Source organism: Salinicola sp. MH3R3-1 (assembly GCF_001937155.1).
Lineage (GTDB): Bacteria > Pseudomonadota > Gammaproteobacteria > Pseudomonadales > Halomonadaceae > Salinicola > Salinicola halophyticus.
In genome coordinates, this window is record NZ_MSDP01000007.1 from 230,687 (window position 1) to 287,030 (window position 56,344).

The 56,344-nt window shown below is 63.4% G+C and carries 54 protein-coding genes (2 of these 54 cut by a window edge); 29 read left to right on the forward strand and 25 right to left on the reverse strand.

Translation table 11 applies throughout. The features are described 5' to 3' along the window. The 13 genes from phnD to BTW08_RS05775 all read left to right on the forward strand — a co-directional run. A protein-coding gene (gene phnD, locus BTW08_RS05715) for a phosphonate ABC transporter substrate-binding protein (protein ID WP_075561550.1) crosses the window boundary here: on the forward strand, window positions 1-452 show its final stretch. Its footprint begins 607 nt before the window's first position; 452 of the gene's 1,059 nt are visible here — the last part of the coding sequence; its start codon lies off the left edge, out of view; its stop codon occupies window positions 450-452. A gap of 100 nt (window positions 453-552) precedes the next feature. Next, complete coding sequence (phnE, locus tag BTW08_RS05720; protein WP_075561551.1) at window positions 553-1,344, forward strand: phosphonate ABC transporter, permease protein PhnE; 792 nt, start codon at window positions 553-555, stop codon at window positions 1,342-1,344. A 229-nt stretch (window positions 1,345-1,573) separates the two neighbouring features. After that, the gene (phnF, locus tag BTW08_RS05725) at window positions 1,574-2,329 is read left to right on the forward strand and encodes a phosphonate metabolism transcriptional regulator PhnF (protein WP_075561552.1); all 756 of its coding nucleotides are present in this window, start codon (window positions 1,574-1,576) and stop codon (window positions 2,327-2,329) included. Next, window positions 2,326-2,778, forward strand: coding sequence for a phosphonate C-P lyase system protein PhnG (phnG, locus tag BTW08_RS05730; protein ID WP_075561553.1), 453 nt, complete (start codon window positions 2,326-2,328; stop codon window positions 2,776-2,778). The genes phnF and phnG overlap by 4 nt, the downstream gene beginning before the upstream one ends. A 35-nt stretch (window positions 2,779-2,813) precedes the next feature. Further along, a complete protein-coding gene (phnH, locus tag BTW08_RS05735) occupies window positions 2,814-3,506 on the forward strand; it encodes a phosphonate C-P lyase system protein PhnH (protein WP_246837653.1) in 693 nt (230 codons plus the stop codon). Next, window positions 3,506-4,630, forward strand: a complete 1,125-nt coding sequence (locus BTW08_RS05740; RefSeq protein WP_075561554.1) for a carbon-phosphorus lyase complex subunit PhnI — start codon at window positions 3,506-3,508, stop codon at window positions 4,628-4,630. The genes phnH and BTW08_RS05740 overlap by 1 nt, the downstream gene beginning before the upstream one ends. 1 nt (window position 4,631) lies before the next feature. After that, window positions 4,632-5,465 (forward strand): alpha-D-ribose 1-methylphosphonate 5-phosphate C-P-lyase PhnJ, encoded by an 834-nt coding sequence (locus BTW08_RS05745; RefSeq protein ID WP_075561555.1) that lies wholly within the window; start codon window positions 4,632-4,634, stop codon window positions 5,463-5,465. Beyond that, the gene (gene phnK / locus BTW08_RS05750; RefSeq protein ID WP_075561556.1) at window positions 5,462-6,277 is read left to right on the forward strand and encodes a phosphonate C-P lyase system protein PhnK; all 816 of its coding nucleotides are present in this window, start codon (window positions 5,462-5,464) and stop codon (window positions 6,275-6,277) included. Before BTW08_RS05745 ends, phnK begins: the two co-directional genes overlap by 4 nt. 13 nt (window positions 6,278-6,290) lie before the next feature. Next, window positions 6,291-7,043, forward strand: coding sequence for a phosphonate C-P lyase system protein PhnL (gene phnL, locus BTW08_RS05755; RefSeq protein ID WP_246837654.1), 753 nt, complete (start codon window positions 6,291-6,293; stop codon window positions 7,041-7,043). Further along, on the forward strand, window positions 7,040-8,176 hold the full coding sequence (locus BTW08_RS05760) for an alpha-D-ribose 1-methylphosphonate 5-triphosphate diphosphatase (RefSeq protein ID WP_246837655.1): 1,137 nt from the start codon (window positions 7,040-7,042) through the stop codon (window positions 8,174-8,176). The genes phnL and BTW08_RS05760 overlap by 4 nt, the downstream gene beginning before the upstream one ends. Before the next feature lie 211 nt (window positions 8,177-8,387). Next, entirely contained in the window at window positions 8,388-8,945 is a 558-nt protein-coding gene (phnN, locus tag BTW08_RS05765) for a ribose 1,5-bisphosphokinase (RefSeq protein ID WP_075561557.1), read from the forward strand. Further along, a complete protein-coding gene (locus BTW08_RS05770; protein WP_075561558.1) occupies window positions 8,942-9,769 on the forward strand; it encodes an MBL fold metallo-hydrolase in 828 nt (275 codons plus the stop codon). Before phnN ends, BTW08_RS05770 begins: the two co-directional genes overlap by 4 nt. Before the next feature lie 10 nt (window positions 9,770-9,779). Continuing rightward, window positions 9,780-10,439, forward strand: coding sequence for a DapH/DapD/GlmU-related protein (locus BTW08_RS05775; RefSeq protein WP_075561559.1), 660 nt, complete (start codon window positions 9,780-9,782; stop codon window positions 10,437-10,439). Window positions 10,440-10,441: 2 nt separating this feature from the next. Here the strand turns inward: BTW08_RS05775 and thpR are convergent, their stop codons facing one another. The 3 genes from thpR to BTW08_RS05790 form a co-directional block, all read right to left on the reverse strand. Further along, window positions 10,442-10,966 (reverse strand): RNA 2',3'-cyclic phosphodiesterase, encoded by a 525-nt coding sequence (gene thpR / locus BTW08_RS05780; protein ID WP_075561560.1) that lies wholly within the window; start codon window positions 10,964-10,966, stop codon window positions 10,442-10,444. Window positions 10,967-11,054: 88 nt separating this feature from the next. Beyond that, window positions 11,055-14,237 carry a multidrug efflux RND transporter permease subunit gene (locus BTW08_RS05785; protein WP_075561561.1) on the reverse strand — a complete coding sequence of 1,061 codons (3,183 nt, stop codon included), beginning with the start codon at window positions 14,235-14,237 and terminating at the stop codon, window positions 11,055-11,057. A 103-nt stretch (window positions 14,238-14,340) separates the two neighbouring features. After that, complete coding sequence (locus BTW08_RS05790) at window positions 14,341-15,522, reverse strand: efflux RND transporter periplasmic adaptor subunit (protein WP_139313583.1); 1,182 nt, start codon at window positions 15,520-15,522, stop codon at window positions 14,341-14,343. A 393-nt stretch (window positions 15,523-15,915) separates the two neighbouring features. Between BTW08_RS05790 and BTW08_RS05795 the strand changes: the two genes are divergently transcribed. Next, window positions 15,916-16,887: an AraC family transcriptional regulator gene (locus tag BTW08_RS05795; protein WP_075561562.1), complete on the forward strand. Its 972-nt coding sequence runs from the start codon at window positions 15,916-15,918 to the stop codon at window positions 16,885-16,887. A gap of 87 nt (window positions 16,888-16,974) precedes the next feature. Here BTW08_RS05795 and BTW08_RS05800 read toward each other — a convergent pair whose 3' ends face one another. The 4 genes from BTW08_RS05800 to gmk form a co-directional block, all read right to left on the reverse strand. Beyond that, the gene (locus BTW08_RS05800; protein WP_075561563.1) at window positions 16,975-17,364 is read right to left on the reverse strand and encodes a RidA family protein; all 390 of its coding nucleotides are present in this window, start codon (window positions 17,362-17,364) and stop codon (window positions 16,975-16,977) included. A 117-nt stretch (window positions 17,365-17,481) separates the two neighbouring features. After that, window positions 17,482-19,638: a RelA/SpoT family protein gene (locus tag BTW08_RS05805; protein ID WP_075561564.1), complete on the reverse strand. Its 2,157-nt coding sequence runs from the start codon at window positions 19,636-19,638 to the stop codon at window positions 17,482-17,484. 133 nt (window positions 19,639-19,771) lie between these two features. Next, on the reverse strand, window positions 19,772-20,029 hold the full coding sequence (gene rpoZ / locus BTW08_RS05810) for a DNA-directed RNA polymerase subunit omega (protein ID WP_075561565.1): 258 nt from the start codon (window positions 20,027-20,029) through the stop codon (window positions 19,772-19,774). 210 nt (window positions 20,030-20,239) lie between these two features. Then, on the reverse strand, window positions 20,240-20,914 hold the full coding sequence (gmk, locus tag BTW08_RS05815; RefSeq protein WP_075561566.1) for a guanylate kinase: 675 nt from the start codon (window positions 20,912-20,914) through the stop codon (window positions 20,240-20,242). Between the two features lie 270 nt (window positions 20,915-21,184). On the opposite strand from gmk, the gene BTW08_RS05820 reads away from it, so the two are divergent. The 4 genes from BTW08_RS05820 (at window position 21,185) to BTW08_RS05835 (ending at window position 24,373) form a co-directional block, all read left to right on the forward strand. Continuing rightward, complete coding sequence (locus BTW08_RS05820) at window positions 21,185-22,387, forward strand: MFS transporter (RefSeq protein WP_075561567.1); 1,203 nt, start codon at window positions 21,185-21,187, stop codon at window positions 22,385-22,387. Between the two features lie 82 nt (window positions 22,388-22,469). Further along, window positions 22,470-23,519 carry a dihydroorotase gene (gene pyrC, locus BTW08_RS05825; RefSeq protein WP_075561568.1) on the forward strand — a complete coding sequence of 350 codons (1,050 nt, stop codon included), beginning with the start codon at window positions 22,470-22,472 and terminating at the stop codon, window positions 23,517-23,519. A gap of 143 nt (window positions 23,520-23,662) precedes the next feature. Continuing rightward, window positions 23,663-24,013, forward strand: a complete 351-nt coding sequence (locus tag BTW08_RS05830; RefSeq protein WP_075561569.1) for a type II toxin-antitoxin system RelE/ParE family toxin — start codon at window positions 23,663-23,665, stop codon at window positions 24,011-24,013. Window positions 24,014-24,079: 66 nt separating this feature from the next. Further along, complete coding sequence (locus BTW08_RS05835) at window positions 24,080-24,373, forward strand: XRE family transcriptional regulator (RefSeq protein WP_075561570.1); 294 nt, start codon at window positions 24,080-24,082, stop codon at window positions 24,371-24,373. 231 nt (window positions 24,374-24,604) lie between these two features. Here BTW08_RS05835 and BTW08_RS05840 read toward each other — a convergent pair whose 3' ends face one another. From BTW08_RS05840 to BTW08_RS05850, 3 genes are all read right to left on the reverse strand, one after another. Further along, complete coding sequence (locus BTW08_RS05840) at window positions 24,605-26,710, reverse strand: TonB-dependent siderophore receptor (protein WP_075561571.1); 2,106 nt, start codon at window positions 26,708-26,710, stop codon at window positions 24,605-24,607. Between the two features lie 75 nt (window positions 26,711-26,785). After that, a complete protein-coding gene (locus BTW08_RS05845; RefSeq protein WP_139313584.1) occupies window positions 26,786-27,874 on the reverse strand; it encodes an ABC transporter substrate-binding protein in 1,089 nt (362 codons plus the stop codon). Between the two features lie 210 nt (window positions 27,875-28,084). Next, a complete protein-coding gene (locus tag BTW08_RS05850; protein ID WP_075561573.1) occupies window positions 28,085-28,654 on the reverse strand; it encodes a histidine phosphatase family protein in 570 nt (189 codons plus the stop codon). Between the two features lie 172 nt (window positions 28,655-28,826). Between BTW08_RS05850 and BTW08_RS05855 the strand changes: the two genes are divergently transcribed. Continuing rightward, on the forward strand, window positions 28,827-29,816 hold the full coding sequence (locus BTW08_RS05855; protein WP_075561574.1) for a D-2-hydroxyacid dehydrogenase: 990 nt from the start codon (window positions 28,827-28,829) through the stop codon (window positions 29,814-29,816). A 1-nt stretch (window position 29,817) separates the two neighbouring features. Here BTW08_RS05855 and BTW08_RS05860 read toward each other — a convergent pair whose 3' ends face one another. Continuing rightward, the gene (locus BTW08_RS05860) at window positions 29,818-31,215 is read right to left on the reverse strand and encodes a PLP-dependent aminotransferase family protein (protein WP_075561575.1); all 1,398 of its coding nucleotides are present in this window, start codon (window positions 31,213-31,215) and stop codon (window positions 29,818-29,820) included. 145 nt (window positions 31,216-31,360) lie between these two features. On the opposite strand from BTW08_RS05860, the gene BTW08_RS05865 reads away from it, so the two are divergent. Further along, window positions 31,361-32,101, forward strand: a complete 741-nt coding sequence (locus BTW08_RS05865) for an alanyl-tRNA editing protein (protein ID WP_075561576.1) — start codon at window positions 31,361-31,363, stop codon at window positions 32,099-32,101. Further along, window positions 32,098-32,700: a LysE family translocator gene (locus tag BTW08_RS05870; protein WP_075561577.1), complete on the forward strand. Its 603-nt coding sequence runs from the start codon at window positions 32,098-32,100 to the stop codon at window positions 32,698-32,700. The genes BTW08_RS05865 and BTW08_RS05870 overlap by 4 nt, the downstream gene beginning before the upstream one ends. A gap of 15 nt (window positions 32,701-32,715) precedes the next feature. Here the strand turns inward: BTW08_RS05870 and nfsA are convergent, their stop codons facing one another. The 3 genes from nfsA to BTW08_RS05885 form a co-directional block, all read right to left on the reverse strand. Beyond that, a complete protein-coding gene (gene nfsA / locus BTW08_RS05875; protein ID WP_075561578.1) occupies window positions 32,716-33,438 on the reverse strand; it encodes an oxygen-insensitive NADPH nitroreductase in 723 nt (240 codons plus the stop codon). Between the two features lie 80 nt (window positions 33,439-33,518). Further along, window positions 33,519-34,073 (reverse strand): DUF924 family protein, encoded by a 555-nt coding sequence (locus BTW08_RS05880; RefSeq protein WP_139313585.1) that lies wholly within the window; start codon window positions 34,071-34,073, stop codon window positions 33,519-33,521. Between the two features lie 5 nt (window positions 34,074-34,078). Next, window positions 34,079-35,308 (reverse strand): MFS transporter, encoded by a 1,230-nt coding sequence (locus BTW08_RS05885; protein ID WP_083627704.1) that lies wholly within the window; start codon window positions 35,306-35,308, stop codon window positions 34,079-34,081. 229 nt (window positions 35,309-35,537) lie between these two features. Between BTW08_RS05885 and BTW08_RS05890 the strand changes: the two genes are divergently transcribed. Continuing rightward, on the forward strand, window positions 35,538-35,945 hold the full coding sequence (locus tag BTW08_RS05890; RefSeq protein WP_075561580.1) for an RcnB family protein: 408 nt from the start codon (window positions 35,538-35,540) through the stop codon (window positions 35,943-35,945). A gap of 118 nt (window positions 35,946-36,063) precedes the next feature. After that, a complete protein-coding gene (locus BTW08_RS05895) occupies window positions 36,064-37,011 on the forward strand; it encodes a LysR family transcriptional regulator (RefSeq protein WP_075561581.1) in 948 nt (315 codons plus the stop codon). A gap of 22 nt (window positions 37,012-37,033) precedes the next feature. On the opposite strand, the gene BTW08_RS05900 is transcribed toward BTW08_RS05895, so the two are convergent. The 9 genes from BTW08_RS05900 to BTW08_RS05940 form a co-directional block, all read right to left on the reverse strand. Next, window positions 37,034-38,245 (reverse strand): OprD family porin, encoded by a 1,212-nt coding sequence (locus BTW08_RS05900; RefSeq protein ID WP_210403196.1) that lies wholly within the window; start codon window positions 38,243-38,245, stop codon window positions 37,034-37,036. Between the two features lie 301 nt (window positions 38,246-38,546). Beyond that, complete coding sequence (locus BTW08_RS05905) at window positions 38,547-39,527, reverse strand: hypothetical protein (RefSeq protein ID WP_210403197.1); 981 nt, start codon at window positions 39,525-39,527, stop codon at window positions 38,547-38,549. Next, entirely contained in the window at window positions 39,518-40,900 is a 1,383-nt protein-coding gene (locus BTW08_RS05910; protein WP_075561583.1) for a lyase family protein, read from the reverse strand. The genes BTW08_RS05905 and BTW08_RS05910 overlap by 10 nt, the downstream gene beginning before the upstream one ends. Before the next feature lie 76 nt (window positions 40,901-40,976). Beyond that, entirely contained in the window at window positions 40,977-42,368 is a 1,392-nt protein-coding gene (dcuC, locus tag BTW08_RS05915) for a C4-dicarboxylate transporter DcuC (protein WP_075561584.1), read from the reverse strand. A 236-nt stretch (window positions 42,369-42,604) separates the two neighbouring features. After that, window positions 42,605-43,033, reverse strand: a complete 429-nt coding sequence (locus BTW08_RS05920) for an organic hydroperoxide resistance protein (RefSeq protein ID WP_075561585.1) — start codon at window positions 43,031-43,033, stop codon at window positions 42,605-42,607. 104 nt (window positions 43,034-43,137) lie between these two features. Continuing rightward, window positions 43,138-43,587 (reverse strand): MarR family transcriptional regulator, encoded by a 450-nt coding sequence (locus tag BTW08_RS05925; RefSeq protein ID WP_075561586.1) that lies wholly within the window; start codon window positions 43,585-43,587, stop codon window positions 43,138-43,140. A gap of 58 nt (window positions 43,588-43,645) precedes the next feature. Further along, entirely contained in the window at window positions 43,646-43,954 is a 309-nt protein-coding gene (locus BTW08_RS05930; RefSeq protein WP_031385032.1) for an XRE family transcriptional regulator, read from the reverse strand. Further along, window positions 43,951-45,297 (reverse strand): HipA domain-containing protein, encoded by a 1,347-nt coding sequence (locus BTW08_RS05935; protein ID WP_075561587.1) that lies wholly within the window; start codon window positions 45,295-45,297, stop codon window positions 43,951-43,953. The genes BTW08_RS05930 and BTW08_RS05935 overlap by 4 nt, the downstream gene beginning before the upstream one ends. Before the next feature lie 121 nt (window positions 45,298-45,418). Continuing rightward, window positions 45,419-46,342, reverse strand: coding sequence for a LysR family transcriptional regulator (locus BTW08_RS05940; RefSeq protein WP_075561633.1), 924 nt, complete (start codon window positions 46,340-46,342; stop codon window positions 45,419-45,421). Between the two features lie 174 nt (window positions 46,343-46,516). Here BTW08_RS05940 and BTW08_RS05945 point away from each other — a divergent pair, with 174 nt between their 5' ends. Then, a complete protein-coding gene (locus BTW08_RS05945) occupies window positions 46,517-47,590 on the forward strand; it encodes an SDR family oxidoreductase (protein WP_075561588.1) in 1,074 nt (357 codons plus the stop codon). A 153-nt stretch (window positions 47,591-47,743) separates the two neighbouring features. Here BTW08_RS05945 and BTW08_RS05950 read toward each other — a convergent pair whose 3' ends face one another. Then, complete coding sequence (locus BTW08_RS05950) at window positions 47,744-48,583, reverse strand: inositol monophosphatase (protein ID WP_075561589.1); 840 nt, start codon at window positions 48,581-48,583, stop codon at window positions 47,744-47,746. A 268-nt stretch (window positions 48,584-48,851) separates the two neighbouring features. Next, complete coding sequence (locus tag BTW08_RS05955) at window positions 48,852-50,099, reverse strand: MFS transporter (protein WP_075561590.1); 1,248 nt, start codon at window positions 50,097-50,099, stop codon at window positions 48,852-48,854. Window positions 50,100-50,386: 287 nt separating this feature from the next. Between BTW08_RS05955 and BTW08_RS05960 the strand changes: the two genes are divergently transcribed. The 5 genes from BTW08_RS05960 to BTW08_RS05980 form a co-directional block, all read left to right on the forward strand. Continuing rightward, window positions 50,387-51,550, forward strand: coding sequence for a Fic family protein (locus BTW08_RS05960; protein WP_075561591.1), 1,164 nt, complete (start codon window positions 50,387-50,389; stop codon window positions 51,548-51,550). Window positions 51,551-51,625: 75 nt separating this feature from the next. After that, window positions 51,626-53,344: a class I SAM-dependent DNA methyltransferase gene (locus tag BTW08_RS05965; protein ID WP_075561592.1), complete on the forward strand. Its 1,719-nt coding sequence runs from the start codon at window positions 51,626-51,628 to the stop codon at window positions 53,342-53,344. Then, entirely contained in the window at window positions 53,334-54,851 is a 1,518-nt protein-coding gene (locus BTW08_RS05970) for a restriction endonuclease subunit S (protein ID WP_075561593.1), read from the forward strand. The genes BTW08_RS05965 and BTW08_RS05970 overlap by 11 nt, the downstream gene beginning before the upstream one ends. Further along, window positions 54,844-56,019 carry a DUF4268 domain-containing protein gene (locus tag BTW08_RS05975; RefSeq protein ID WP_075561594.1) on the forward strand — a complete coding sequence of 392 codons (1,176 nt, stop codon included), beginning with the start codon at window positions 54,844-54,846 and terminating at the stop codon, window positions 56,017-56,019. The genes BTW08_RS05970 and BTW08_RS05975 overlap by 8 nt, the downstream gene beginning before the upstream one ends. Window positions 56,020-56,081: 62 nt before the next feature. After that, window positions 56,082-56,344: the start of an RNA-binding domain-containing protein gene (locus BTW08_RS05980; protein ID WP_075561595.1), read on the forward strand. The gene runs 1,678 nt beyond the window's last position; the window shows 263 of its 1,941 coding nt (coding positions 1-263); it begins with the start codon at window positions 56,082-56,084; the stop codon falls past the right edge of the window.

A 56,344-nucleotide genomic window follows, 5' to 3' on the forward strand; every position in this document is an offset into this window, starting at 1 on the left:
CGTTCAACACCGAGAGCATGGAGCGCCTCGAAATCACCCATCCCGAGAAGGCCGATCAGCTCAAGGTGATCTGGAAGTCGCCGTTGATCCCCTCCGATCCGCTGGTCTGGCGCACCAATCTGCCCCAGCAGACCAAGGATGAGCTGCGCGATTTCTTCCTGAGCTACGGCGATACCGCCAAGCAGAAAAAGATTCTCGAGCCGCTGCAGTGGTCCGGTTTTTCCGCTTCCGACAACGACCAGCTGCTGCCGATCCGTCAGCTCGAACTGTTCAAGCAGCGCGCCCAGATCGCCGCCGACGATTCGCTCGATGCCGACGACAAGCAGAAGCAGCTATCGGATCTCGATGCCCGTCTCGAGTCGCTGAACGAGCGCATGGACGCTCGCGAAGCCGCGCAGGCCAAGAAGGCCCAGAAGGATGGGACCGTCAGCACCGCGATGGCGACCCAGTAAAGAAGACGTGTTCTGAAAACGAGTCTCTGACAGGCCAGGGCGGATCTCGACGTTCCCACCGCCCTGGCCATCTTCATGATCGATGCAGCGGAGTCCATGCATGACCACTTCCACACTCGATGCGCGAGCCCGATCGGGTAAACGCAGCTGGACCACACTGCTCGGCTGGGTCATCGCCGTCGTCGTCCTCGGCTGGGCCTGGCAGGGCGCCGAGATGGCGCCGAGCCTGCTGGTCACCAACGCCGGCAACATGGCCACGCTCGCCGCCGACTTCGTGCCGCCGACCTTCGGCAGTCTCGATCACTACATCGATCAGATGCTGGTCACCATCCAGATCGCGATCTGGGGCACGCTGCTGGCGGTGCTGTTCGCCATTCCGTTCGGCCTGCTCTCGTCCGACAACCTGGCGCCGTGGTGGGTCAACCAGCCGGTGCGACGGCTGATGGATGCGTGCCGTGCGATCAACGAGCTGGTCTTCGCGATGGTGTTCGTGGTCGCCGTCGGTCTGGGGCCGTTCGCCGGCACCATGGCGCTGTTCGTCCACACCACCGGGGTCCTCGCCAAGCTGTTCTCGGAGGCGGTGGAAGCCACTGATGCCGGGCCGATGGAAGGTGTTCGCGTCACCGGTGCCGGGCGCCTGGAAGAGATCATCTTCGGTCTGATCCCCCAGGTGCTGCCGCTGTGGATCTCGGTCAGCCTCTATCGCTTCGAGTCCAACATCCGCTCGGCGACGGTACTCGGCATGGTCGGCGGCGGTGGGATCGGCGTCTCGCTGTGGGAAACCATGCGCGGATTTCAGTACACCGAAACCGCCACGATCATGCTGGTGATCATCGTTGCCGTGACGCTGCTGGACATGGTGTCTCAACGTGTTCGCAAGCGCTTCATCTAAGGAATGACATAAATGCCTACGCGTGCGAATCGCTGCGTTACGCGGTACTGGGGCGCCAGTTCGATCGAATCTCGCCTAACCCCAAGTTATGTCTCGCTTTCTGCGTTCCGGGCGACTTGCGCTTCATCCCGCTCGGCGATTTATACGGGCGCTTCGAAAAGTAGCGTACTACCTACTGAATTCTCGAGGTTTGACCGTCCCTGCGTGTGGCGATGAATCGGAACTCATCATGTCTAGACAAATTCTGACGATACCCCGCTACCGCGAACTGGCCGAAGAGCTGGTGCGCGAGGTGCGCGCCGACTACGCGCCGGGCGATCTGCTGCCGACCGAGGCGCAGCTGGCCAAGCGCTTCGCGGTCAATCGCCACACGGTACGCCGGGCGCTGGACGAACTGGTCGCCGCCGGCATGGTGACGCGCCATCAGGGTCGCGGCACCCAGGTCGTCGATCGGCGTCTCGACTACGCCGTCAGCGCCGGCAGCAAGGTGACCCAGAATCTGGCCGGCCTGGGTCTGCCGTCGAACACCTGCTGTCTCGAACAGGGTTTCGTGACGCCTCCCGAGGCGATCGCTCTGCGTTTCGGCCGTTCCGTCGCCGAGCCGCTGTTGCGGGTCGATACCGTGCGCTACGTCGACGATGCCCCGCTGATGCGGCTGCGTCACTGGTTCGATCCCGAGCGCGTGCCGGGCTGGCTCGAGCGCTATCGCGGCGGCTCCACCCGGGCGCTGCTGGGCCAGCACTACGGCCTGCGCCTGCATCGGCGGCGAGTGCGCATCGATGCTGTCCCCGCGGATCGCGACGACACCCGCTGGCTGCAGTGTCCGCTCAATGCGCCGCTGCTGGTGATGACCAGCGACAACACCGATGCCGCCGGCGGGCTGGTCGAGGTGTCCGTGGGCCGGGCGCGCGCCGACCGGCTCTCCTATCACGTTGATTTCGACACCGACCCCATGGATTCCGACACCGACGAGGTTGCGTCATGAGTCACACATCACGAAACGCGCGTCAGCGCTTGCTGGCGCTCTCTTCCCGGCAGCACATCGAGGCCCGTTGGGGCGCTCTGGGCGAACTGCTCGACGATTTCCCCACGCACCGCTGCATACGCGGCCCCGAAACCGGCATGGCCATGCTCAAGGGTCGCACCGGCGGCACCGGCAACGCCTTCCATCTGGGCGAGATGACCCTGACCCGCGCCAGCGTCGCTCTCGACGACGGCACCCTCGGCCACGGTTGGGTTCGCGGGCGCGACCACCGTCACGCCGAGCTGATAGCCCTGGCCGATGCCGTCGCCCAGCACGCCGAATGGCAGGAAGCACTCGAGACGCAGGTGCTCGCGCCGCTGGTCGAGGAACTCGCCGAGCGCCAGCGCGGTGACGCTGCCACCGCCGCCGCGACCCGCGTCGACTTCTTCACGCTGGTAAGGGGGGAATGACGATGGAGAACAGAGCAGCCACGAAGGAGAAAGGCGTGGTTAAGGAAAGCGGCGTGGTTAAGGAAAGCGGCGTGGTGAAGGAGAGAGAAATGATGAATGAAGCCTGGCCTGGTCTGGCCGACCCCGCCCACGACAGTCAACGCCTGTTTCGCCAGATTCTCGGCGCCATGTCCGAACCGGGCACGCTTGCGACACTGGCGTTGCCGGCACCGCCCCAGGAGGCGCCGAGTGACGCACTGGGTGCTGCGCTGTGGGGCGTGATGCTGACGCGCTGCGACCTCGAGACCCGCGTCTGGATCGCCACCGACCTCGACTCGCCGGCCCTGCGCGAGGCGCTGACTTTCCACACCGGCGCACGTCTGGTCGACGACCCGGCGAACGCCGATTTCGCGCTGCTGACCCACGCGTCCTTCGATCCGCAGACACCGTTTGCGCTGGGCAGCGATACCTATCCCGACCGCGGCACCACGCTGCTGGTCGCCGTCGAGCGACTGGCCAACGCCGAGCCCTGGATTCTCTCCGGGCCTGGCATCGAGACCACCCGCGCACTCGACATCGGCGATGCCGTCGGCTGCCACCTCCTGATGGATCGGCTGGCCGCCAACCGGGCCAGCTTCCCGCAGGGATTGGACGTCATCTTCGGCTGCGGCGCGCAGCTGGCGGCGGTTCCCCGCAGCACGCGAATTACGAGTGACAAGACTCAAGCCGATTTTCGGGAGACGAACTGATGTACGTAGCCGTCAAGGGTGGCGAGCAGGCGATCGCCAATGCCCACCGCTGGCTGGCCGACCGCCGCCGGGGCGATCGCGAGCGTCCGGAACTCGAGGTCGCCCAGATCGGCGATCAGCTGCGCCTGGCCGTCGACCGGGTGATGAGCGAAGCCTCGCTCTATGACCCCGAGCTCGCCGCGCTGGCGTTCAAGCAGGCCAGCGGCGATCTCACCGAGGCCGTGTTCCTGCTGCGCGCCTATCGCACCACGCTGCCGCGCCTTGCCGTCAGCGAGCCGCTCGACACCGCCAACATGCGCATCGAACGCCGCATCAGCGCCACCTACAAGGATATCCCCGGCGGCCAGATTCTGGGGCCGACCTACGACTACACCCATCGTCTGCTCGACTTTCTGCAGCTGGCCGGTGCCGAGGTGCCGCCTGCCGAGACCCGGGATGACGTGACCGACGCCGAGGCGTGCCCGCAGATTCTGGCGCTGCTCAACGACGAAGGGCTGGTGGAGCAGGAGATCGACGACGGCGCCGAGCCTTCGGACATTACCCGCGATCCGCCGGATTATCCGATGGACCGCGCCGCCCGACTGCAGATGCTCGCCCGCGGCGACGAGGGTTACCTGCTGGCGCTGGGGTACTCCACCCAACGCGGCTACGGCCGCAATCACCCGTTTGCCGGCGAGATTCGCCTGGGCCAGGTGGAGGTCGAGATCCATGTCGACGAATGGGACGAGACGATCTGCGTCGGCGAGATCGCGCTGAGCGAGTGCCAGATGATCAACCAGTTCGGCGGTAGCCGGGAAGCCGCACCGCAGTTCACGCGGGGTTACGGCCTCGCCTTCGGCCACAACGAGCGCAAGACCATGTCCATGGCGCTGGTCGATCGTGCCCTGCGCGCCGAGGAGCTGGGCGAGCCGATCATCGGCCCGGCGCAGCAGGCGGAGTTCGTGTTGGCGCACGCCGACAGCGTCGACGCCGCCGGCTTTGTCTCGCATCTGAAGCTGCCGCACTACGTCGACTTCCAGTCCGAGCTCGATCTGCTCCGGCGCCTGCGCCGCGAACATGCCGCGCGTCAGGCGGAACTCGACAGCGCTCGTGACACGGCCAGCCCCCAACCGAAGGAGCGTTGATATGGACGGGTACAATTTCGCCTACCTCGACGAACAGACCAAACGCATGATCCGCCGCGCGCTGCTCAAGGCGGTGGCGATCCCCGGTTATCAGGTGCCGTTCGGCGGCCGCGAGATGCCGATGCCCTACGGCTGGGGCACCGGCGGCGTGCAGCTCACCGCCAGCATTCTCGGTGCCGACGACATTCTCAAGGTGATCGATCAGGGCGCCGACGACACCACCAACGCGGTCAGCATCCGCCACTTCTTCCAGCGCGTGGCCGGCGTCGAGACCACCACCTCGACCACGGCGGCGGACGTGATCCAGACCCGCCACCGGATCCCCGAGACGCCGCTGCGAAGCGGCCAGATTCTGGTGTTCCAGGTGCCGATCCCCGAGCCGCTGCGCTTCATCGAGCCCAGCGAGCAGGAAACGCGACTGATGCACGCGCTGGAGGAGTACGGCGTGATGCACGTCAAGCTCTACGAGGACATCGCCCGCTACGGCCACATTGCCACCACCTACGCCTATCCGGTCAAGGTGGACGGGCGCTACGTGATGGACCCGTCGCCGATCCCCAAGTTCGACAACCCCAAGCTCGACGGCAATCCGGCGCTGATGCTGTTCGGCGCCGGTCGCGAGAAGCGGCTCTATGCGATCCCGCCCTACACCCGGGTCGAGAGTCTCGACTTCGAGGACCATCCGTTCGAGATCCAGAGCTGGGAGCACACCTGCGCGCTGTGCGGCAGCGATCAAAGCTATCTCGATGAAGTGATCACCGACGACAAGGGCGGGCGGATGTTCGTCTGCTCCGATACCGACTACTGCCAGACCCGGCGGGGAGAAGTGGCATGAAGAAGCCGGCACTGGAACGTCCGGTTCTGCTCGACGTTCAGGACATCACCCGCCTCTACGGCCCGGCCAAGGGCTGCGAGGCGATCGACTTTCAACTGCACGCCGGGGAGGTGCTGGGCATCGTCGGCGAATCCGGCTCCGGCAAGTCGACGCTGTTGCGCGTGCTTGCCGGGCTCGAAGCGCCGGATGCCGGGCGCGTGGTCTATCGAAGGCATGCCGGAGAAGATGTACTGGACCGGGATGAGGCCGAGCTCGATCTCTACGCCATTGGTGAGGCACGGCGTCGGGCGCTGCTGCGCCTCGAATGGGGTCTGGTGCATCAGAACCCCCGCGATGGCCTGCGCATGGGCGTTTCCGCCGGGGCCAACATCGGCGAACGGCTGATGGCACAAGGTCAGCGCCACTACGGTCAGTTGCGCGCCACCGGCCAGGAGTGGATGCGCCAGGTCGAGCTCGATCCCGGGCGTATCGACGATGCGCCGCGCACCTTTTCCGGCGGCATGCAGCAGCGCCTGCAGATCGCCCGCACCCTGGTCACTCGGCCGCGGCTGGTGTTCATGGACGAGCCCACCGGCGGGCTCGACGTCTCGGTCCAGGCGCGGCTGCTGGACATGCTGCGCACGCTGGTGCGTCAGCTCGGTCTCTCGGTGGTGCTGGTGACCCACGATCTCGCCGTGGCGCGCCTGCTCGCCCACCGGCTGATGGTGATGCGCCGCGGTCAGGTGGTGGAGACCGGCCTCACCGATCAGATTCTCGACGACCCGCAGCACGAATATACGCAGCTGCTGGTTTCTTCTGTCCTGACGCCCTGAGGGAGGAATTTCAATGCATTCCATGACGAACGCTCGACCTCGCCTCACGGTGAGCGGGTTGCACAAGCAGTTTCTGCTCCACGGCCAGGGCGGGCTCGAAATCGACGTGATGCGCGATCTGTCGCTGACGCTACACGCCGGCGAGTGCCTGGTGCTGGCCGGACGCAGCGGTATCGGCAAGAGCACGCTGCTGAAGATGCTCCATGGCGACTACTGCATCGATCAGGGCCGTATTCGTCTTCATTTCGACGATGGCACGCTCGACCTCGAGACGCTGCCGGCCTACGCCTGGCACGGTCTGCGCCGCGACGTGATCGGCTACGTCAGCCAGTTTCTGCGGGTGGTTCCGCGGGTCGCCGCCGTCGACGTGGTGATGGAGCCGCTGCTGGCGCGTGGCGCCGACGAGGCCGAATCGCGCCAGCGGGCCGAGACGCTGCTGGCCCGTCTCAACCTGCCCGAACGGCTGTGGCAGCTGCCCCCCGGTACCTTCTCCGGCGGCGAGCAGCAGCGCGTCAACATCGCCCGCGGGTTCATCGGCGAGCATCCGCTGCTGCTGCTCGACGAACCCACCGCGTCGCTGGACGCCACCAATCGCGACGTGGTGATCGCCCTGATCGGCGAGGCCAAGGCCCGCGGCGCGGCGATGCTCGGCATTTTTCACGACGAGGACGTGCGCGACCGCGTCGCCGATCGTCTGCTGCCGCTGGACGACAGCCTCGGCGCTCGCACTGCCTTCACCCCGAACGTTCAGGAGACGCTGTCATGAGCGCGCAGGAACAGATTCTGACCCACGCCAGGCTGGTTCTCGACGACGAGGTGATCGACGGCACGCTGGTGATCCGCGGCGGCCGGATCGCGGCTATCGACCACGGCGCGAGCCAGGCCGCCGGTGCCATCGACTGCGAAGGCGACACGCTGCTGCCGGGGCTGGTCGAGCTGCACACCGACAACATGGAGAAGTATTTCCAGCCGCGGCCCAAGGTCGAATGGCCAGGGCGTCAGGCGGCACTGGCTCACGATGCCCAGATGGCGGCCAGCGGCATCACCACCGTGTTCGATGCGGTCTCGATCGGTGATGTCGACGAGCAGAGCATGCGCCACCGGGCGCTGGACGAGATGTGTCAGGCGCTATCGCAGATCGTCCACGACGGTCTGGCGCGGGTCGATCATCGCCTGCACCTGCGCTGCGAAGTGAGCCACCCCAACACGCTGGCACGATTCAACGAGCTGTCGTCATCGCCGCTGCTGGGTCTGGTGTCGCTGATGGATCACGCCCCCGGCCAGCGCCAGTTCGCCAGCCTCGAAGCATATCGCGTCTACTATCAGGGCAAGTACCAGCTCGATGACGCAGCGATGAACGCCTTCATGGCAACCCAGATCGACAACAGCCAGCGCTTCAGCGCCGAGCATCGCCGCGCCATTGCGGCCAGCTGTCGCGAACGCGGCCTGGCGATCGCCAGCCACGACGACGCCACCGTCGAGCACGTCGCCGAGAGCCACGAGTATGGCACACGCGTTGCGGAGTTTCCCACCACCCGCGAAGCGGCCGAGGCCTCCCACCGGGCCGGCATGGGGGTGATGATGGGTGCGCCCAACGTGGTTCGCGGCGGCTCCCACTCCGGCAATATCGCCGCTGCCGATCTGGTGGAGCTGGGCGTGCTGGATATCCTGTCGTCGGACTACTATCCGGCGGCGCTGCTCGATGCCGTCTTCCGGGTGGCGGCGATGGAGAACGGCTACGCACTGCCTCGGGCGGTCGCCACCGCGACACGGATACCGGCCAAAAGCGGTAGGACTCGACGATCGTGGACGCCTGGTGCCGGGGCTGCGCGCCGATCTATTGCGGGTGCGGTTGATCGACGATCATCCGGTGGTGCAGAGAGTTTGGTCTGCGGGTAGGCAGGTTCACTAGATAAATGCCTGCGCGAGCGAATCACTTTGTTGCCCGAGGCTCAAAATCCTCGCCTAACAGCCCGTTATGTCTTGGCTTTAGAGCCTCGGGCGCCTCGTGCTTCATCTCGCTCGGCTATTTATCTCAGGACCGATTATCTCAGGACCGATTATCTCAGGACCGAGAAATCCGAGAACGCTTATACAGAAAGGCAGCGATATGGATGAAGGTCGTGTGATCTACGTCATGGGCGCCAGCGGCGTCGGTAAGGACAGCCTGCTGCGCGAGCTGGCACGGCGTCGCCCGGACGCGCTGGTGGTGCATCGCTATATCACCCGGGCCAGCGGCGGGGCGGAGAACTGTATAGAACTCTCCCGCGAGGCATTCCACTGGCGGCGCGAGCAGGGGCTGTTCTGCCTCTCGTGGCGCGCGCACGGGCTCGACTACGGCGTCGGCATCGAGATCGAAGCGTGGCTGGCGGCGGGGCATACGGTGGTGCTCAACGGCAGCCGCCGCGCGCTGGCGGCGGCGCGCGAGCGATTCGGGGCGGCATTGGTGCCGCTGCTGGTAGTGGCTGACGCCGAGGTGCTGCGCCGACGTCTGATCGCTCGCGGGCGTGAGACGCCGGCCGAGATCGAGGCGCGACTGGCGCGCGGCGACGAAGAGGATGAGCTGGGCGATATTCCGCGGATCGACAACGGCGGCGAGCTGGCACATGGCGTGAGGGCGCTCGAGTCCTGGCTCGACGCCGAGACCGTAGCGGGCGATTCGGCGTGAAGCTGCGCTTCGCCGGTACCGGCGACAGCGCCCAGGTTCCCTGTTTCGGCTGCGACTGCCTGGCCTGCCAGCGGGCGCGGCTGCTGAGCTGCCACCGCCGCGAGCCCTGTTGCGGCGAGATCGAGCTCGATGACGAGCTGATCCTGATCGACGCCGGCCGCATGGATCTGGCCGCGCGCTGCGAGCGTCAGCGCCCGGCCGCCATCCTGCTGACCCACTACCACGCCGACCACGTGCAGGGGCTTCTGCATCTGCGCTGGGGGCGGGGCAAATCGATTCCGGTCCACGGTCCTAAAGACCCTCAAGGCTGCGCCGACCTGCACAAGAATCCCGGCATCCTCGACTTCCAGCCCGGCCTCAAGCCGTTCCGGCCTCTGGTGCTGGGCGGTCTCACGGTGACGCCGCTGCCACTCAACCACAGCAAGCCGACGCTGGGCTACGCCCTGGACGACGGCATCAATCGGGTCGCCTGGCTGTGCGACACCGTGGGCCTGCCCGGTGCCACCGAGCGCTTTCTGACCGAGTGGCGGCCCCACGGCGTGGTGATCGATGCCACTCATCCCGACGCTTATCACTCCCCGAATCCGGAGTCTGATGACTCCCCGAATCCGGAGTCTGATGACTCCCCGCACCCGGAGTCGCATACCACGCCCCGCAACCACAACAACGTTGCCATGGCGCTGGAGATCATCGAGCGACTGTCGCCATCGCGGGCCTGGCTGACCCACATCAGTCACGAACTGGATGCCGACTTCATGGCGACGTCCCGAATCCTGCCGGCAGGCGTGGAGCTGGCCGCCGATGGCAGCGATATTCTTTTCTGAGAGGAAATTCATGTCTTCGCAACCCGCTTCCCGCCGCCTGAGCGACGCCCCGACCTGCGCACCCACGGCGAAACTTCACGAGAGTCGGCTGGGCGCCTGGACCGAGGTGGGCGATCGCTGCGTCTTCAACCACGTCACGCTCGGCGACTACAGCTACGTCGAGCGCGACTGCGATCTGATGTTCACCGAGATCGGCAGGTTCACATCGATCGCCTCCAGCGTGCGCACCAACCCCAGCAATCACCCCTGGTGGCGGCCGACGCTACACCATTTCAGCTACCGCCCCGGCAAGTTCGGCTTCGCCGACGGCGACCAGCGCGTCGACGAACGGATCTTCGACTGGCGTTCCGAGGACCGTGTCGTCATCGGTCACGATGTCTGGATCGGCCACGGAGCCATCGTGCTGCCCGGCGTCACCATCGGCAACGGCGCCATCGTCGGCGCCGGCAGCGTGGTGACCAAGAATGTCGCGGCTTACACCATCGTGGTCGGCAATCCCGCTCGGGCGTTGCGGCCGCGCTTCGAGGCTCCCGAAACCGCGACACGCCTGGAGGCGCTGGCCTGGTGGGAATGGCCCCACGAGCGGCTGGCGCGCACGCTGCCGCTGTTCCAGGGCGATACCGGGGCGTTTCTCGAGGCCGCCGAGCGCGAGTCGCAGCCATCGCCATGATCTCAGACGGCGTTGTTCGCCAGCGTCCGATAGCGTGAGCCGCCGTCGCCGAGCTGCGATTCCACCAGCGCGAGATGATCGAAGCGCCAGAGAAGCGGGGCGGCTAGCCGTGAGTGTGGCGCCGCGCGGTCGGCCTGGCGAATCAGGCTCACGTGCGGGGTGAAGTCACGGTGCGGCGCGGTGAAGCCGTGGCGGGACAGTGCCTGCCAGAGTTCGGCGTCGAGCGTCAGGAGTGCCTCGTTCGGCGTCCGGCTGCCGGCCCAGACGATGCGGGGCTTGGGAAAATGGCCGAGTCGATCCAGCGTCCACTCGCCGTTCAGCGTCGGCCATGCCCGAGTCAGATCGACGAGTGCTTCCAGCCGCGAGGCGTCGACACTGCCCAGAAACGCCAGCGTGACATGCATGTTCTCCGCCGGTAGCGGATAGCCGCCGCAGCGTGGCGCCAGGCGTTCGGCCTCCACCGCGAGGGACCGACGAATGGTGTCGTCGGGGCATAGGGCGAAGAAGAGTCGGCGAGTGGCAGTCACGATGTCGGCTTCCGGTGGCGTTGCCAGCAGCGTGGCGCATTGTCCCCTTCCTCGCTACCGGTTTTCGCGGCGTTGCCTGCCACCGCGCTCAGGCAGGGTCGCTGTTCGGCCGGTGATCTTCGCCTTCCAGCGTCGAGCCGTGATCCTGGCGCAGCGGGCCGGCCAGCTTGCGCAGCGCGACGTAGAAGACCGGCGTCAGCAGCAGGCCGAACAGAGTCACGCCAAGCATCCCGGCGAACACCGCGATGCCCAGCGCCTGACGCACTTCTGCGCCGGCGCCATGGCCCAGCGCCAGCGGTATCACCGCGGCGGTGAAGGTGATCGAGGTCATGATGATCGGGCGCAGCCGCAGCCGGCAGGCTTCCAGCGCCGCTTCCACCACGCTGCGACCCTGGAACTCGAGCTCGCGGGCGAATTCGACGATCAGGATGGCGTTCTTGCAGGCCAGCCCGATCAGCACCACCAGACCCACCTGGACGAAGACGTTGGTGTCGCCGCCGGAAATCTTGACGCCGACGAGTGCCGATAGCAGGCACATCGGCACGATCAGGATCACCGCCAGCGGCAACGTCCAGCTCTCGTAGAGCGCGGCCAGCACCAGGAACACCAGCATGACCGCCAGCGGGAATACCACCAGCGCGGCGTTGCCCTGGGTGGACTGCTGATAGCTCAGGTCGGTCCATTCGAAGTCGATGCCATCCGGCAGCACGCGCTCGCCGATATCGGTCAAGGCGCTCATCGCCTGAGGCGACGAGAGCACCCGGGGGTCGGCTTCGCCGGCCAGATCCGCGGCCGGGTAGCCGTTGAAACGCAGCACCGGGTCGGGGCCGAAGCTCTGATGGATATCGATCATCGAGCCGATCGGCACCATCTCGCCCTGGGCGTTGCGGGTGCGCAGTCGGGCGATATCCTCGACGCTGTCGCGGTAGGGGGCGTCGGCCTGGGCGATGACCTGCCAGGTGCGGCCTAACGTATTGAAATCGTTGACGTAAGTGGAGCCCAGGTAGGTCTGCAGGGTATCGAACAGGTCGCTCACCGCCACGCCCTGGGTCTTGGCCTTGAGTCGGTCCACCTCGGCATCGAGCTGGGGCACGTTGGCCTGGTAGCTGGTGATCGGATAGCTCATCCCCGGCGTCTGCACCACCGCGCCCTGGAACGCGGTCACCGCTTCCTGCAGCGGGCCGTAGCCGAGCCCGCCGCGATCCTCGATGAACAGCTGATAGCCCGAACCGTTGCCTAGCCCGAGGATCGGCGGCGGCATGAACGAGAACGCGATGCCGTCCTTGAGGCCACTGATCTTGCCGGCGATCTCGGCGTTGATTTCCGCCGCGGTGCGGGTGCGCTGATCGAACGGCTTCAGGGTCAGAAACGCCAGCCCGGTGTTGGCGGTGTTGGTGAACTGCAGCGCGTTGAGTCCCGGGAACGAGATCGCGTGCTCGACGCCGTCGGTCTCCATGGCGATATCCACCACCTGGCGCAGCAGATCATCGGTGCGTTCCAGCGAGGCGCCCTCCGGCAGTTTCACGCCGGCGATCAGGTACATCTTGTCCTGAACCGGGATGAACCCCGGCGGCACCAGCTTGAACAGATAGCCGGTGGTGCCCAGCAGAATCAGATAGACCACGAACACCGCGCCGCGACGGCGAAGGCTGCCCGAGACCACGCCCTGGTAGCGATTGGAGCCGGCGTTGAAGAAGCGATTGAACGGCCGGAACAGCCAGCCGAACAGGAAGTCGATCACTCGGGTCAGGCGATCTTTCGGGGCGTCGTGAGGCCTGAGCAGCATCGCGGCCAGCGCCGGCGAGAGCGTCAGCGAGTTGACGGTGGAGATCACGGTGGAGATGGCGATGGTCACCGCGAACTGGCGGTAGAACTGGCCGGTGACGCCGGACAGGAACGCCATCGGCACGAACACCGCGCACAGCACCAGGCCGATGGCGACGATCGGCCCGGACACCTCGCGCATCGCCTGATGGGCGGCGGCCCGCGGTGCCAGCCCCTGGCCGATGTTGCGCTCCACGTTCTCCACCACCACGATGGCGTCGTCGACGACGATGCCGATCGCCAGCACCAGCCCGAACAGCGTCAGCGTGTTGATCGAATACCCAAGCAGCAACAGCACCGAGAACGTGCCTACCACCGAGACCGGCACCGCCAGCAGGGGAATCAGCGAGGCTCGCCAGGTCTGCAGGAACAGCGTCACCACCAGCACCACCAGCAGGATCGCTTCCAGCAGCGTCTGGATCACCGAGCGGATCGAGTCGGTGACGAACAGCGTGGTGTCATAGACGGTGCGATACTCCACTCCCGGCGGGAACTGGGTGGACAGCTCGTCCATGGTCCGGATCACCTGGTCGCGGATCTGCAGGGCATTGGCGCCGGGCGACTGGAAGATACCGATCGCCACCGCATCCTTGCCGTCGAGGCTGGCGCGCAGCGTGTAGTCGCCCGCGCCCAATTCCAGACGAGCGACGTCCCGCAGCCGCAGGACTTCGCCGTCCGCACCGACCTTGAGCACGATGTTACCGAACTCCTGCTCGGTGGACAGGCGGCCCTTGGCATTGATCAGGGTCAGGAAATCACTGTGCGGGGTGGGCTCGGCACCGATCTGACCGGCGGAGACCTGGACGTTCTGCTCGCGCATGGCCGCGACCACGTCGCCGGCGGTCAGGCCATGGGAAGCGATGCGGTCGGGGTCCAGCCAGGCGCGCATGGCGTAGTCGCCGCCGCCGAACATCTGCGCTTCGCCGACGCCGGGGATCTTCGCCAGCTGATCGCGCACGTGCAGTCGCGCGTAGTTGCGCAGGTAGAGGGTGTCGTAGCTGTCATCCGGTGAGACCAGGTGCACCACCATCAGGAAGGTGGGTGACTGCTTCTGGGTGGTCACCCCCTGTCGCCGCACCGCTTCCGGCAACCGCGCCAGCGCCTGGCTGACCCGGTTCTGGACGCGTACGGTCGCCTGCTCGGGATCGGTGCCGGGCTGGAAAGTGATGGTCATCTGCAGCACGCCATCGGAACCCGCCACCGACTTGTAGTACATCATGTTCTCGACGCCGGTGATCGCCTCCTCCAGCGGCGTGGCCACGGTCTCGGCGATCTCCTTGGGGTTGGCGCCCGGGTAGACGGTGCGGACCAGCACCGAGGGCGGCACCACCTCCGGGTACTCGCCGATCGGCAGATTGGGAATGGAGATCGCGCCCACCGCGAAGATGACGATGGACAGCACCGCGGCGAAGATCGGCCGGTCCACGAAAAAGCGGGAGAAGTTCATGACAGAGGCTCCTGAGCGGCGGGGACGATGCCCAACCGCGTCTTGTCATTCGGAAGGAGAGACGTGCTTCAGGACGCGTTGAGTCGATCGGCGCGCGGCTTTCTCAGGATCGGGTGGCGACATCGTTGCCGGCGGCCGGCTCACGCATGGCGATCGGATTGGGCGTGACCGGCATCCCCGGCGCGAGGACCTTCTGGGTGCCGTTGACGATCACACGATCGCCGGCCTTCAGGCCCTCGCGGACCACGATCAGATCCCCCACCTCGCGACCGGTCTCGATCTGGCGCGGTGTCACGGTATTGTCGTCGCCGACCACGTAGACGAAGCGCCGGTCCTGATTGGCGAGCACTGCCTTGCGGTTCACCAGCATCGCCTCTGTCAGATGGGCGACGGGCATCTCCACTCGCGCGAACTGCCCGGGCCGGAAGGCGCCATCCGGGTTGGGCAGAACCGCTCGATAGCGCAGGGTGCCGGTATCCGCGTTGATCTGGTTGTCGACGAAATCCAGCTGACCTTGGTGGGGGAACCCTGTCTCGCCGGTCAGCCCGATGCGCAGCGTGGCGGTCTTGCCTTGATTCAGCAGTGCTTGAGCGCTGGGGGCTTCGGCTTCGTTGCTGTCGAAATAGACGTAAAGTGGATCGACCGACACCAGCGTGGTCAGCACCGACTGATCGGCACTGGCGAGGTTGCCCTGGGTGACCATGGCGCGTCCGGTGCGTCCCGTTACCGGTGCGGTGACGCGGGTGTACTGGAGATCCAGTTCGGCACTGGTCAGCGCGGCTTCGGCTTCCGCCTGCTGCGCTCGAGCATTGAGCGCGGCCGCCTGACGCTGATCGTGCTGCTCCTGGGAGATCATGTGTTTCTGGATCAGCTGGCGAGATCGGCCGGCCTCGACTTCGGTGAGCCGGCGTTGACTCTGCGCCTGAGCCAATGAGGCCTTGGCGGCCTGTACCCGGGCTTCGTAGGGACGGGGATCGATACGAAACAGCAGGTCGCCGGCCTCGACCAGTTCCCCTTCTTCGAAGGCGACTTCGTCGATATAGCCAGTGACGCGCGGCCGCAACTGTACGGTCTGCGGTGACGCCACGCGACCGGTGAAGGTTTCCCGTAGCGTGACGGGTTCCACCAGCACCGTTGCGACATCTACTGCCGGCGGCGGCGGCGCGCTGGCGGTTTGCGCTTCGCCCCGGGCATCGCAACCGGCCAGCAAGGCGATGATGAGCAATACGCCCAATCCGCGAGACAGACTCGTCGTCGATACGCGCTTTTCGTTATGTATCTGCATTTCCTTGACCCCGCGTTGACTGTGTCCGGTCGCAATCGATCCCGTCAGTCAAGATCGCGCGAGTCATGCCCGAAAACGCACCAGCCAACCTCTGGGGTTGGCGAGCATGGGCACCGGATAGGACGAGCACTGTAGGGCTCGGACAAGCGTGGGCGTTATCGGATTCCTCGTTATTGATTGCCTAATTCTGTCGACATCGCGAATCTGTGTATGGGGGCGCGCGCCAGCTTTTGGCATTCCGGGAGTGGCATCGGGGCATGATTGCCCGTTCCTTCAAAGGTCTTGCCCAATCCTGCAGATATCGGGTTTCTGTCATCAGAAAGCCAGAAAGCCGGCATATAATCGCGATTTGTCTCAAGATGACCATCAGACCAACAAGCGAGAGGTGAAGTCGTGAGTGCTGTTCAACCTGTCTTCGAAACGCTTGACGATGAACTCGGACGATTGGCGGATACTCTGGCGTTACAGATCCGGAAATGGACGCACCAAGAGGGTCTGACCACCACTGCGGTGCCGGGGCTGGAGCTGGTACGAGCCGACTCTTCCGTCAACAACTGCATCGGTTCCACGGTGTACGACCCTTCGTTCTGCCTGATCGCACAGGGGAGCAAGACGGTATGGCTGGGCGATCGGCAGATCGATTACGGTCCGCTGAGCTGCATGGTGTCGGCCGTGCATCTGCCGGTGCTGGGCAAGGTCACCGAGGCGTCGCCAGAAAGACCCTATCTGGGTCTGAAAATTACTGTCGAACCGCAGGAGATCACTGATCTGGTGCTGGCCCTGGGCGAGGGGCTCAACGGCATGGAGCAGCAGGAGTGCCCGGAGAACGCTTGTGGTTTAAGCCGGGTACAGGCGGAAAAAGGGCTGGTGGAGGCGGTGCTGCGGCTGGTGAATCTGCTCGATTCGCCGCAGCAGGACATTCGAATGCTTGCACCGCTGGTGCGGCGCGAGATCTTCTATCGTGCGCTGATCGGCGAGATCGGCCTGCACATGCGCAAGTTCGCGGTGGCCGACACCCAGACGCATCGCATTTCCAAGGTGATCGCGGTACTCAAGGATCGCTTCACCGAGCCGCTGCGCGTTCGCGACCTGGCGGACATGGTCAACATGAGCGAATCGTCGCTGTTCCACAGCTTCAAGCAGGTCACCCGGATGTCGCCGGTGCAGTTCCAGAAGAAGCTGCGGCTGCACGAGGCGCGCAGATTGATGCTATCCGAGGGGATGGAGGCGGCGACGGCCAGTTTCCACGTGGGTTACGGAAGTCCTTCCCATTTCAGCCGCGAGTACAGCCGCCTGTTCGGGGTGCCGCCGCGAGCGGACGTGACCAAACTGCGCGGCGAGTTGCCCGAGGCCGCGCGGGCCTGAATGCCTGCGCGACATGAGCCTGTGTCGAACGGCTCGAGAAGTGCCCGGCCAGGATGTTGAAAGACCGGGCCGTGCAGCGGGTCAATCTCAGTCGCCGATGACCATGACCGCTTCGGCTTCGACCTGGCTACCCTTGGGCAGCTGCTTGACGCCGACGGCGGCGCGGGCCGGGAAGGGCGGCTGGAAGAACTCTTCCATCACCTTGTTGACCACGGCGAAGTTATCCAGATCGGTCAGGTAGAGGTTGAGCTTGACGATGTCCTGCAGCGAGCCGGCGGCTTCCTGGCACACGGCGGCCATGTTGGTGAACACCTGGCGTGCCTGAGCCTCGAACTCCTGGGAGACCAGCTCCATGGTCTTCGGGTCTAGCGGAATCTGGCCCGAGAGATAGACGGTATTGCCCGACTTGATCGCCTGGGAATAAGGGCCGATGGCGGCCGGGGCGTTGTCGGTGTTGATGACGGCTTTGTTGCTCATGGCGTACCCTCCAGTTTCTTTATCTAGCGTCTTCTCATAAATACGTTTTCAATGGCATTGCCATCGTGAAAAAACACTGCCCCGCCGCGCATGACGCGGCGGGGCAGCCATTACCGATTAGTTTCGGGCGCGAACGATGCGGCCGATATGATTCAGGTTGCGCAGGCGCTTGATGATCCGTGCCAGATGAATGCGGCCCTTGACCAGAATGGTCAGATTGACGATCGAGAGCCTGGCGTCGCGCTCCTCGATGCCGATGCGCTCGATGTTGGCGTCGGCATCGGTGATCAGGCTGGCCAGTTCGGCGATCAGGCCGCGCCGGGTCTCGACTTCGATCCGCAGCGGTACCGGGAAATCCTGGTCGATCTGCTTCGACCAGGTCAACGTCACCAGCTTGTCGGGATCGTCGCGCAGCTCATCGAGGTTACCACACTCGTGGCGGTGGACGACGATCCCCTTGCCGATCGACAGGTGGCCGATCACCGGGTCGCCAGGGAGCGGGTGGCAGCAGCGCGCGAAGCTGATCGCCATGCTTTCGGAGCCATTGATGACGATCGGGCCATTGTGCGGCGCCTCTTCCAATAGCCGTTCCAGGCTGCGTTCGCCGCTGCTGGTGTCGGTGGCCGAATCATCCGCGACCAGGCGCCGTGCCGTGGCGTGAGCCAGGCGAGTGCCGAGACCGATGGTCTCGAGCAGGTCGTCCTCGGTCTTAAGGTCCAGTTCTTCCAGCAGGGAAGACAGCCGTCCCGGCGGTAGTTTCTCGAGGCTGGTCTCGAACCCGGTGAGCGCGCGATTGAGCAGCCGGCGGCCGAGCTGGACCGCCTCGCTGCGCTGCTGACTCTTCAAGGCGTGACGAATCGCCGAGCGCGCCTTGGCGGTGATCACGAAATTGAGCCAGGCCAGATTGGGCCGCGCGCCGGGGGCGGTGATGATCTCCAGGGTCTGCCCGCTCTCCAGCGGCGTCGACAGTGGCGCCAGATGGCGATCGATGCGACAGGCGATGCAGCTGTTGCCGATGTCGGTGTGCACGGTGTAGGCGAAATCGACCGCCGTCGCCCCCTGTGGCAGCTCCATGATGTCGCCTTTCGGCGTAAAAATGTAGACATCATCGGGAAACAGGTCGTTTTTGACGTGCTCGATGAACTCCAGCGAGTCGCCAGCGTGGCGTTGCATCTCGAGCAGACCGCGAACCCATTCGCGGGCCCGGGCGTGGCTGCCGGCAGCGATCGGCCGCTCGGTCTGGCCCGCCTTGTAGAGCCAGTGCGCCGCGATGCCGTTGTTGGCCATCGCTTCCATTTCGCGGGTGCGGATCTGCACCTCGATCGGCATCCCGCTGGGGCCGAACAGCGTGGTGTGCAGGCTCTGGTAGCCGTTGGCCTTGGGAATCGCGATGTAATCCTTGAAGCGCCCCGGCACCGGCTTGTAGAGATTGTGCACCGCGCCCAGCACGCGATAGCAGTTGTCGACGCTGTCGGTGATGATGCGAAAGCCGAACACGTCCATGATCTCGGCGAACGGCTTTCGCTGGTCGTGCATCTTGCGATAGATCGACAGCAGGTGCTTCTGGCGTCCGACCACGCTGCCGGTGAGGTCGTCCTCGTCGAGGCGACGCTGCAGGCTGGTCTGGATCTGGCGCATGGTCGAGCGGCGATTGCCGCGAGCGCTGGCCACCGCGCGCTTGATGCGCTCGGAACGCATCGGATGAATCGCCTGGAACGACAAATCCTCGAGCTCGACCCGAATGGTGTTGATCCCCAGGCGTCCGGCGATGCGGGCGTAGATTTCCAGCGTCTCGCGGGCGATCCGGCGCTTCTTGTCGGGGCGCAGAGCCCCCAGCGTGCGCATGTTGTGCAGGCGATCGGCGAGCTTGACGATGATGACCCGGATATCCCGGGACATCGCCATGACCATTTTCTGGAAGTTCTCGGCCTGGGCGACCGCCTTGTCCTCGAAGGTGATCTGGGTCAGCTTCGAGACGCCGTCGACCAGTTCCGCCACCGCCTCGCCGAACTGCGCCTCGAGGGCTTCCCGGGAGACGCTGGTATCCTCGATGACATCGTGCAGCATGGCGGCCATCAGGCTCTGATGGTCCATGTGCATGTTGGCGAGGATATTGGCGACGGCGAGCGGATGGGTGACGTAGGGCTCGCCGGAGCGGCGCTGCTGGCCGTCGTGGGCCTGCTCGGCGTAGTAGAAGGCGCGCTTGACCTGCTGAATCTCGTCGTCGGGGAGATAGCCGCCGAGACGATCGGCCAGGTCATCGATGGTGAACATGCGCGCGCCTATTTTGACTGCTCGTTTAACTACCCGTTATGGACACCGATTGATCAACATCCCGGACCGCAACCGGTCCGTGGACGTCATGGCGACGCCACAGACGACCGGAGATCATGCCGGAAGCCAAGACTCAGATGTCGTATTCCTGGGTCGGCTCGGGACGCGGGCGCGGCGGCGCGGCTTCGACCGGCTCGTCGAGAATGCTGTCGCCGATCTGGCCGGTGGCGATTTCACGCAGCGCCATCACGGTCGGCTTGTCGTTTTCCCACGGCAGCAGCGCATCACGGGAGCCGCGCGCGAGCTGACGGGCGCGCTGGGACGAGATCATTACCAGCTTGAAACGGTTCTCGATATGGTCCAGACAATCTTCGACGGTCACTCGTGCCATGAGGGTAGCCCTGTTACCAGAAAATGAGGGAACGCGCCCCATGCTGCGGGGTCTGCGGGACCGAGCAGTCTACTGGAGTTGCGCAACGCCTGACAAGAGAGGCCAGCCGGACACGACAAAGCAGGTCGACCGCTCGCGCTTCTTCGGGAGATCCGGCGCGCGAGGGTGCGCTAGGAGATGCGCTGGAGAAGGTGACGTGACCACCGAAATTCAGCCGGCGTCGTTCAGCAAATCGGCGAGCAGGGCCGCGTGGCGTGCCTGCATCTTGTCGCGGCGCGAACGGCGCGCATGGACGATGCATTCGAGTTCGCTCAGCGCGTGTTCGAAAGTGTCGTTGATGATGACGTGCTCATATTCGGTGTAATGCGACATCTCGCTGACCGCATCGCGCATGCGCCGTTCGATGACCGCGTCATCGTCGGTGCCGCGTCCGGCAAGCCGCTCGCGAAGCGCCTCTCGCGACGGCGGCAGGATGAAGATCGATTCGGCATCCGGCGACTGCTCGAGAACCTGCTGGGCGCCCTGCCAGTCGATCTCCAGAATCACGTCCTCGCCCACGGCAAGGCGCTTTTCGACCTCGACCCTGGAGGTGCCGTAATGACGATCGAAGACCCAGGCGTGCTCGAAGAATTCGCCTCGTTCGACCATCGCCTCGAACTCGGGCTGGGTGACGAAGTGGTAGTTGACGCCATCCTGCTCGCCCGGGCGCTTGGCGCGAGTGGTATGAGACACGGACACGCCGATATCCGCGTTGCGTTGGAGCAGGGCGCGGACCAGGCTGGTCTTGCCGGCACCGGAAGGGGCGGAAACGATATATAGCGTGCCCAGAGCGCTGGCGCCGAGCGTATCGGCGGGGGTACGGGGCGTCGAGAGAGCGTGCGACATGACAGAACGGCCGTCCGGAAGTGCGTGAAGCCCCATAGTATGCCACGTAAACGCCACTTCATGGGCAGGGGAGCCTCGCGCGGGTTCGGGCTGTCGGCCGGCAGAGCAGTGAGGCTTCGACGCTGCCTCTTTCTACTACAATGCGCTTTCTCATTCGTCACGTTCGGCTCTTTTCGCCAAGGGACTTTCCGCTTCGGACTTTCCGCTTCGCCAAGGGCTTTCCGCGAGAGGGCTTTCCCGCAAGAGCCATTCTGATCAGCAAAGGTATTCATGAACTCCTCGACCGCAACCGAGACCCGCCGTGCCGGCCCTTTTCTGGGCATCGCCCTGGCGTTCGCGGCAACGATGATCGGCACCACGCTGCCGACGCCGCTCTATCCGATCTACCAGCAGCAGCTGGGATTCTCGCAATTGATGATCACGGTCATTTTCGCGGTCTACGCGGCCGGGGTCATCGCGGCGCTGCTGATTACCGGGCGCTGGTCCGATCAGCTCGGGCGACGGCCGTTGCTGTTCGCCGGCCTGTTGGCATCGATCGTCAGCGATCTGGTGTTCTGGCACGCGGACGGCCTCAGCATGATTCTCACCGGGCGGGTGTTGTCGGGTATTTCTGCCGGCATCTTCACCGGCACGGCGACCGTGGCGGTGATGGAGCTGGTGCCTGCCGAGTGGAAGCGCGCCGGTACGCTGGTGGCCACCGCCGCCAATATGGGTGGTCTGGGCCTGGGGCCGATGCTCGCCGGGGTGCTGGCGGTGCTCTTCCCCATGCCGTTGGCGCTGCCCTATATCGTGCATCTGGTGCTCGCGCTGGTGGCGGTGGCCTGCATCTGGCGCGCGCCGGAGACCGTGAACCGGCCCGAGCGGATTCGTCTGCGTGTGCAGAAACTCAAGGTGCCCGCCGAGGTGCGCGGCGTGTTCGTACCCGCGGCCATCGCGGCATTCGCCGGCTTCATGGTGTGCGGCTTTTTCACCGCCGTAACCCCAGCGTTTCTGGGCAAGGTGCTGGGTCATACCAACTATGCGTTGATCGGATTCGTGGCGGGGCTGCTGTTCATCGCCTCCACGGTCGGCCAGATGCTTCAGGGGCGACTCCCCGAGTCGCGGCGCTTGCCGATGGGTTGTGCGGTGCTGCTTATCGGCGTGCTCTGCGTCGCCTGGGGCATCGGTGCGGCGCAGCTGGCCGGTTTCATCATCGGCGCGATCGTCGCCGGCATCGGCCAGGGCATCGCTTTCCGTGCCGGGCTGGGCGCGGTGGCGGCCGCGAGTGCCAGCGAGAATAAGGCGGCGGTGGTCTCCACCTTCTTCGTGGTGGCCTATGTCGCGATCTCCCTGCCCGTCATCGGGATTGGTCTTGTCGCCTCGGTGATCAGCCTGCAGCTGACGGGGCTGCTGTTCGCTCTGCTGGTGGCACTGCTCTGCTGCCTCGCGTTGTTCCTGCTGCTGCGGCGGAACAAGCGACGAGAGGCCGCCTAGGCATGTCGCGAGGCGCGTTGCAGTCAGACGGTCTCTGGTATCATGAGCGCCGATTCGTTCTACCGACTGCCAGGAGTTCCCGATGACCGCTTCGCCCGACACGCTTCGCATCCGCCGCCCCGACGACTGGCACCTGCATCTGCGTGACGGCGAGGTGCTGAAGACGGTGCTTCCCTACACCAGCCGGACGTTTGCCCGCGCCATCGTCATGCCCAATCTGGTGCCTCCGCTGACCACGATCGAGGCGGCCAGCGCGTATCGCGAGCGCATCCTGGCGGCGATCCCCGCCGATCATGACTTTACGCCGCTGATGACCTGCTACCTCAACGAGAGTGTCTCCCGGGAGACGCTGGAGCGTGGCCACGCCGATGGGCTGTTCACCGCCGCCAAGCTCTATCCGGCCAACGCGACGACCAACTCCCAGCACGGCGTCAAACGGATTCAGGACGTCTATCCGCTGCTCGAAGTCATGCAGCGCATCGGCATGCCGCTGCTGATCCACGGCGAAGTGACGCGCGGCGAGATCGATATCTTCGATCGCGAGAAACATTTCATCGACGAGGTCATGCTCGATATTCGCCGCCAGTTCCCCGAGCTCAAGGTCGTGTTCGAGCATATCACCACCAGGGAAGCCGCCCACTTCGTGCTGGAAGGCGACGAGTTCCTGGGCGCCACGCTGACGCCACAGCATCTGGCCCAGAACCGCAACGACATGCTGGTCGGCGGCATTCGCCCGCATCTCTATTGCCTGCCGATACTCAAGCGCGGCGAGCACCAGCAGGCGCTGCGCCAGGCCGTCGCCAGCGGCCACCCGCGCTTCTTCCTGGGTACCGATTCTGCCCCCCACGTCACCGCCGCCAAGGAGACATCCTGCGGCTGCGCCGGTGTGTTCAACGCCGAAGCGGCGCTCTCGGTCTATGCCGACGTCTTCGAGCAGGAGGGCGCGCTCGAGCACTTCGAAGCCTTCTGTTCCGAGAACGGCCCGCGCTTCTACGGCCTGCCGCTCAACGAAAGCTTCGTCACCCTGACGCGCCAGCCGACTCCGGTCGCCGAATCGGTGGGCGAAGGCGACAACACCTTCGTCCCCTACCAGGCTGGCGAATCTCTGACCTGGTCGGTGAAGCGGGATTAAGCGCAGGATGGGTCAATCTCGAGTGCTACGGCGAGGCAGGATGCACCGGCGCGCTTAGTTCGAAGCGCGAGATAAGATCCGACATTATTCTTGCGGTTATATCAAATTAGATATAATTTGATGGCGCTGGTTAAGGGTTCATCATGGCAAAAGAAGAAAAGCCGATTGAATTCTGCGGAGACTCGCTGGATCGGCTACGGGCTTTTCCGCAGGCAGCGAAGCAAGATATGGGTTATCAGATTGGCCTGGTCCAAGCTGGCTTGGAGCCCGAAGACTCCAGACCCATGAAAACCGTGGGCAACGGGGTTTATGAAATCAGGGTAAAGGACGAAACCGGAGCCTATAGAACGTTCTATATCGCGAAGCGACAGGAGGCTATCTACATCCTTCACTGCTTCCAGAAGAAAACCGAGAAGACGGCTCCCAAGGATCTGGCGCTAGGCAAGCAGCGATTCAAAGAGCTGCCGCCCGAGCCCTCGAAAAGCCGACAGTAGAGACCACGTCTTCCGATGTGCCTTTCTCCAACCGGCATATGGCAGTATGAGAGTGAGGATAGAGAGATGGCTAACGAGCGTTTCGCAAGCATCTGGGATGCTGTCGAAGATACCCCGGAGGAAGCGGCAAACATGCGGCTGCGGTCCAAGCTGATGATGATTCTTGGCGAGCGGGTAAAAAGCTGGAACGTAAGTCAGGCTGAAGCTGGCCGCCGCCTGGGGCTGACTCAGCCTCGCGTCAATGATTTGCTGAAGGGTCGAGTCAGCAAGTTCAGTCTTGATGCGCTGGTCAACCTTTCCACGCATGCGCATTACCGGATCGATATCAGCGCCGTGGAAGACGAAACCGCACCAGCATGAGGCGAATGCCAGGCTCATGGCTGGCGCCGGAATGACTCGAAAGCCCTGAGTCGAGCATCGGACACGGATTCCAGTGAGCTTCTCTAATCCGTGCAATCAGGCGCGCTTCAGACGCGCCCCGACCAAAGGCAAGACAACGTCGGATCAGCACGGCAAGTGAAAGGTTTCCAGCCTGTGTCGGGATCGCCCAGCGGATCTCCCCACTCCGTGTAACTGCCGCGATCCCACCGATTAAAACGACACGCCGGCCTGCAGCGTGACTTCCAGCGGTTCGCCGACCACCACCCGGGTATCGCCGCCGCTGGAGGGGTAGTAGGTGGTGTCGAACAGGTTGTGAACGTTGAGCTGGAGATGGGTGTTGTCGCCCAGCCAGCGGTTGTCCCAGGCGACGAAGGCGTCCGCTACGGTGTAGTCGTCGAGGCTGAAGCTGTTGTTGCTGTCGCCCTCGCGGCTGCCGACGTAGCGCACGCCGCCGCCGACTCGCCAACGACCGTAATCGGGGTTTACCGCTAGCGCCTGCGATAGCAGCAGCGACGCGGTGTGACGCGCCACGTTGGGCAGCGCGTTGCCTTCGGTGCCGCCGCCTGTATTCTCCGAGCCATCGTCGCGCACTTCGGCATCGGTGTAGGCATAGTTGGCGAGGACCGATAGCCGCTCGGTCAATTCGCCCTGGGCGGAAAGCTCGACCCCTTTCGAACCGCTCTTGCCCACCGCCCGCGACACGCCGTTGTCGCTGACGACGACGTTCTCCTTGGTGATATCGAAATAGGCCAGTGAAGCCTGCAGCCGATCGCCGAGGAAACGTTGCTTGATCCCGGCTTCCCAGCCATGACCCTCTTCCGGATCGAAGCGCTGTCCGGTGTCGGCATCGGGTTGGTTGGGAACGAACGATTCGCTGTAACTGGCGTAGAGCGAGGTCTGTGGCGTCAGCTTGTAGAGCAGGCTGGCGTGGGGCAGGAAGACGTCATCCTGGGTGTCGGTTTCGACCACGAACGGCCGGCCCTGGCCGCCATACTGCTCGCTATGCTGATAACGCCCGCCCAGGCCGAGAATCCAGCGTTCGCCCAGATGCAGATTGTCGTCGACATAGGCGCCGGTGGTGTCGATCTCGTCGAGCCGATGGCTGGTGCTGTCGAGATAGGTGGCGCCATCCAGGTTTAGATCGCCGTAGTCGGGGGCGTAGATCGAGATCGTGTCGGTAGCGCCGCGATAGCGGTCGGCCAGATAGTCGCGGCGTCGCTCATGATCGATGCCGACGGTCATTTCGTGGCGAATGCCGGCCAGGTTTACGTCGCCGAGCAGCTCGGCGGCGGTATAGATCACGCGCCGGTCGAAGCCGTGATTGGCATCGGCGCGCCGGGTTGCGGTGCCATCCTCGGCAACGCTCAATACCCGCGGCTGACCGTCGTCGTACTGGCGTCGGTTCCAGCCGTAGGTCAGGCGACTGGTCCAGTCCGGGTTCAGATCCTGCTCCCAGCGCGCCGTGAACGACTGATCGTGGCCCGTTACGCGGGACCAGTTCTCGTCGAATCGCCGCTTGCGTGGCACGTCGACCGCCTTGCCATCGACGAAGGCGGTGCCCCGATCCAGGGTCAGGTCGTAATCACGATATTCATAGGCGAACCACAGTCGGGTATCGTCGTCCTCCCAGCTCAGCGACGGCGCCACCACGGTCTGACGATTGCTGCCGAAGTCGCGCCAGTAGTCCTCGTCCTGCTGCCCGACGATGAAGCGAAACGCCGCACCGCTGTCGCCCAGCGGCCCGGTGACATCGACGCTGGCATTGCCGCCGCCGAAGGAAGTGCCCTCGCCACTGATGGTGCGCTGCCAGTCGTACTGCGGCTTCTTGCTGACGATATTGATGACCCCGCCAGGCTCCTGGATGCCGTAGCGAAACGAACTGGGGCCCTTGAGCACTTCGACCCGCTCGGTGGTGAAGGTCGAGAAGGTATTGCGTGGCTGGCGGATGCCGTCGCGCAAAATCGAGCCGTCGCTGTTGCTGCCGAAGCCGCGTTTGATGAACCCGGCTTCCGTTCCGCCCATAGTGTTGCCCAGAGTCACGCCGTTGACGTAGGCCATGGCATCGGTCAAAGAATCGGCGCCGATATCCTCGAGCATCTGCGAGCTAACCTGGTCGACCGTGCGCGCCTGGCTCAGGAAGTCGGTTGGGCGGCCATTGACCAGGTTTGAGCGCGTCGCTTGATAGCCTTCCGCTTGGGATGGGACGGCGGCGGCAGTCACCACCAGCGGCATGAGAGTGTCATCCGCGGAGCTGGCTCGGGCGGCTATCAGCAGCACCGCCAAGGTGGCGACGCTGGAGAGGCGGCGTGGGGGCATGGCGTGGGTTCCCTGGTTCGAATTATCGTTTTTCTGACTGACGTTTTGGCCGTGGCCCGCGACGAAGGCGAGCGTTCAATGTGGCGATGAATTTGGCGATGAGTGTGGTGATGAGTGTGGTGATGAAGGAACCGCGCGATAGGTCGTCTCGAACGTGCCGTCGACGGTGATCGGCATGAAGTCTCGATAGAGTTCGCGTCGTGTCGCTGCCGGATCGAGGGCGCCGCACTGCTGCGGATGCAGCCAGCCGGCGATGGCCTGCAGGGCGACCACCGAGAACGGCCCCTGGTGGTAGCCATGCCAGATCGCGTGGAAGCCGCCGTCGTTGACCGCCGATAGCGCCGACCAACCCGGTCGGCGGGCCACGACATCGGCCATGTCGCCCTGGGTATCGCTTTCCGCGACACCGAAGCCGGCCCGAATCGAGCCGCTTTTGGCCCACTGGGCGGCGGTGGCGATGATCACGTCGGGATCGCGCGCGAGGATGGTCTCGGGGTTGAGCACGTTTTCGGTGCCCGGGCTCATGCCGGCGGCAATGTTGTCGCCCCGGGCATGGTCGACCAGGTCAGCAAGACCCGAATCGAAGTTGCTGCGACAGCAGTCGACCTTGAGCCCCGGGGCGATATCGATCAGCACGCTGGGCCGCCGGGTGACGGCATCGAGACAGTCATCGACAGCGGCGGTCTCCGACTGCAGTCGCGTGATCAGGGCGGAGGCGCGCGATTCTGCATCCAGCGCCTGGCCCAGCAGCTCGAGCGAGGGCTGCGTGTCGTCGAGAGGATGCTCGCGGAAATCGATGAACAGGATCGGAATCTGCAACGCCGCCAGTTGATCCAGCAGCGGTGTCTGGCGCAGCTCGGCATGGCGCGAGATATCGGTGACGATCAGATCCGGATCGAGGGTGATCAGCGCTTCGGCGCTGGGCATGGCATTGCCGTTGTTGCCCAGCGTCGGCAAATCGGACAGGGCGGGAAAGGCCGCAGCGAAACGCGCCTGCGCCACGGGGTCGAAGCTCTCCAGCGAACCGCGCCAGCCGCTCATGCGTGATACGGGATCGGGCAACAGTGCCGCGAGGGCAAAGAGGTGTCGCGGATTATCGAGAAAGAGGCGCTCGGGGGCGGCGGCAAGGGTTACCTCGCGCCCGGCGAGATCGGTCACTGTCACCGGATACTCTGTCGCCTGCGCCGTGCTCGTCAGCCAGCCGGTACCGAGCCAGATTCCGAGCCAGAGCCGGAGCCAAACCCTGAGCCAGAGCCCGAGTGTGTCCCACGCGTTTCGGCGGCCCAGTAATAACCCCATGATCGCTTTTCTTCTAGTTGATTAAAGCGAATCATTATCATTTGTATCGGGGCAGGGGTCAACGCTAATGGTTAGTCAGCGCCAAGCCGATAACCCGTCAGCCGGCTCGAAGGGGCGAATGATCCAGTTTTCTGTGCCTTCCGGTGCAATCCACAGCGGGATCGCATTGGCCGAGCGCGGTCCGGCCGGACTGCCGTGGGTCAGGCCACGCACAGCACGGATCAGCCCCGAATGGCCGACGATCAGCGGCGTTTCGGCTTCTTCGAGCAGCGCATTGAGCGTGGCGGCGATGCGCTCGACGAACGCGTCCCAGGATTCGCCACCTGGCGGCGTGCTCATGTAAGGGATCGTCGCGGGAATCGGCTGGCCTTCGAGGTCTCCCCAGTGGCGTTCCATCAGCCCATCAACGATCCGGTCCGGCGCGCGGCCCAGCGCCAGTTCGGCGGTGCGGTAGGCGCGTTGCAGCGGGCTCGACACCGCCAGCGACCAGTCGATGTCCCCCAGCAGCCCGCCTGCGCGCTTCGCTTCGTCTTCGCCCTGAGGCGTCAATGCCACGTCATGCTGACCGCCGATGCGACGTTCGAGATTGCGGGTGCTCTGGCCGTGGCGAAGGAAGACAAAGGGGCGGCGGATCAGGGCAGGCATGGCGGGTCCTTGGCAACAAGTCGGGTGTGAGTGCAGTGGTGCAATTCTAATCGATTCGGCGAGTGACGATTTGCCGGCTACGGGATTTTGCGGTAACCCTTGGTGATGATCCGGCGATCCGCCCGATTGTCATACAATGCCCGAACAGATGTGAACCGCATAAGGAATGCCCATGTCCACCGCTCTCGATATCCATATCTACACCGACCCTGATTTTCGGCAATCGAAGGACTTCGCCGACGAGCGCGTCCTCGGCATTCTGGCGGAGTTCGAGGGTCTGGGATCGCGTATCGCGCTGAGTTTCAGCCACGACGAGACTGCGCTGAATGCGGCGCTGGCCGATGCCGAGGTGCTGATTCTGGTGGGCAAGCTGGATATCGCCGACGTGGCGGCACGGGCACCGAAACTGCGCTGGATCCATATCACCAGTGCCGGGGTCGATCGAATTCCTCTGGACCGCCTGCCCGCCGAGGTACTGGTGACCAATGCCAAGGGCAATCATGAGGTGCGGGCCCGGGAGTTCTCGATGACCGCGCTGTTGATGCTCAACAACCGGCTGCCGGATTTCGTGACCCAACAGCGCGAGAAACACTGGGCGCAGAGCGCGCTCGAACCCATCGACGGCAAGACGGTGGTGATCCTGGGCATGGGGGCGCTGGGCAGCGCCGCGGCCGAGGCGGCCAAGCGGCTGAATCTGAAAGTGATCGGCGTCAGCCGTTCGGGCCGGGATCACGCCCTCGCCGATGTCAGTCTGCCGCAAAGCCGGCTGAAGGAAGCGCTGGCGGACGCCGATTTTCTGCTGATCACGCTGCCGTTGACCACCGATACTCGCGATATCGTCGGCGAGGCGGAACTGGCGGCCATGCCGGCGCGCGCGGGGGTGATCAATATCGGCCGCGGCCCGGTGTTGGATGTGGCCGCGCTGGCGAAACGGCTGGAAGCGGGTCAACTGCGCGGCGCGGTACTCGACGTGTTCCCGGAGGAGCCGCTGCCGGCGGATTCGCCCTACTGGACCACGCGCAACCTGATCGTCACGCCGCACAGCGGACTCTACGACGCCGATTATGTGCCGCGCTGCCTGCGCTTCTTCTTCGCCAATGTCGAGCGTTACCTTGACGACCGGCCGCTCGAGAATCGAGTCGATACGAGCTTGGGCTATTGATCTACACGGTCTGCCATAGCATCGGATCCGGATCACCCAGCGTGGTGGCGATGACCTGCAGCGCGCGCTCCAGCGCTTCGCGACTGTCGGCGGCACTGATACAGACACGAATCGCCTGGGGGGCGCTGACACTACCCAGGCAGAAGCTTTCGGCCGTGCTGACGTTGACCTGCTGCGCCTGGAGTTGAGCGACCACATGGCTGGTGCGTAGCTCCCCCGGCAGCGGCAGCCATAGATAGAACCCACCGCGGCGACCGCGCGGGGAGAACTCCCCCAGCCTCTCCATGGCATGATCGAAACGCCACTCGAGCTCGTCGCGCTGCCAGCGCAGCAGCGTCTCGGCATCGCCGCTCTCGATCCAGCGACAGACCAGTGACGCCATCAGCGGTGGCGGCATCCAGCTCTGGGCCCGCAACGCCGCCGTCAGCCGTCCGTGCAGCGCCAGTGGCGCACGCATGGCACCGACGCGCAGCCCCCCGCCAAGCACCTTGGCCACCGAAAAGAGCGTGACCGTGCACTCCGGCGCCAGCCGATAGAGCGGCGTCAGCGGTGCCTCATCGAGCTGTGGATGGATGTCGTCCTCGATCAGCCAGAACCGTCTTTCCCTTGCCAGCCTGACCAGCGCTCGCCGCCGATCCTCGCTGAGGCGCGCGGTGGTGGGGTTGTGACAGTCGGGCATGACGTAGAGCGCGCGGAACGGCTGCTGTTCGAAGGCGCGAGCCAGCGCATCGATATCGATGCCTTCCTCGTCGTGCGCGACCGCCACGCTCTTGAGCGAGAGCTGTTGTAGACCGCTGATCAGCCCGGGATAGGTCAGGCGTTCGGCGGCGAGGCGTTCGCCGGGTGACAGCAGGGCACTCAGGCTCAGAAAGATGCCATGCATGCCGCCCTGATTGATCAACAACTCCTCGGCGGGCACCGCGCGGCCCAGTGTCGCCAGCCAATCCGAAATGACTGTCCGCTGCCAGCTCTGGCCCGCCTCCGGTTGATAATCGATCGCCGCGCGCAGTAACGCCGGATCCTGCTGGATGGAGTGCATCGCGCGGGCCAGCGATGCCTCGCGCTGTGGGTGGGGAGGCGGCAGCGACAGGCTGAGATCGACGATGCCGCTGTCCGGCGCGACGCGACGGACGTGGTCGAACGCCTGGTGGGGCGCACCGGCGTCACGCACATACGTTCCGCTGCCGACGCGCGCACTGACCACGCCGCGCTGTTCGGCGAGCGCGTAGGCGCGAGTGACCGTACCGACGGTCACACCAAGCGCATCCGCCAGCCGCCGCTGAGGAGGCAGCTTGGCACCTGTCGCCAGCTCGCCACTGGCAGCGGCGGCGGCAATGGCGTCGGCCAGCTCGCGATAGCGGGGGCCATGTCCGGGAAGTAGAGGGATCCAGATTGTCATGGTGACAATAATCGAGTTGACCGAAGAAATAAGGCGGTTATGCTCGAATTGTTCGGCTTTAAAGCCACAAAGTCAACAAATTGTACCCATACGATTTATGAAAAATGATTCCCGGGTATCGATTGATTCTCTGAAGAGGTGTCCGATGTCTACCGTCCTGACGTTCCGCGAACTGCCTTATGCCCGCGAGAGCCTGGCGACCGTGCTGTCAACGACAGGGGCAATTGGGGATGACGGTGTCGTGGTAACCGACGCCACGCTGTTCTACCCCCACGGTGGCGGACAGCCGGGGGACCGGGGCGTGTTCATCACCGCCGATGGCCGCACCTTGACGGTTCATGACACGCGCAAGGGCGACAATGGACAGGTCCACCACCTGCTCGACCCGAACCATGGGCTGGAGGCAGGGCAGAGCGTCACCCAGCAGATCGACTGGGCGCGGCGCCATGCCCACATGCGCATGCACACCGCGTTGCACCTGCTTTCCGTGATCGTGCCCCATGGCGTCACCGGTGGCAGTATCGGCGCTGATCGCGGCCGGCTGGATTTTGATCTGGGTGAGGCCAGCTTCGACAAGGACGAGCTCAGCGAACGCCTCAACCGGCTGATTGCCGACGACTATCCGGTGGCCAGCGAGTGGATCAGCGAGGCGGAGCTCGACGCGCATCCCGAGCTGGTGAAGACGATGTCGGTGGCCCCCCCGCGCGGCGCCGGCGAGATTCGCATGGTGCGTATCGGCGACATCGACTATCAGCCCTGCGGCGGCACCCACGTCGCCTCGACCGCGGAGATCGGCGCCGTGCAGGTCGCCAGCATCAAGAATCGTGGCGCGCGCAATCGTCGCTTCACGCTCACTTGGGCGGAAACGCCGGGCGGTGGCCAATGATGTCGCTTGGCTGGTGGTTCTCGGTAGCGCTGTTTTCGGTCTCGATGTGCGGTACGCCTGTCCCCAACAATGTGATGCTGACCGCCTCCGGTGCGCTCTACGGCTATCGCCGTACCCTGCCGCATATCTTCGGCATCATGGCGGGCTGCTTCACGCTGTTCATGGCCGTGGCGCTGGGTCTGGGCGTGCTGTTCGAGCGTTTCCCGGTGCTGCAGCAGACGCTCAGGATCGTCGGCGCCGTCTATCTGCTCTATCTGGCGTGGAAGATCGCCACCGCGCCGCCCCCGGACCTGACCGCTAAAGAAGGGGCGCGCCCGCTGAACGCCTGGCAGGCGGCGGTGTTCCAGTTCGTCAATCCCAAGGCGTGGGTGATGGGCATTGCGCTGATCGCCGGCTTCATGCCGCACGAAGGATCGCTGCTGCTGAACGCGACCGTGCTGTCGCTGTTCATGGAGTTCGTCGGGTTTTTCTGCATTTCCTGCTGGGCCGGCTTCGGCATGGCGATCGGCAGGCTGTTGAAGACACCGCGAGCCTGGCGCATCTTCAACGGCGTGATGGGCCTGGCGACCGCTGCCTGCGTGGGCTTCATCGTGACTTAATGCCAGGTATAGGTTTTAACGCGTGGCCCAGCCCTGCTTGTGCAGATATTCGAGAATGAACGGCCGCGTTTCCTTGATGATCAGGCGCTGGATCATCGCGCTCCAGGTTTCGGCCCGCTGCTGGCTGTCACGCTGCTGATAGTAGCGCGTGATCTGACCATCGTAATCGGCCAGCACGGCGGGATCGACCGGCTGGTAGCGGTTTTCGTGGACCAGCATCGCCTGCGGCATGCGCGGTTTGAGATCGGGCTCGGCATCCGGCCAGCCGACGCAGAAGCCGAACAGCGGCAGCACGAACTTCGGCAGTTCCAGAAGCTCGGTCACGCTGGCGATATTGTTACGCAGCCCGCCGATGAACACCCCGCCCATGCCCAGTGACTCCGCCGCGACCATGGCGTTCTGGGCCATCAACGCCGTATCCACGCAGCCCAGTAGCAGTTGTTCGGCGCGACCCAGCTGGGCGTCGGGACAAATCTGCTGGTGTCGGTTGAAGTCGGCGCAGAACACCCAGAACTCGGCCGCCTGCGCGACCCACTGCTGACCACCGGTCAGTTCGACGAGCTTGTCGCGTAGGCCGGTATCGGTAACGCGCACGATCGAAGAGCACTGCAGAAAGCTGGAGGTCGAGGCGGATTGTGCGGCGGCAATGATCGCCTCGCGCTGGTCATCGCTGATCGGCCGGTCGGTGAAGGCACGAATCGAACGATGACTGCGCAACAGGTCGATGGTCGGCGTCATGGATTGGCTCCTGATGAATGTCAGGGCCGCATGATCGCGCGTTTGAAGACCGAAAAGAAAGTTCGCCTGCTCAAGACCCGTTAAAAGGCCGATCCCGGCTGGCTCAGAAACTCGGTCTCGTCTGATGTCGACGCTCGGCCCAGAATCGCGTTGCGATGCGGATAGCGCCCGAAGCGCTCGATGATCTCGCGATGGCGTCGCTCGAAACGGACCTGCTCTTCCATGCCGGGCTGGTCGAACAGCATCGCCGCCTGGTCGTGAATGACGAGCGATTCGCTATGCATGAACGGCATGTAAACGAAGATACGCTGCTGCGTGGGCAATATGGCGTCATCGCCGGCGGCGATCGCTTCCTGCGCCAGAGCGAGCGCCAGCGGGTCCTGGGCGAAAGCTTCCGGGGTATCGCGATGAACGTTGCGCGAGAACTGGTCGAGCACCAGGATCTCTGCCAGTCGGCCGGAAGGCGTCTCGCGCCAATGCCAGCATTCGCAACGCGCGGCGGCGGCCAGGGTGTCGCCGAAGCGCTCGGCGATGGTGCGGTCGAGGTCGGTGTCTTTGCGGAACCAGTCCTTGGGGGTCAATTCCTCGAACCAGAAATCGAGAACCTGTTGAGGGTGAACAAGGGTAGTGGTCACGGGAGTCACCTGATCGTCGGGTCGGCAGGGGCAGCATAGTCGGTCAGCGCGCGGTCGCGACGGCGGATCTGCCAGGCGAAGCCGAAGCCGACCGGCAGCACCCCGACGGCAGCGAGCGCCAGCGTCGGTGCGGTACCGGACAGCGCAATGATCCCGCCGCCGATGGCAGTGCCCAGCGACTGCCCGGTGAAGAAGGCGGTGGCGAACAGTGACACCGCCGCGCCACGCCGCTCCGGCGCCATCTGGGTGGCGGTGGTCTGCAACGTGTTGTGCAGCATGTAGAACCCCAGCCCGAACAGATAGCAGCCGACGATAGCGACGCCGGGGGTTGGCCTCAGGCAGATGGCGGCCAGCGCGATCGCGATCAGCACGCAGCCCGATTGGCACAGCCCGCTCTCGCCCAGCTTTGGCACCAGCCGTCGGGCCAGCAGAGCAAAGCTCAACCCTCCCAGCGCGAACACCGCCAGGATCAGCCCGGCTTCGGTCAACGGCAGCCCGCCGGCGACGTGCAGATGGCTGGCCACGAACGCGAACCCGCAGAAGACCGCCGCACCCTCGAAGAACACGGTGATCAAAACCACCCGCGGCCACGGCTTCTGCAGCACGTGACGCAAGCTCACGCCGAGCGATTCCCGTTCCCGCTTCTGGGGCCGTTCGTGACGGCCGGCGCGGTACCACAGCAAGCCGCTGGCGGCGGCGAACAGCAGGGTATAGACCAGAAACGGCCACTGCCACCAATCCTGCTCCGCGGCCAGCCCGCCGAAGGTCTGACCGCAGGCCAGCCCGCCGATCTGCCCGATCAGAAACCGCGCCAGCACCGCCTGACGTTGCTCGTAGGGGACGTTATCGCCGATCCAGGCCATCGCCAGCGGGATCACCGCGGCACAACCCACGCCGGTCAGCATGCGCGCCGCGATCAAGGTCGCCAGGCTGCCCGATAGCGCGCACAGCAGGCTGGCCACGGCGGCGAGCAGGGAAAACAGCGAGATCACCCGCAGTTTGCCGTAGCGGTCCCCGCTCGGCCCCAGCACCAGCTGCAGACAGCCGTAGACGATGGCGAAGGCGGTGATCGCCCAGGACGCGGCGCTCAGTGTGGTGGTGTAGACCTCGGCGAGACGCGGCAGCATCGGGTCGAGAATTCGCTGGGTGGCGGCGGCGCAGAACGCGGTCATCGCCAGCAGCACGATGGTGGGCCAGGGCGTGGGTGCTGCGGTTTGAGCGGGGATGGCTGACACGGGCGGCGAGTCCGGGCGAAGGAAGAGGTGATTGCGATCTTAGCACGCTAAGTGGGAACCGCTGCGGTCCATGCGCCGACTTTTCCGGCGGGCACCGCCCATCGGCAAGGGTCAGGCGCGAGTTGCACAATTCGTGAACGCTGTTTTCTTATTGCTGCGTCAAGCTGGGTGCATTCCCCGGACTCACTCGCTGTTCGTTTCGTGAAGACGGCGACGTAAGGAGGTTTCCATGAAACATCGTGCACTGACGATTGGCGTCATGATTGCCGCACTGAGCACCGGCGGTCTCGCCCAGGCCAATCCCGGACAGGGTAACGGACACGGTCCCGGTAATGGGCCCGGCCCCGGTCATGATCGCGGCCGCGACCACGGGCCCCATGGTCATGATCACGGCGGCCCCCATGGTCGAGACGATCATCACGATCACGGCCGCTACCGCGATCACCATCATGATTGGCGTGAAGGCGGCCATATTGCCAGCCGCTATTACCGCGACGATCGATACTGGGTGCGTGACTGGCATTCACGTCATCTGCCGCAACCGCCCCACGGCCATCGCTGGATGCGGATCGACGGCGACTATGTGCTGGCAGCCGTCGCCACCGGGGTGATCGCGGCGATCGTGCTGGGGCGCTGATTCCACGCTGCCGTCTTGCTGGTAAGCATGCTTTCGGCGCCTTACACCAAAGCGGCAGTGTCTCTTTCCCGACTTCTGGTAGGCTCGTCGCTTCGCTCCACTGGCGACGTTGACCCGCATGAATCTAAAGGCTCTCAGACTCTTCCGCCTGACCGTATTGCACGGCTCGCTATCGGCGGCCGCGCAGGCGGCCAATCTGAGCCAGCCCGCCGCCAGCCGGCTGATCGCCACGCTGGAAGCGGAGCTCAAGCTGACGCTGTTCGAGCGCACCCACCAGAAATTGCTGCTGACCCTGGAAGGCGAACGCTTCTACCGCGAGGCCGAGCACATTCTCAACGGCGTCGAGGAGATTCCCACCATCGCCGGCGAGATCCGCCAGCAGACGGTCGAAAGCCTGCGCATCATCACTTCCGCACCGATCGGTGCCACGCTGCTGCCGGCGGCGATCGCCCGGTTGCGCGAGGGCTGTCGCGAGCTCAGTTGCAAGATCGATATCGGCAGTCGCTTCGACGTCGAGCGCCAGGTAGGGTCGCGACGCTACAACATCGGCCTGCTCTCGCTGCCGGTGGAGAACGCCATCGTCGAGCTGGCAGTGGAGCCTTTGCTGCAGGCGACGACTCAGGTGCTGATGCCGGCGAATCATCCGTTGGCGGCGCTCGACCGGGTACCGGTCGAGGCGCTGGCGGACTCGCCTTTCGTCACCCTCAAGCCGCAACAGATCTGGCGCCAGCGCCTGGAGCGGCTGTTCGACGGGATCGGGCGCAAGCCCCGCATCGCGCTGGAGGTCGGCTCGACGCAACTGGTGCCGCGCTTCGTGGAAGCGGGATTCGGGCTGGGGCTGCTCGATCTGGCCTGCTGCGGTGCCACGATGGGTTCTGGCGGTGAGGGCAGTGGCACGGTGATGCGGCCGATCACGCCCGCCACCGACCTGACCTACGCCTGCATCCTGCCGCCGGCGGGGCAACGTCCCATCGCGCGGGGCTTCATCGAGGCATTGCGCGAGACGCTCGAGACGCGCGGCCAGGAAGACCGCGCGTTCCGTGACGGCGTCACGCTGCTGCCGTGAGCCGGATCGAGGCGTTTCTCGGCTACAGTTTCAATGTGTAGCCGAGCAGCACGCGATTCTCGTTGACGTCACGGGTGAAATTGGCGCGCCGGGCGGCATTGCGCCAGCGCAGCGATAACCCTTCGAGCATGCCGCCCTGGACGATGTACTCGATATCGACGTCCCGTTCCCACTCCCGCGCTTCGCCCTCGAACCCGTTGACGCTGGCCTGCTCGCCCATGGCATAGCGCATCATGAAGGTCAGCCCCGGCAGCCCGAACCGGGAAAACTCGTAGTCGTAACGGACGTGCCAGACCCGCTCGTCGGTCTCGGTGAAGTTGCTGATCTGGTACTGGGAAAACAGGTAGACGTTGGTACCGCTGAGATAAGTGAAGGGGGTGGTACCGAACTGGGACTGATAGCCGCCGCTCCAGCTATGCCCGTCCAGCCGATAGCGCAGTCGCGTGCTGATGGCGCGGTTGTCCACCTCTCCGGCCTCGGCGGCGCCCTGTTCGCTGGCGTCGAAGTAGCGCAGATCGGCACCGAGCCGACCCGAACCGAGATTGATGCCGTCGCTCAGCCCAACGTAGTGCTGGTGGTAGATGTCTTCCAACTGCGCGTAGTGGTAGCCGAGCCGGGCGCGCTTGCCGAGATGGTACTCCCCGCCGACGAACTGGAATCGGGTACTGGTGGCCTTGCCATAGGCGCTGCTCTTGCGAGTCAGCGCCATCGGCTCGTAGTCGGTCTCGTCGCGCTGGCGGGTGCGGTTGAGCTGGCCCGCGGTCAGCTCCAGCCCGTCGATGTCGGTCGAGGTGATCTGCGTTCCCCGAAACGATTGCGTGAACAGTCGGCTGGCATTGGGCCGCAGCGATGGTAGTCGAGGCTCGAGGTAGCCGTAGCGCAGCACGCTCTCGCCGGCACGGATCTTGGCGGTGGCGCCAAACTTGGTGTAGTTGTCCTCGGCGCGGCCATCGTCATCGATCTTGAGCAAACCGGTGCCGGAACGGGACGGGCTCGAATCGAGTTTCACCCCCAGCATGCTGATGGTGTCGACGCCGAACCCGACCGGGCCTTCGGTAAAACCGGAGTCCGCTCGGAACAGAAAGCCCTGCGCCCACTCTTCGCGCTTGTTGTCGTCCGTGTCTCCCTCGAGGTAGTCACGGGTGATGAAGTAGTTCTTGAGTTCCAGCGACGCGGTGCTGTCCGCCAGGAAATCGGCCTGCGCTGGTGCGGAGAGCGCCAGAGTCAATGCCAAAGTGCAGGTGCCCGCGAGAGGCGTTGCTATCGACGGAAGCGTTGTTGTCGAAAGGGCCGGGAGCGCGCGTGCGAGTCGGGATCGCCGGATCGTGGTGCGGTGGCATGGCGTGGTCATGATGAACTCCTGTTCGTTTTTCATGTTGTGGGGAGCTTCTGGGTATTGCCGGGAGCTGTCGGGAACTGCTGGCGTGGAGCGCCCGCCCGCGGCTCGACTTGACCATCGAGCGGGCGCAGGTTCCCTGCCTCGCCCGCTGAGCGAACGAGGTGCGGTGATCGAAAAGGCGTTGCGAAGTCGAGAGCTAGCGGTGGGGCTGGCTGTCCGGCGGTGTCTCCGGCGTGACGACGTCGAAGGTGCCATCGCGTTCGAAGGCGGCGAACTGCTTGGCGGCGAAGGGGGCGATACCGGCGTTGTCGTGGCCGACGTCGGGCACGGTCTGGAATGCCCAGTGGAAGTCGAAGCCGTAGCGGTTGGCCTTCTGCTCGGCGGTCTTGTAGTAGACCCAGGCACGTTCGACCCGGTTGTTGCCCTGGGCCATCGCCTGGTAGCTGCGGCGCAGATACTTGTGCCAGGGGTCGGTATCTTCGGCGCCGACCGTCACCAGCAGATTCAGGCCGGCGAGCTGGCGCTGGGCATCGCGGTCGACCTCGACCGGCGCGTCCTTGAGCCCGTAGGGCCACTCGTTGTCGGTATCGGGCAGCGTCCACCAGCCCGCCGCCGAGCAGATTGCCGCCTGGACCCGCGACTGCGGCACGAAGGTCAGCATGCGGTGGACGAATTGACAGCCCGCGCTGTGACCGAACAGATAGTAGCGTTGGCGTTCGGTCTGACCGGACTGCTCGAAGTCGGTGAAGAGGCCGTCGATGACGCTGTACGACCATGCCTCGGGCGGGTTGGATTGGCCGTCGGCACTGACCAGGTTGCCCAGGTTGTAGCCCGCGACGCCGGGATAGTCCTGCTTGGAAAAGCGTGGCACGACGATGGTAAAGCCGTACTCGTCGGCGGCGTCGATCCAGGCGTCGCGATAATCCTCGGCGTTGCGCTTGAGGCCGGTCAGCACGAACACGATCGGTGTCTGGGCATCGGCATCCTCGGGCACGTAGCTTGCGACTTCGATCTGGCGCTGGCTGTCCGGCAGCGTGAAGGTCGATTCATGACTGCCCGTGGCCAGGGTCTGAGAAGTATTTGATACCTGAGACGTCTGCGAGTGCGCCAGCGGCGATAGAGCGAGGCCGCCCAGCGCCAGCATGAGGCGAAGAGAGCATCTTGATGTTATTGGCATGATCCTTCCTCTTCTTTTTCTTCTTCGAAAGCGCGTGCGAGACGCGTGGCGAGATGCCGGGCCGAGGCCGCCATCGCCAGGGCGATCTGGCGGCTCTGTCCGGTGTAGTGCTCGGGGGCGAGGGCCTGGTCGAGCGCGGCCCGGTCGCCGTAGTGGCGGCGCACGGTATCGTTTTCGAACAGCGCCTCGGCAAAGGAGAGATCGCCGTCACGACTGGCGACGATGGCGTCGTGGACGAGATCGTGGGCACGCTGGCGGCCGATCTCTTCGCTCAGTTCGAGCATGATGTGTTCGGACATCAGCGGTGCGGCGTTGGCCATCAGGATCTCGCGCATCCGTTCGGGGCGCGGAACCAGCCGGGTCAGCAGCGTGTGCTGGGTGGCAGCGACCCGATAGGCGAGCGCGCCGGCCTGATCGAGCAGCTTGTAGAGGCGGAAATTGCACGACGCGTCGCCCTCGTGGGAGGGGCGCGCGGTCTCCAGCGCCGGCGCCATCAGGCTGCGGAGCTCGCCGGCCTCGGCAAGTAGATTGACGGCAAACTTAGGGTTGAACTTGTGCGGCATGGTGCTGCTGCCGACCACTTCGTCCCCCTGGTTTTCGCTGACCTCCTCGAACTCGTTGGCCATCAGCGTGTAAAGCTCCTGGCCGAGGCGTTCGCAGCCGGCGGCGTAGAGCCCCAGCGTGGTGATGTACTCGACCAGACCGTCGACGGCGGCGCGGGAGTGAACCCGGGAGACGCCGAGACCGAGCCGGACAGCCAGCGCTTCCGCCAGCGGCTGGCCTTCGTCGGCGTAGCTGTGCATGGCACCGCTGGCGCCGCCGAAAGTCAGCACGAAGGTGCGCGCTTCGACCGCTTCCAGTCGCTCGACGTTACGCTCCAGCTCCTCGATCCAGCCGGCGACCTTGTAGCCGAAGGTGATCGGCAGGGCGTGGCGACGGTTGGTGCGCGAGACGCACGGCCATTCGGCGCCGCGTTCGGCGAGATCCGCCAGACACTGGAGCTGCGCGGCGAGCTGCGCCTTGAGCCAGCGATGCGAACGCTTCAGCTGCAGCATCTTGCCGGTGAGGATGATGTTCTGCGTCGTGGCGCCGAGGTGGACGTAGCCGCCGGCGTCGCCATCGCAGCGTTCGGCCAGCGCCCGCACCAGCGACATCACCGGCGACATGGTGCGTTCGATGTCCGTGGCCAGCGCCTCGCGATCGAGCTGATCGAGGGTCGCGCAGCGCTCGATTTCCGCCGCGGCGGCAGCGGGAATCATGCCCCGTTCGGCCTGGGTCAGCGCCAGCGCACGTTCGACCTCCAGCCACGCCTGCCAGGTGGCGTCGCGGGAAAAGAGGTGGTCGGTCGAATCGGGAAGCTGATCAATATTCATGGTCGGTTCTCGCCAAAGGTGTGCAGAGTCGTTCGACGTTGCAGGTTCAGACCATCGGTTCGCGGAAGATCGCGGCTCATTTCACGCCCACGAACAGCGCGGTATAGACGAACAGCACGATCAAGCCGCCGATCAGCGGGATTGCGGTGCGCTTGACGATATCGATGGGCGAGCAGCCGGCGGCTTCACTGACCGCGATGATCACCCCGGAAACCGGCGACAGCGAGCGCGCGATCCCGGCCGTGAACTGCAGCGGCAGCAGCAGGGCCACCGGGCCGGCGGCCGTGGCGGCCGCGACATTGGGCGCCAGGCCGGCGAAAGAGAAGAACGCCGCGTTGCCGGAACCGGTGAGGATGGCGGTCACCGCGACCAGCAGACAGGTGACCAGGGTCATCCCGAACAGGCCGAATCCCGCGCCCTGAGCCGCGCCGATCATGAAGTCGATGGCCCCGATCGCAGTGAGGCCAGCGGCGAAGAACTCGGCGCAGATGATCAGCGAGATGATCGAGGAGAACATCTGGCCCATGCCCTGGAAGAAGGTCATGAAGCCCTTGAATACCGCCTGCAGCTCACGACGCTTGCGCACCATCTCGCAGAACAGGCCCAGCACGGCGCCGATGATCATCGCCGTCACCACGCCGATCTCGATCTGATGGATCAGCAGCTTGCTGAAGATCAGAATCAGCGTCAGCGGCAGGATCGGCAGCAGCGCGTAGAAGCCGGGGACACGCGGGGCCTCCGTCTCGCCATCGGCAATGGCGTGGGCGGTCGGGTCGGGATCGACCACGTGGCCGCTGCGACGATCGAAATACTTGGCGCTGAAGTAGGTCAGCACGCAGATGACCGGCACGATGAACAGCGACGCCGGGATCTGGTACTGGGCGAAGTAGATCGCCACGTCCATGTTGGCGGTATGCGCGGCCAGGTTGGCGGTGCCGGAGGCCGGCCCCAGATCGAGGACCGAGGTCATGCCGATCATCGCCGCGGCAGACGCCTTGCTGACGCCCAGGCGTACCAGTGTGGGATAGAGCGTAACCAGCAGCAGCATGGCGAGCCCCGCTGCGCTGGGGATGAAGATGTTCAACACCTGCCCCACGGCATAGCCGAGCGCCAGGACCAGATAGGGCGCGCGCATCCGCGCCAGCGGGCGGGTGCCGATGTTGACCATCGCCTGGGTGGCGCCGATATGGTCCATGTACTTGGCGAAGCCGCCGGCGGCCATGATGATCAGCCCCAGCCCGGCCAGGCGGTAGGACATGATCTGATGGATGAACTCGAAGATATCGAAGCCGGCCCAGCCGCTGGTTTCGGTCTCCTTGAACAGCACCGATTGCGCGGGGAAGAACAGCGCGGTGGCGACGAACAGCGCAAGCCCGGCGAGCAGCAGCACGGTCTGCGGTTGGTATTTCTTGATGACCAGCGTGCCGGCGAACGCCGTCACCGCCATGGCTATGAGAAACGCGACCATGATCGAATCCCTAGGTTATTGGAGTCGACACGGTAGACAGCGTCGGCGGAGCGAGGCTATTGCGTTATCGCTATGCCCGCATCGCGTTTTTGCATGTCACGATAACTTTTTGAAATTAAATCGATAAATATCCGGTGAAAGTCTTATTTCGACCCGTGTTGCGACCAAAGATGTAACGGCCCGAGTCATCTTTCGATGACCCGGGCCGTCAATTTTCAGCCAAAGATGGGCGATGCCTACACTTCGACGTTCAGGGTCACATCGATATTGCCGCGAGTGGCGTTGGAGTACGGGCAGACCTGATGGGCCTTCTCGACCAGCGCTTCGGCTTGTTCCCGATCCATGCCCGGGAGCTTCACGGTCAGCGTCGCTTCGATGCCGAAACCCTCGCCCTTGGGGCCGATGCCGACTTCACCCTGGATCCGGGTATCGTCGGGTAGCTTGGCCTTCTCTTTCGAGGCGACCAGTTTCAGCGCGCCGATGAAGCAGGCGGAATAACCGGCCGCGAACAGCTGCTCCGGGTTGGTGCCGTCACCGCCGGCGCCGCCCAATTCCTTGGGCGTCGACAGTTTGAGATCGATGGCACCGTTGGCGGCGGTGGCACGGCCGTCGCGGCCACCAGTGACAGTTGCTTCCGCGCGGTAGAGGACTTTATCGAGTGACATGGTGAATCTCCTTGCGGGTTAAGATCTTGAGCGATTGAATCGCGCACGATCTATTGGGGTAAAAAGGTGGTTGAAAAATGGTCTTCGCCAATCGTGCGAACGCTTCACCGAGTGTCGAGTCGCTGACGCAGCCCATGCAACGCGTCGCGCAGCTCGGCGGCTTCCTCGGGCGTGCATTGGCCCGCACAGCCGGCGGCATGGGGGATCGCCTTGGCCTGCTCGCGCAGCGAACGGCCCTTCTCGGTCAACGCGATCTCGACCTGGCGTTCATCCTGGCGTGAGCGCTGCCGGGTGATGAGCGCCGCCGCTTCCAGGCGTTTCAACAGCGGCGTCAGCGTGGCCGAATCCAGGTACAGCTGTTCGCCGATCTCCGATACCGTCTGCCGGTCCCGCTGCCACAGCACCAGCATGGTCAGGTACTGGGGATAGGTCAGATCGAGCTCGCGCAGCAGGCCGCGGTAGAGCTTGTTCATCGCCAGCTGGGTCGAATAGAGCGCGAAACAGAGCTGCGATTCCAGGGCCAGCGTGTCGTCGGTATCGTTGCGTGTCGTCATGCGGTCAATTTATATCGCGCACGATTCAATCGCTAATTAGGTTTTGCTATGAAGGTGATCACGAGGAGGATCGCGTCAACAGACGCTGGCGGGTCGATCGATCACGCGGGAGCAACCCTACGCTGAGCCCGAAAGGGCGAAAGGCGCGATTGAGAGAACCCAGTGATTGGGTCCCGCTGTCGTTCTCGATGGCCGAAAGCGTTCGTCGGCTCACCGACGCCAGTGCGGCATAGCGGGTCTGGTTCATCTCCAGAACCTCCCGGCGCAGTCGTTTCAGCAGCGCTCCCGTGGTGATTTTTTCCTCGAACAGTTGGTCGAGCAGATCGAACAGTAGCGCTTCACGTTCCTGAGGAGAAAGACGGCTCATGTCAGCCCCCAGGCATCGAGTTTTTCGTCGAGATAATCGAACCCTAGCGCGGGCATATCGAGAATCGAATTCGGAACGCCTCGCTGCCGCAGGCGAGCTTTCAGGCCTTTCAGTCGTCTTCCCAACTGGCGAAGCTCGGCGAGCAGGTCGTCGGCGGGAACCAGCGGATCGAGCCGTTGAGCGATCCCTTGCCAATCGAAACGGCCGCCTTCTTCGTATGGCGCGCCCCATTGCGTGGTGCGCATGATGCCTTCGGGGTCCGCCTTCATGGGCGCGAAATCATAGACTGGCGCCAGCCACAGGCCATCGGGCCGCTTGATCATCGCGGTATTGCGGCCGTGATTGTCGGAGTTGCCGAAAACGACGTTGAGGAGATCCCGCTTGACCCACTCCACGACGAAACGGGAAACGTCGAAGGTCTCGCCCATTTCTCTGACGCGATATTGCTGCTGACACTTGGCAACCAGCGTGTCGATCGCTTCGAAATGATTGAGGAAAGTGCCCGGAGGCTTCTCCAGCTGCGAATAGAGCGACTCCAGACCGTAAAGCGTGCGCTCTCCTTTGATGAAATCCACATCGAATCGAGGCAGCCAGAGGCTGGGGTAGCGTCCCCCTTCGATGAGTTCCATACCGCGGATGGCGATGGTATCGACGCCCAGCGCCTGCAGCTCGTGATAGTAGTGGTACTCCGCGCGCAGAATGTCGCAATCCATCTCCGAGCGTGGCCCACGGGGGAATTTCACCAGGTAATGCGCATCGGTATTGCGGGGATCGTCCTGCCAGGTATCGATCCAGATCTCATCCTGCGGGCTGCGACGCAGCAGCAGTTTGGGGGCTTCGCCGCCCGCGCCGGTCGCACCACCGCCGGCAGCGCCCACCTGCTGGGCATATTCCAGGAAGTCGGTATGGCGTTCCACGACATCGTCCAGCGTGAATCGATGGTGTTTCAGCTGGCTACCCGCCGGCAGTTGGGGCAGTGCCTGCTTGATGCGCAGGTTGCCGACGGGCGCTATCGTGCCCTGGGCCAGCAAGGCGTGATCCTGCTCATGCGGGGGCAGTGACTGAAGTCCCAGTCGATTGACCCAGTAACGTCGGCTGGCCCCCGACGGCATGATGTCGTCGAGCATGGCGAACCAGTTCGTCCGGCGATACAGGAGCATCAGCTCGACTGGCAAGTTCAGACTGCAGGCGTGCTCGTCGTCCCGGCCCATCCAGTCGATGGCGTAATCGGTCGAGTAGCCCAGCGCAATCGTGCCGCGTCGACCCGCCTTCGGATCGTCGATCTGAAGTTCTGCGGCATCGTGCCATTGGCCATGATGGAACAACTGTATCGTCAGTGACATATCGAGTGTACTGGGTAAATTATTGCTCAAATTTATCATGTCCGACTGTGGTGAGCTATTTTTTGCTCATCAAATGCTTTTCTCGTCATTAGTGAGAAATAAATTGCTCAAAATGGCAATGTCATCGCCACCGTTCCCAGGCCGGCTGTGGCTCCAGCGACTCCCGCAGATAGTCTAGAAATGCCCGCACCTTGCGCGTTCGCAGGCGGCGTTCGGTGGTCAATACGTGAATGTCGCGGTGGCCGGGCATGACCTCGCCGCGCCACGCTTCGAGCAACGGCACCAGTTCCCCCCGCGAGAGCGCATCGCCGATCAGCCAAGTTGGAAACAGCACCAGACCCTGGCCCAGCAGCGCGGCGCGCAGCAGGCTCTCGGCATCGTTGCTGTAGAGGTTGCCAGCGACCTCGAACGGGGTCGAACCGCTCTGGTCCGGCGCCTGGAAATACCAGCGCTGGCGGCCCATCTCACCCTGATAGAGCAGGCAGTTGTGATCGCTCAGCGCCTCGGGCGTCCGCGGCTCGCCGTTCGCGGTCAGGTAGCTCGGTGCCGCGGCCACCACGTAATTCATCGGTGCCAGGCGCCGTGCGACCAACGAAGAGTCGGCCAGATCGCCGACGCGAAAGGTGATGTCGTGACCCTCGCGCACCGGATCGACGACGTGATCGCTCAGCTGCAGTTCGGCGGTGATACCTGAATGTTGGCGCTGGAAAGCATGCAGCAGCGGCACGATCTGGCGCTGGCCGAAGGCGACCGGCGCATTGATCCGTAGCACGCCGCTGGGCTCGGGGTCGGGATAGGTGAGCGCTTCGGTGGCAAGATCGAGCCGCTCCAGAATCTCGCGCACTTCCTCGTAGTAGCGCTCTCCCGCCTCGGTCAGGGTGACCGCACGGGTATGTCGGTACAGCAGCGGCTGCCCGACCGCCTCTTCCAGCCCGCGAATCTGACGGGACACAGAGGAGACCGCACGGTGGAAGTGATGCGCGGCCGCGGTGAAGCTGCCGGTCGCCGCGACCCGTTCGAACACGCGCAGGGCGTTGAGATCCAGCGAATTGAGATTCACGACGTTGAAACCCATGGCTTTGAAATGTCTGAGGTTGCGTCTGGCGCAATAAAGATTTGCGACGCTTTCGATTGTAGCAACAATCAGCCGCTACCAGACTGCATTCATCGATCCGGCGCAATACCGGATCTTCCTGAACTCGGAAGGAGGATATCGATCATGCGTAAAGGCACTGCACTCGTGGTTGGCGCGACCGGCATTACCGGCGGCAATCTGGCGTCTTATCTGGTGTCCAGCGGCTGGACCGTCTACGGCCTTTCTCGTCGTGCCACCGAACAGAGCGGCGTGATTCCCGTCGCCGCCGACCTGCTGGACAAGCCGGCGACCGAGCAGGCGCTCGCCGACCTGCCGATCACTCACGTCTTCTACTGCACCTGGATTCGTCGCGACAACGAGAAGGCCAACGTCGAGGCCAACAGCCAGATGATGCGCAACCTGTTCGAGGCGCTCGACAGCGACAAGCTCGATCACGCCTCTCTGGTCACCGGCACCAAGCAGTACCTGGGCTCGTTCGAGGCCTATGGCAGCGGGCGCATCGAGACGCCGTTTCGCGAATCCGAGCCGCGCGTGCCGGGCGACAATTTCTACTACGCGCTGGAAGACGTGCTGTTCGAAGCCGCCGAGCGTCACGGTTTCGCCTGGAATGTGCACCGCCCGCACACCGTGATCGGCTACGCCCGCGGCAACGCCATGAACATGGGCTCGACGATCGCCGTCTACGCCTCGATCTGCCAGGCGACCGGCCAGCCGTTCGTCTATCCCGGTTCGCAAACGCAGTGGAATGCGCTCACCGACATGACCGACGCACTGGTACTGGCGCGACAGATGGAGTGGGCCGCCACCACGCCGGGCGCTGCCAATCAGGCCTTCAACACCGTCAATGGCGATGTGTTCCGCTGGCGCCGGATGTGGCGCGAGATCGGTGAGTACTTTGGTCTAGAAAGTCAGGGGCCCGAAGCCTCGGACGACCCGAAGACGATGCAGCCGCTGGAAGCGCAGATGGTCGGTGCCGAATCGACCTGGCGCGAGATCGCCGCGAAGCACGATCTGGTCGAGCCGGATGTCAGCAAGCTGGCTTCCTGGTGGCACACCGATGCCGATTTGGGCCGCGATCAGGAGTGCGTCAACGACACCACCAAGTCCCGCGACTTCGGCTTCGATCACTTCCGCGAGACGCGAGCGGCGTTCTTCGACCTGTTTGATCGCCTGCGCGCCGAGAAGATCATCCCCTGATCCGGTCTCGGTGATCGTTTTTTGATCGGCCGCAGGTCTGTATCGACGGCAGGTCTTTATCGACTGCAGGTCTGTGTCGATGAAAGCAAGAAAACCGGCGCCTTCTCGGCGCCGGTTTTCGTCGTCATGGACTCGCTAAAACTTGGATCGCGTTCAGACCAAAAAGCTGAACTTCTCTCGCAACTGCTCCCAATGCGCTCTTGAGCTGGCAGCCAGCACCGTGCCCTGGTGAATCGTCGGCTGATAGGGCGTGCCGTCGAGCAGCGCCGAATAGCCGCCGGCTTCGGCGTGGATCATCAGCCCCGCGGCGTGGTCCCACGGCATCAGCTTGCCGGTGAGCATGAAGTCGACGAATCCGAACGCCATGGTGCGATATTCATGGCAGGCGCAGCCGAAGGCCATCATGCGCTGGAAGTCGGGGAAGGTCGCCGCCAGCTGATACTGCTGCGGCTTGGCAAACAGTCGGATCGAGGTCGAGCCGACCATCTCGTCGAACTTGTCGGTGTCCGACACCTGCAGCTGGCGCTGGGTGCCGTCGGGGCGGCCGAACCAGGCGCCCTCGCCGTGACGGGCGACGATCCAGTCGTCCGCTAGCGGATCGTAGAGCAGGCCGAAGATCGTCTCGCCGAAGCTGGTCGCCGCCAGAATCACCCCGAACTGATTGAGCCCGCGGGCGAAGTTCCAGGTGCCGTCGACCGGGTCGATGATCAGCGCCAGCTCGGCACCGGCGATGTCGTCGAGATTGGCACTGGCATCGGCGACCGCTTCCTCGCCGATCACCGTCGCCTCCGGCATTAACTCGTGGATCGCCGCCGTCATCATCCGTTCCGCGCCCTGGTCGGCGTCGGTGACCAGATCGTCCGGCGCGCTCTTCGAACGGATCGCGTCTTCGGAGAGATTGCGAAAGCGCGGCAGGATTTCGGTCTTGGCGGCATCGCGCACGATCTCGATCAGGCGCTGCTGTTGCTCGAGGCTGATGGCTCTGGCTGGCATGCGAGTCTCCTGGGTCGTTGGGTCTGCTTCCTGGGCTTTGTATGAAAACTGGCTGCGCTCGGCCATACAGTGTTAAAAATTAGCTCAAAGTACTCATTTACACCCCGTAAACTCCGTCTCATCGCTGATTTTTGCCTCGTCTGGCCATCGCTCGCCGACTTTTCGTACAAACCCTAGGGTAACCGATTCCGGCGGCCCGGTTCGTCGGCTTGAGTATTAGTCTGCGCCGTCAATCCACGCCATCAATCTGCGCCGTCAGTCCACGCCGTCAATCTGCCCCCAGGGTCGACGCCACCTGTCGGTCACGCCCGGCACCCAGCGCCATGACCAGCGCGGCCAAGGCGATCGCGCTCACCAGAAAGCCCACCACGTTCCAGCCGCCGCTCCAGTCGTGCAGAACGCCGACCAGCAACGGCCCCATCGCCGCCAGGGTGTAGCCGATGCCCTGGGCCATCGCCGAGAGGCTGGCTGCCGTTGTCGCATCCGGTGCACGCAGGGCCAGTAGCGTCAACGCCATGCTGAAGGTGCCGCCCTGGCCAAGCCCCAGGATTACGATCCACAGCCACACGCTTGCGATCGGGGCATAGAGACAGCCCAGCAGCCCGATCAGGGTGAGCGTCATCACCCCGATCAGCACCGCCCTCTGATCACGCATGCGGCTGCCGATCCACGGCGCCAGAATCGCAGTAATCACCTGCAGCAGAATCGATACCGACAGCGCCAGCCCCGCGGTAACCGCCGCCAGCCCGCGGTCCTGCAGGATCGTCGGTAGCCAGCCGAACACGATGTACGCCAGCGACGACTGCAGCCCCATGAACAGCGACACCTGCCACGCCAGCGGATCGTGACGCAGGCGCGCGCCGCGACGGACGGGGACCCGAACGGGCTTGGTGCCTTTGAGCTGCGGCAGCCAGAACAGGGCGGCGATCACCGCCGGCAGCAACCAGAACGCCAGCGCACCCTGCCAGGGGCCGGTTGAAGCCCCCTGGGAAGCGTTCTGCCACAGCCCGCCCAACGCCTGACGCAGCGGCTCCGTGGTACCCGCGGCAGCGGAAGCGCCGAGGTTGAGCGCCACGGTGTAGAGGCCGGTCATGATGCTGACGCGACGGGGGAAGTCCCGCTTGACGATGCCCGGCAGCAACACCCCGATGACCCCGATACAGCCCCCGGCGACCGCCGTACCCAGGAACAGCCCCGCCGTGCCGACCGTTGTAACGACATAGGGCCGCGCCAGCAGCGCCAATGCCAACACCACGAGAGCGGCAAACACGCTGCGTTCCGGCCCGATGCGACGTACCAGCTTGGGCGCCAGCGGCGCCGCCAGACCCAGAAACAGCACCGGGAGGGTGGTCAGGATGCCCTGCCAGCTGGGGGAGAGTGCCAGCGCCTCAGCGATGCTGCCGAGCACCGGCGACACGCTGGTCAGCGCCGGACGAAGGTTGATCGCTACCAGCAGCAGCGCGACGAGAGTCAGAACGCCCCGGCGGGGCATCGCGGAAGTCGACAAGAGGGTCATCCTTGGAGATCGAAAGATATTGCTTCACGGTGGCAAGCCAAGGACGCAAGGGTAGCCGATCACGGCTAAAACAGGGATGGTTCTACGCCAATGGTCGAGGGTGGGTAGTGGTTTTGACTGTATGAAGGGCGGATGGTCGGTGCGGCGTTCTGTTGGTCTCATGGCGGTGGAGCAGGGTTGCGACTGATTCGATCAAGCGAAGTTAAAATAGTGGGCGGTGCTATTTTAACTTAGTGCCGAAAATGGAATAGTGTTGCGACTTATTTCAACTTCTCGAGAGTTGCCCCATGCATCGTGGGCTGACCGGTCATCACACCTCCAGCATCGCAGGCGGCGTAAATTGCCAAGCCTTTGTGCCAGCGCCGCTGCCGCCCGAGCCTGCGCTGTCGCTGGATGAAAAGTTACAGAGTCGGCTTTCCGCCGCCCACGTTGCCCTAGGGCGGCTCGATGGCATTTCGATGCTGCTGCCCGACACGCGGCTGTTTCTCTACAGCTACGTGCGCAAGGAAGCGGTGATGTCCTCGCAGATCGAGGGCACGCAGTCTTCGCTCAGTGACCTCATGATCTACGAGATGGAAGGCGTTCCCGGCGTGCCTATGGACGATGCGCAGGAAGTTTCCTGCTATGTGCGTGCGCTCAGTCTCGGCGTGCAGCGCATTCGCGAAGGTCACCCGATCACGATTCGCCTCGTGCGTGAGCTGCACGACGCATTGATGACCCACGGGCGCGGCACGCATCGCCGCCCGGGGGAATTTCGCCAGAACCAGGTCTGGATCGGCGGCCACCGTGCCGACGAAGCCGCCTTCGTGCCGCCCCCGGCCAACCAACTCGCCGACTGCTGGAGCGCCTTCGAGCGCTTTCTCAACGACGAACCCGCGGCGACGGAACCGGTGATCAAGGCGGCGCTGGCCCATGTGCAGTTTGAAACCATTCACCCATTCATGGATGGCAACGGCCGGCTCGGGCGCCTGCTGATTCCATTGATTTTGGTGCAGGCCGGCATTCTCACCGATCCGCTGCTCTATCTCTCCGTTTTCTTCAAACGCCACCGGCAGGTGTACTACGAGCACCTACAAAACGTGCGCCTGACGGGGGATTGGGAGAGCTGGCTGCTCTTTTTTGTCGATGCCATCGCCGATACCGCCAATCACGCCGTTGCCACGGCACAGGCGTTGAATGCGCTTCTGGTGCAGGACAAAGCGCGGCTATCTGCGCTGGGTCGTCTATCCGGTTCAGCGACCCAAGTGCTGGAGGCTCTGTTCCATCACCCGATTGCCAATATCGCTACGCTGCGCCAAGAAACGGGGCTTGCTCAGGCCACCATTGGCAAAGTACTGGAAGCGCTGGAAACACAGTTTGGCATCGTCCGAGAGCTAACCGGCCAGAAGCGAAATCGTGTGTACGCGTATAACGCCTATATCGATCAGCTGAATCGCGATACGGATGCATAGAGAAAAGTCAGTCGCCTGATAAGATCGGCTCACTGTTTTGGGCTTTACGCCCACTCCTGTTTTCAAGAGGTAGATGTGGATAACACCGAACAGCAATTCCTGAAGGAGCTCGACGACAAGCTCTGGAAAGCCGCTGATAAGCTGCGCAATAATCTGGACGCCGCCAACTACAAGCATGTGGTGCTGGGGCTAATATTTTTGAAGTACGTCTCGGATGCGTTCGAAGAGCGCCAACAGGAGCTACTCGAGCTTTTTAAAACCAAGAGCGACGACAGCATCTATCACCTCCCGCGCGAGGATTACGACAGCGATGCGGCGTACCAGCAGGCGCTGGACGAGGAGCTGGAGATACTCGATTATTACCGTGAAGCCAATGTCTTCTGGGTGCCCAAAGAGGCGCGCTGGGAAACGCTGAAGGAGACGGCTGCTCTTCCTCTTAACTCGGTGATCTGGCAGGACGCCAAGGGCGATAACGTGCGTCTGCGCTCGGTCGGGTGGCTGATCGACAACGCACTCGAGGCTATCGAAAAGAACAACACCAAGCTCAAGGGCGTACTGCAAAGCATCAGTCGCTTTCAGGTCGATGACGACAAGCTAATTGGCTTGATCAACTCCTTTTCGGATACCTCCTTTACCCAGCCCAAACACCACGGCCAACCACTCAAGCTGCGCAGCAAGGATATTCTCGGCCACGTCTATGAGTACTTCCTTGGCCAGTTCGCGCTCGCCGAAGGCAAGCAGGGCGGCCAGTACTACACGCCAAAGAGCATCGTCACGCTGATCGTCGAGATGCTGGAGCCCTACAAGGGACGGGTGTATGACCCGGCGATGGGCTCGGGCGGATTCTTCGTTTCCAGTGACAAGTTCATCGAAGGGCATGCCAGCGAGCATCACTACGACCCCGCCGAGCAGAAGAAGCAGATTTCGATCTATGGGCAGGAATCCAACCCCACCACTTGGCGGCTGGCGGCCATGAACATGGCCATTCGGGGCATCGACTTCAACTTCGGCCAGAAGAACGCCGACAGCTTCCTCGATGACCAACACCCGGACCTGCGCGCCGATTTCGTGATGGCCAACCCGCCATTCAATGTCAAGGACTGGTGGCACGAATCGCTGGCTGATGACGTGCGCTGGCAGCACGGCACCCCGCCCAAGGGAAACGCCAACTTCGCCTGGTTGCAGCACATGCTGTATCACCTGGCGCCCATCGGCAGCATGGCGCTGCTGCTGGCCAACGGCTCGATGAGTTCCAACAGCGGCGGCGAGGGCGAGATTCGCCGCCGCCTCGTCGAGCAGGATCTGGTGGAGTGCATCGTTGCTTTGCCGGGGCAGCTCTTCACCAACACCCAGATTCCGGCCTGCATTTGGTTCTTGACCAAGGACAAATCCGGCGGCCTCTCCCCCAACGGCGTCGAAAAACGCCGCCGCAAAGGTGAAGTGCTGTTTATCGACGCCCGCCAACAGGGCTATATGCGCGACCGGGTGCTGCGCGATTTCAAAGAAGACGACATCACCAGAATCGCCGACGCTTTCCATGTCTGGCAGCGCAGCGAGCACCATGAGGATGTGCCCGGCTTCTGCGCATCAAAAGACCTTGCTGCCATTGAAAAGCACGACTTCGTGCTCACCCCTGGGCGCTATGTTGGGGCCGCCGCACAGGAAGAGGACAACGAACCCTTCGCCGACAAGATGGCGCGGCTAACGGCGCAGCTGAAAGACCAGTTCGAGGAAAGCGACCGACTGGAGCGCGAGATTAAGCGGAATCTTGGGGAGCTGGGTTATGGGTGCTGAATGGCCGGTATACCAAGTGTCTGAACTTGAATATCAAGGCAAGTTGCTTGTGCAGGATGGAAACCATGGTGAATACCGACCTCGTAAATCAGAGTTTTTAGATGATGGGGTCGCATTTATCAGGGCCGCGGATTTTTCCAGCGGAGCTGTGAACTTTCATGGGGCGGAAAAAATAAATTTGACCGCTTTGAAACGTCTGCGCAAAGGGATTGGGAAAGATCTAGACACTGTCATGTCAACAAAGGGTACTGTTGGCAAGATTGCATTTGTACCTCAAGGCAGCCCTTTTTATGTCTGCTCCCCTCAGACATCTTTTTGGCGATCCCTAGATCATAGTTTTTTGCTTCCAGAGTTTCTTTTTTACGAAATGCAGTCTAGGCAATTTGTCGAACAAGTTGGGTCCCGCAAAGGCGAGACTGACATGGCTGCGTATTTAAGTCTAACTTCTCAGCGAAGCTTGTATATAAGAGTTCCAGGTATTGATGTTCAGAAAAAAGTTGTTGCGCATGCTTCTTCTTTGGACAAAAAAATAAAAATAAACCATAAGATTAACCAAAACCTCGAACAGATGGCTCAGGCCCTCTTCAAAAGCTGGTTTGTCGATTTCGAGCCGGTCAAGGCCAAGATCGCCGCGCGCCAGCGCTGGCAGGCGCTCCAGCCAGAGAATGAACCTGCCTCGCCCGTCTGCTACGCCGCCGAGCTGGATGAGCAACCTGCGGTAGGCGATCTAGATACTTATATGAACCGCGCCGCGATGCAGGCGATTTCGGGTAAGACGACGGAGCAACTAGACGCGCTGCGCGCTGAAGTTCCCGAGCGTTACAACGAGCTGTTCGAGACCGCTGCGCTGTTTTCCTCCGCAATGCAGGAGAGTGAGCTGGGGGCGATTCCGGAGGGGTGGGACTGCCTTCCACTTGATAGCATCGCGCACTACCAAAATGGTTTGGCCCTTCAGAAATACCGTCCTGAGAATGAAGACGACTATTTGCCAGTGGTGAAAATAACGCAGCTCAAGAAAGGGGTTGCCGATGGCGAAGAAAAGGCATCCCCAGATATCAAGCCGGAATGTATTATCGATGATGGTGACGTGATTTTTTCTTGGTCTGGCTCTTTGATGGTAGACATTTGGTGTGGTGGTAGGGCGGCTTTAAATCAGCATTTGTTCAAAGTGACTTCTTCGAGCTATCCCAAATGGCTTTATTATCATTTTACAAGGCATCATCTAGAGGAGTTTCAGCGTATAGCCGAATCCAAAGCGGTAACCATGGGACACATCAAACGCGAGCATCTAAAACAAGCGTTATGTGCCATACCTTACGAGCCGCTGCTGGAAGCTGCTGGGCACCAACTAGGTAACCAGTTGGGCAAACAGATCATCTTGCGATTGGAAAGCAAAACGCTTTCGAATCTACGCAACACCCTCCTACCCAAACTCCTTTCCGGCGAGCTGACAATTTCCAGTGTCGAAGAGGCGCGAACTGAACCGCAGGAAGCCGCCCATGTATAAAATCGACTCGGCCCAGAATCGTATCGCACCGTTGGAAGCCAAACGCTTTGGCGAGCTGGGCTTTAGCGAGCGAAAGCACCTACAGGAGTGGCTGGAGAACTGCCCACAGGCGTTGGCGCAGACGGATGGTGAAGAGCTGCTGATCATCCAGAAGGAGTTCGATGGCTTCGACGATACCCGTGAGCGGTTGGACCTTCTTGCCATCGATAAAGACGGCAACTTGGTGATCATCGAGAACAAGCTTGATGATTCCGGGCGTGACGTGATCTGGCAGGCTTTGAAATATGCGGGCTACTGCGCGAATTTGAGCAAGTCACAGGTGGTGGATATCTACCAACGCTATCTCAATCAGAAGGCGCAGGAGAGCGGGAATCCACCAGCTATTGCCGTCGATAATCTGGTCGAGTTTTTGGAAGTCGATGGCCTGGAAGCTGCCCAGATCAACCGCATTAAAACTCAGCGCCTTATTTTGGTCGCCGCGCGCTATCGCAAGGAAGTCACTAATACGGTGCTCTGGCTCAGCCAGTTCGGAATCGAGTGCCGTTGTTTCAAGGTGACGCCCTACCAGACTGGCAGTGAGCTGTTTCTCAATGTCGAGCAGATCATACCGACTCCCGAATCTACGGAATTCATGATCGGTATGGTTGCCAAGGAAGACGAGGAGAAAAGCGCCGATACCGAACAGAAGCATCGTCACCGTTTGCGGTTGGACTTCTGGGAGCAGGCGCTGGAGGCTTTCAATAACAGTCATTGCTCGCTTTATAACAATATCAGTCCGATGAAGGACCACTGGCTTAGCGCTGGCTCCGGCATCAGCGGCATGCCCTATCAGCTGACTTTTGGCAAGAACGAGATACGCATCGGGTTAAGCCTTCAGAACGGGCACGCTGAAGCCAATACCTTCGTATTTGATCGGCTGGAGGCGCAGAAGGAGGCGATCGAAGCGAGCTTCGGCGAACCGCTGGTCTGGCTTCCGTTACCGGCCAAGAAAGCTTGTCGCCTCCAGTACACCAAGGCTGTGGACGGTTATGACAAGGCAAACTGGCCGGGCATGATCGAGTGGATGGTACGGCATATGACTCGATTCGAGAGCGCCTTGCGTGATCCGCTAAAGATCATCAACCAGCAACTGAAGCAAGCCAGTTTCGAGCATTCCGAATCGCTGTAACTGGATGGCACGAGGCGTTGTGCCGATAACAAGGAATTAGCACGTAAAAATTGAGGTTGTTGATGCTGGAAATTGACTCTTTGGAAGATATCGTCGCACTGCGTGAGAGCGTCGACGTCGAGTGCAAGCTGGCCCAGGGCCGCGATGGCAAGGGCGCTTTGCCCAAGGAGTTCTGGCCGACCTACAGTGCTTTCGCCAATAGCCAGGGTGGCGATATCTTCCTGGGGGTGAAAGAGCTCTCCGACGGACGCTTCGAGCTAGCGGGTGTTGCCGATACGCAGAAGATCATCGATGAGCTGTGGACCGGGCTCAACAATTCTCAAAA

What these genes read in the sequence shown, in the direction of transcription:
- phnE (WP_075561551.1), top strand. Translation starts at nt 553, where the DNA reads ATGACCACTTCCACACTCGATGCGCGAGCCCGATCGGGTAAACGCAGC.
- phnF (WP_075561552.1), top strand. Translation starts at nt 1,574, where the DNA reads ATGTCTAGACAAATTCTGACGATACCCCGCTACCGCGAACTGGCCGAA.
- phnG (WP_075561553.1), top strand. Translation starts at nt 2,326, where the DNA reads ATGAGTCACACATCACGAAACGCGCGTCAGCGCTTGCTGGCGCTCTCT.
- BTW08_RS05740 (WP_075561554.1), top strand. Translation starts at nt 3,506, where the DNA reads ATGTACGTAGCCGTCAAGGGTGGCGAGCAGGCGATCGCCAATGCCCAC.
- BTW08_RS05745 (WP_075561555.1), top strand. Translation starts at nt 4,632, where the DNA reads ATGGACGGGTACAATTTCGCCTACCTCGACGAACAGACCAAACGCATG.
- phnK (WP_075561556.1), top strand. Translation starts at nt 5,462, where the DNA reads ATGAAGAAGCCGGCACTGGAACGTCCGGTTCTGCTCGACGTTCAGGAC.
- phnL (WP_246837654.1), top strand. Translation starts at nt 6,291, where the DNA reads ATGCATTCCATGACGAACGCTCGACCTCGCCTCACGGTGAGCGGGTTG.
- BTW08_RS05760 (WP_246837655.1), top strand. Translation starts at nt 7,040, where the DNA reads ATGAGCGCGCAGGAACAGATTCTGACCCACGCCAGGCTGGTTCTCGAC.
- phnN (WP_075561557.1), top strand. Translation starts at nt 8,388, where the DNA reads ATGGATGAAGGTCGTGTGATCTACGTCATGGGCGCCAGCGGCGTCGGT.
- BTW08_RS05775 (WP_075561559.1), top strand. Translation starts at nt 9,780, where the DNA reads ATGTCTTCGCAACCCGCTTCCCGCCGCCTGAGCGACGCCCCGACCTGC.
- BTW08_RS05785 (WP_075561561.1), bottom strand. Translation starts at nt 14,237, where the DNA reads ATGAACTTCTCCCGCTTTTTCGTGGACCGGCCGATCTTCGCCGCGGTG.
- BTW08_RS05790 (WP_139313583.1), bottom strand. Translation starts at nt 15,522, where the DNA reads ATGCAGATACATAACGAAAAGCGCGTATCGACGACGAGTCTGTCTCGC.
- BTW08_RS05800 (WP_075561563.1), bottom strand. Translation starts at nt 17,364, where the DNA reads ATGAGCAACAAAGCCGTCATCAACACCGACAACGCCCCGGCCGCCATC.
- BTW08_RS05805 (WP_075561564.1), bottom strand. Translation starts at nt 19,638, where the DNA reads ATGTTCACCATCGATGACCTGGCCGATCGTCTCGGCGGCTATCTCCCC.
- rpoZ (WP_075561565.1), bottom strand. Translation starts at nt 20,029, where the DNA reads ATGGCACGAGTGACCGTCGAAGATTGTCTGGACCATATCGAGAACCGT.
- gmk (WP_075561566.1), bottom strand. Translation starts at nt 20,914, where the DNA reads ATGTCGCACGCTCTCTCGACGCCCCGTACCCCCGCCGATACGCTCGGC.
- BTW08_RS05820 (WP_075561567.1), top strand. Translation starts at nt 21,185, where the DNA reads ATGAACTCCTCGACCGCAACCGAGACCCGCCGTGCCGGCCCTTTTCTG.
- pyrC (WP_075561568.1), top strand. Translation starts at nt 22,470, where the DNA reads ATGACCGCTTCGCCCGACACGCTTCGCATCCGCCGCCCCGACGACTGG.
- BTW08_RS05830 (WP_075561569.1), top strand. Translation starts at nt 23,663, where the DNA reads ATGGCAAAAGAAGAAAAGCCGATTGAATTCTGCGGAGACTCGCTGGAT.
- BTW08_RS05835 (WP_075561570.1), top strand. Translation starts at nt 24,080, where the DNA reads ATGGCTAACGAGCGTTTCGCAAGCATCTGGGATGCTGTCGAAGATACC.
- BTW08_RS05840 (WP_075561571.1), bottom strand. Translation starts at nt 26,710, where the DNA reads ATGCCCCCACGCCGCCTCTCCAGCGTCGCCACCTTGGCGGTGCTGCTG.
- BTW08_RS05850 (WP_075561573.1), bottom strand. Translation starts at nt 28,654, where the DNA reads ATGCCTGCCCTGATCCGCCGCCCCTTTGTCTTCCTTCGCCACGGCCAG.
- BTW08_RS05855 (WP_075561574.1), top strand. Translation starts at nt 28,827, where the DNA reads ATGTCCACCGCTCTCGATATCCATATCTACACCGACCCTGATTTTCGG.
- BTW08_RS05860 (WP_075561575.1), bottom strand. Translation starts at nt 31,215, where the DNA reads ATGACAATCTGGATCCCTCTACTTCCCGGACATGGCCCCCGCTATCGC.
- BTW08_RS05865 (WP_075561576.1), top strand. Translation starts at nt 31,361, where the DNA reads ATGTCTACCGTCCTGACGTTCCGCGAACTGCCTTATGCCCGCGAGAGC.
- BTW08_RS05870 (WP_075561577.1), top strand. Translation starts at nt 32,098, where the DNA reads ATGATGTCGCTTGGCTGGTGGTTCTCGGTAGCGCTGTTTTCGGTCTCG.
- nfsA (WP_075561578.1), bottom strand. Translation starts at nt 33,438, where the DNA reads ATGACGCCGACCATCGACCTGTTGCGCAGTCATCGTTCGATTCGTGCC.
- BTW08_RS05890 (WP_075561580.1), top strand. Translation starts at nt 35,538, where the DNA reads ATGAAACATCGTGCACTGACGATTGGCGTCATGATTGCCGCACTGAGC.
- BTW08_RS05895 (WP_075561581.1), top strand. Translation starts at nt 36,064, where the DNA reads ATGAATCTAAAGGCTCTCAGACTCTTCCGCCTGACCGTATTGCACGGC.
- BTW08_RS05905 (WP_210403197.1), bottom strand. Translation starts at nt 39,527, where the DNA reads ATGCCAATAACATCAAGATGCTCTCTTCGCCTCATGCTGGCGCTGGGC.
- BTW08_RS05910 (WP_075561583.1), bottom strand. Translation starts at nt 40,900, where the DNA reads ATGAATATTGATCAGCTTCCCGATTCGACCGACCACCTCTTTTCCCGC.
- dcuC (WP_075561584.1), bottom strand. Translation starts at nt 42,368, where the DNA reads ATGGTCGCGTTTCTCATAGCCATGGCGGTGACGGCGTTCGCCGGCACG.
- BTW08_RS05920 (WP_075561585.1), bottom strand. Translation starts at nt 43,033, where the DNA reads ATGTCACTCGATAAAGTCCTCTACCGCGCGGAAGCAACTGTCACTGGT.
- BTW08_RS05925 (WP_075561586.1), bottom strand. Translation starts at nt 43,587, where the DNA reads ATGACGACACGCAACGATACCGACGACACGCTGGCCCTGGAATCGCAG.
- BTW08_RS05930 (WP_031385032.1), bottom strand. Translation starts at nt 43,954, where the DNA reads ATGAGCCGTCTTTCTCCTCAGGAACGTGAAGCGCTACTGTTCGATCTG.
- BTW08_RS05935 (WP_075561587.1), bottom strand. Translation starts at nt 45,297, where the DNA reads ATGTCACTGACGATACAGTTGTTCCATCATGGCCAATGGCACGATGCC.
- BTW08_RS05945 (WP_075561588.1), top strand. Translation starts at nt 46,517, where the DNA reads ATGCGTAAAGGCACTGCACTCGTGGTTGGCGCGACCGGCATTACCGGC.
- BTW08_RS05950 (WP_075561589.1), bottom strand. Translation starts at nt 48,583, where the DNA reads ATGCCAGCCAGAGCCATCAGCCTCGAGCAACAGCAGCGCCTGATCGAG.
- BTW08_RS05955 (WP_075561590.1), bottom strand. Translation starts at nt 50,099, where the DNA reads ATGACCCTCTTGTCGACTTCCGCGATGCCCCGCCGGGGCGTTCTGACT.
- BTW08_RS05960 (WP_075561591.1), top strand. Translation starts at nt 50,387, where the DNA reads ATGCATCGTGGGCTGACCGGTCATCACACCTCCAGCATCGCAGGCGGC.
- BTW08_RS05970 (WP_075561593.1), top strand. Translation starts at nt 53,334, where the DNA reads ATGGGTGCTGAATGGCCGGTATACCAAGTGTCTGAACTTGAATATCAA.
- BTW08_RS05975 (WP_075561594.1), top strand. Translation starts at nt 54,844, where the DNA reads ATGTATAAAATCGACTCGGCCCAGAATCGTATCGCACCGTTGGAAGCC.